The 57,671-nt window shown below is 43.3% G+C and carries 61 protein-coding genes and 1 pseudogene (2 of these 62 cut by a window edge); 44 read left to right on the top strand and 18 right to left on the bottom strand.

Features of this window, described 5'->3' with window-relative positions:
* From ptsP to MHB63_00855, 9 genes and pseudogenes are all read left to right on the top strand, one after another.
* Positions 1–1,510: the 3' portion of a phosphoenolpyruvate--protein phosphotransferase gene (ptsP, locus tag MHB63_00895; GenBank protein ID MEK3805142.1), read on the top strand. 206 nt of this gene lie to the left of the window's left edge; only the last 1,510 of its 1,716 coding nucleotides appear in the window; its start codon lies beyond the left edge, outside the window; the stop codon is at positions 1,508–1,510.
* Positions 1,511–1,627: 117 nt separating this feature from the next.
* Complete coding sequence (locus MHB63_00890) at positions 1,628–3,166, top strand: ATP-binding protein (protein MEK3805141.1); 1,539 nt, start codon at positions 1,628–1,630, stop codon at positions 3,164–3,166.
* 38 nt (positions 3,167–3,204) lie between these two features.
* The gene (locus tag MHB63_00885; GenBank protein ID MEK3805140.1) at positions 3,205–3,447 is read left to right on the top strand and encodes a transcriptional regulator SplA domain-containing protein; all 243 of its coding nucleotides are present in this window, start codon (positions 3,205–3,207) and stop codon (positions 3,445–3,447) included.
* Between the two features lie 142 nt (positions 3,448–3,589).
* A complete protein-coding gene (gene splB, locus MHB63_00880) occupies positions 3,590–4,618 on the top strand; it encodes a spore photoproduct lyase (GenBank protein MEK3805139.1) in 1,029 nt (342 codons plus the stop codon).
* A gap of 109 nt (positions 4,619–4,727) precedes the next feature.
* Positions 4,728–5,513 (top strand): SDR family oxidoreductase, encoded by a 786-nt coding sequence (locus MHB63_00875; protein MEK3805138.1) that lies wholly within the window; start codon positions 4,728–4,730, stop codon positions 5,511–5,513.
* Positions 5,514–5,572: 59 nt separating this feature from the next.
* A complete protein-coding gene (locus MHB63_00870; GenBank protein ID MEK3805137.1) occupies positions 5,573–6,046 on the top strand; it encodes a hypothetical protein in 474 nt (157 codons plus the stop codon).
* On the top strand, positions 6,043–6,543 hold the full coding sequence (locus MHB63_00865; GenBank protein ID MEK3805136.1) for a hypothetical protein: 501 nt from the start codon (positions 6,043–6,045) through the stop codon (positions 6,541–6,543). Before MHB63_00870 ends, MHB63_00865 begins: the two co-directional genes overlap by 4 nt.
* Positions 6,544–6,561: 18 nt before the next feature.
* A pseudogene (locus MHB63_00860) lies at positions 6,562–7,455 on the top strand (NAD(P)-dependent oxidoreductase).
* A complete protein-coding gene (locus MHB63_00855; GenBank protein ID MEK3805135.1) occupies positions 7,431–7,892 on the top strand; it encodes a GNAT family N-acetyltransferase in 462 nt (153 codons plus the stop codon). The pseudogene MHB63_00860 and the gene MHB63_00855 overlap by 25 nt, the downstream one beginning before the upstream one ends.
* Positions 7,893–7,937: 45 nt before the next feature.
* On the opposite strand, the gene MHB63_00850 is transcribed toward MHB63_00855, so the two are convergent.
* Positions 7,938–8,696 (bottom strand): CAP domain-containing protein, encoded by a 759-nt coding sequence (locus MHB63_00850; protein MEK3805134.1) that lies wholly within the window; start codon positions 8,694–8,696, stop codon positions 7,938–7,940.
* Between the two features lie 386 nt (positions 8,697–9,082).
* Between MHB63_00850 and MHB63_00845 the strand changes: the two genes are divergently transcribed.
* The 4 genes from MHB63_00845 to MHB63_00830 all read left to right on the top strand — a co-directional run bounded on the left by MHB63_00845 (position 9,083) and on the right by MHB63_00830 (position 14,328).
* Positions 9,083–11,209, top strand: a complete 2,127-nt coding sequence (locus tag MHB63_00845; protein ID MEK3805133.1) for a penicillin-binding protein 2 — start codon at positions 9,083–9,085, stop codon at positions 11,207–11,209.
* A gap of 119 nt (positions 11,210–11,328) precedes the next feature.
* Positions 11,329–12,000, top strand: a complete 672-nt coding sequence (locus MHB63_00840; GenBank protein MEK3805132.1) for a carboxymuconolactone decarboxylase family protein — start codon at positions 11,329–11,331, stop codon at positions 11,998–12,000.
* Positions 12,001–12,043: 43 nt separating this feature from the next.
* Positions 12,044–12,217 (top strand): hypothetical protein, encoded by a 174-nt coding sequence (locus MHB63_00835; GenBank protein ID MEK3805131.1) that lies wholly within the window; start codon positions 12,044–12,046, stop codon positions 12,215–12,217.
* A 299-nt stretch (positions 12,218–12,516) separates the two neighbouring features.
* On the top strand, positions 12,517–14,328 hold the full coding sequence (locus MHB63_00830) for a PAS domain S-box protein (protein MEK3805130.1): 1,812 nt from the start codon (positions 12,517–12,519) through the stop codon (positions 14,326–14,328).
* Between the two features lie 43 nt (positions 14,329–14,371).
* Here MHB63_00830 and MHB63_00825 read toward each other — a convergent pair whose 3' ends face one another.
* Complete coding sequence (locus MHB63_00825) at positions 14,372–15,520, bottom strand: aminotransferase A (protein MEK3805129.1); 1,149 nt, start codon at positions 15,518–15,520, stop codon at positions 14,372–14,374.
* A gap of 155 nt (positions 15,521–15,675) precedes the next feature.
* Between MHB63_00825 and corA the strand changes: the two genes are divergently transcribed.
* Together corA and MHB63_00815 are read left to right on the top strand one after the other, a co-directional pair.
* Positions 15,676–16,647 (top strand): magnesium/cobalt transporter CorA, encoded by a 972-nt coding sequence (gene corA, locus MHB63_00820; protein ID MEK3805128.1) that lies wholly within the window; start codon positions 15,676–15,678, stop codon positions 16,645–16,647.
* Positions 16,648–16,749: 102 nt separating this feature from the next.
* Entirely contained in the window at positions 16,750–17,304 is a 555-nt protein-coding gene (locus tag MHB63_00815; protein MEK3805127.1) for a TIGR00725 family protein, read from the top strand.
* Positions 17,305–17,530: 226 nt separating this feature from the next.
* Here MHB63_00815 and MHB63_00810 read toward each other — a convergent pair whose 3' ends face one another.
* From MHB63_00810 to MHB63_00795, 4 genes are all read right to left on the bottom strand, one after another.
* A complete protein-coding gene (locus MHB63_00810; GenBank protein MEK3805126.1) occupies positions 17,531–17,896 on the bottom strand; it encodes a hypothetical protein in 366 nt (121 codons plus the stop codon).
* A 137-nt stretch (positions 17,897–18,033) separates the two neighbouring features.
* Positions 18,034–18,231: a hypothetical protein gene (locus tag MHB63_00805; protein MEK3805125.1), complete on the bottom strand. Its 198-nt coding sequence runs from the start codon at positions 18,229–18,231 to the stop codon at positions 18,034–18,036.
* Between the two features lie 131 nt (positions 18,232–18,362).
* Positions 18,363–18,827 (bottom strand): GNAT family N-acetyltransferase, encoded by a 465-nt coding sequence (locus MHB63_00800; GenBank protein ID MEK3805124.1) that lies wholly within the window; start codon positions 18,825–18,827, stop codon positions 18,363–18,365.
* On the bottom strand, positions 18,817–19,374 hold the full coding sequence (locus tag MHB63_00795; protein MEK3805123.1) for a PadR family transcriptional regulator: 558 nt from the start codon (positions 19,372–19,374) through the stop codon (positions 18,817–18,819). Before MHB63_00795 ends, MHB63_00800 begins: the two co-directional genes overlap by 11 nt.
* A gap of 228 nt (positions 19,375–19,602) precedes the next feature.
* Between MHB63_00795 and MHB63_00790 the strand changes: the two genes are divergently transcribed.
* On the top strand, positions 19,603–20,853 hold the full coding sequence (locus MHB63_00790) for an ATP-binding protein (protein MEK3805122.1): 1,251 nt from the start codon (positions 19,603–19,605) through the stop codon (positions 20,851–20,853).
* Between the two features lie 57 nt (positions 20,854–20,910).
* A complete protein-coding gene (locus tag MHB63_00785; GenBank protein MEK3805121.1) occupies positions 20,911–21,396 on the top strand; it encodes a DinB family protein in 486 nt (161 codons plus the stop codon).
* Positions 21,397–21,557: 161 nt separating this feature from the next.
* Here the strand turns inward: MHB63_00785 and MHB63_00780 are convergent, their stop codons facing one another.
* A complete protein-coding gene (locus tag MHB63_00780) occupies positions 21,558–22,841 on the bottom strand; it encodes an NCS2 family permease (protein ID MEK3805120.1) in 1,284 nt (427 codons plus the stop codon).
* Between the two features lie 254 nt (positions 22,842–23,095).
* Here MHB63_00780 and MHB63_00775 point away from each other — a divergent pair, with 254 nt between their 5' ends.
* Both MHB63_00775 and MHB63_00770 read left to right on the top strand, forming a co-directional pair.
* Positions 23,096–24,415 (top strand): MFS transporter, encoded by a 1,320-nt coding sequence (locus MHB63_00775; protein MEK3805119.1) that lies wholly within the window; start codon positions 23,096–23,098, stop codon positions 24,413–24,415.
* Between the two features lie 98 nt (positions 24,416–24,513).
* Entirely contained in the window at positions 24,514–25,416 is a 903-nt protein-coding gene (locus tag MHB63_00770; protein MEK3805118.1) for a chemotaxis protein, read from the top strand.
* A gap of 62 nt (positions 25,417–25,478) precedes the next feature.
* Here the strand turns inward: MHB63_00770 and MHB63_00765 are convergent, their stop codons facing one another.
* The 4 genes from MHB63_00765 to MHB63_00750 form a co-directional block, all read right to left on the bottom strand.
* Positions 25,479–25,946 carry a YkyB family protein gene (locus MHB63_00765; GenBank protein ID MEK3805117.1) on the bottom strand — a complete coding sequence of 156 codons (468 nt, stop codon included), beginning with the start codon at positions 25,944–25,946 and terminating at the stop codon, positions 25,479–25,481.
* An 82-nt stretch (positions 25,947–26,028) separates the two neighbouring features.
* Positions 26,029–27,552 (bottom strand): HD domain-containing phosphohydrolase, encoded by a 1,524-nt coding sequence (locus MHB63_00760; protein MEK3805116.1) that lies wholly within the window; start codon positions 27,550–27,552, stop codon positions 26,029–26,031.
* A gap of 124 nt (positions 27,553–27,676) precedes the next feature.
* Positions 27,677–28,966: an MFS transporter gene (locus tag MHB63_00755; protein MEK3805115.1), complete on the bottom strand. Its 1,290-nt coding sequence runs from the start codon at positions 28,964–28,966 to the stop codon at positions 27,677–27,679.
* An 89-nt stretch (positions 28,967–29,055) separates the two neighbouring features.
* Complete coding sequence (locus MHB63_00750) at positions 29,056–29,550, bottom strand: L,D-transpeptidase family protein (GenBank protein MEK3805114.1); 495 nt, start codon at positions 29,548–29,550, stop codon at positions 29,056–29,058.
* Between the two features lie 190 nt (positions 29,551–29,740).
* Between MHB63_00750 and MHB63_00745 the strand changes: the two genes are divergently transcribed.
* The 3 genes from MHB63_00745 to MHB63_00735 all read left to right on the top strand — a co-directional run bounded on the left by MHB63_00745 (position 29,741) and on the right by MHB63_00735 (position 35,801).
* Positions 29,741–31,267 (top strand): Ppx/GppA family phosphatase, encoded by a 1,527-nt coding sequence (locus tag MHB63_00745; protein MEK3805113.1) that lies wholly within the window; start codon positions 29,741–29,743, stop codon positions 31,265–31,267.
* Positions 31,268–31,423: 156 nt separating this feature from the next.
* The gene (locus MHB63_00740; protein MEK3805112.1) at positions 31,424–33,535 is read left to right on the top strand and encodes an RNA degradosome polyphosphate kinase; all 2,112 of its coding nucleotides are present in this window, start codon (positions 31,424–31,426) and stop codon (positions 33,533–33,535) included.
* Between the two features lie 166 nt (positions 33,536–33,701).
* Positions 33,702–35,801 (top strand): EAL domain-containing protein, encoded by a 2,100-nt coding sequence (locus MHB63_00735; protein MEK3805111.1) that lies wholly within the window; start codon positions 33,702–33,704, stop codon positions 35,799–35,801.
* Position 35,802: 1 nt separating this feature from the next.
* Here MHB63_00735 and MHB63_00730 read toward each other — a convergent pair whose 3' ends face one another.
* On the bottom strand, positions 35,803–36,615 hold the full coding sequence (locus MHB63_00730; protein MEK3805110.1) for a metallophosphoesterase: 813 nt from the start codon (positions 36,613–36,615) through the stop codon (positions 35,803–35,805).
* 157 nt (positions 36,616–36,772) lie between these two features.
* On the opposite strand from MHB63_00730, the gene fadH reads away from it, so the two are divergent.
* From fadH to MHB63_00705, 5 genes are all read left to right on the top strand, one after another.
* Positions 36,773–37,579, top strand: a complete 807-nt coding sequence (gene fadH, locus MHB63_00725; protein MEK3805109.1) for a 2,4-dienoyl-CoA reductase — start codon at positions 36,773–36,775, stop codon at positions 37,577–37,579.
* A gap of 129 nt (positions 37,580–37,708) precedes the next feature.
* The gene (locus tag MHB63_00720; protein ID MEK3805108.1) at positions 37,709–38,929 is read left to right on the top strand and encodes an EAL-associated domain-containing protein; all 1,221 of its coding nucleotides are present in this window, start codon (positions 37,709–37,711) and stop codon (positions 38,927–38,929) included.
* Positions 38,930–38,985: 56 nt separating this feature from the next.
* Positions 38,986–39,225 (top strand): hypothetical protein, encoded by a 240-nt coding sequence (locus tag MHB63_00715; GenBank protein MEK3805107.1) that lies wholly within the window; start codon positions 38,986–38,988, stop codon positions 39,223–39,225.
* 183 nt (positions 39,226–39,408) lie between these two features.
* The gene (locus MHB63_00710; protein MEK3805106.1) at positions 39,409–40,068 is read left to right on the top strand and encodes a DUF3993 domain-containing protein; all 660 of its coding nucleotides are present in this window, start codon (positions 39,409–39,411) and stop codon (positions 40,066–40,068) included.
* A 98-nt stretch (positions 40,069–40,166) separates the two neighbouring features.
* A complete protein-coding gene (locus tag MHB63_00705; GenBank protein MEK3805105.1) occupies positions 40,167–41,063 on the top strand; it encodes a manganese catalase family protein in 897 nt (298 codons plus the stop codon).
* Between the two features lie 46 nt (positions 41,064–41,109).
* Here MHB63_00705 and MHB63_00700 read toward each other — a convergent pair whose 3' ends face one another.
* The gene (locus MHB63_00700) at positions 41,110–41,346 is read right to left on the bottom strand and encodes a glutaredoxin domain-containing protein (GenBank protein MEK3805104.1); all 237 of its coding nucleotides are present in this window, start codon (positions 41,344–41,346) and stop codon (positions 41,110–41,112) included.
* Between the two features lie 21 nt (positions 41,347–41,367).
* The gene (locus MHB63_00695) at positions 41,368–42,330 is read right to left on the bottom strand and encodes an MBL fold metallo-hydrolase (protein MEK3805103.1); all 963 of its coding nucleotides are present in this window, start codon (positions 42,328–42,330) and stop codon (positions 41,368–41,370) included.
* Positions 42,331–42,506: 176 nt separating this feature from the next.
* On the opposite strand from MHB63_00695, the gene MHB63_00690 reads away from it, so the two are divergent.
* From MHB63_00690 to MHB63_00665, 6 genes are all read left to right on the top strand, one after another.
* On the top strand, positions 42,507–42,743 hold the full coding sequence (locus tag MHB63_00690) for a YkuJ family protein (GenBank protein MEK3805102.1): 237 nt from the start codon (positions 42,507–42,509) through the stop codon (positions 42,741–42,743).
* Positions 42,744–42,757: 14 nt separating this feature from the next.
* A complete protein-coding gene (locus MHB63_00685) occupies positions 42,758–42,907 on the top strand; it encodes a hypothetical protein (GenBank protein MEK3805101.1) in 150 nt (49 codons plus the stop codon).
* A 304-nt stretch (positions 42,908–43,211) separates the two neighbouring features.
* Complete coding sequence (locus MHB63_00680) at positions 43,212–43,730, top strand: ribonuclease H-like YkuK family protein (protein MEK3805100.1); 519 nt, start codon at positions 43,212–43,214, stop codon at positions 43,728–43,730.
* A 73-nt stretch (positions 43,731–43,803) separates the two neighbouring features.
* The gene (abbA, locus tag MHB63_00675) at positions 43,804–43,998 is read left to right on the top strand and encodes an antirepressor AbbA (protein MEK3805099.1); all 195 of its coding nucleotides are present in this window, start codon (positions 43,804–43,806) and stop codon (positions 43,996–43,998) included.
* Between the two features lie 197 nt (positions 43,999–44,195).
* On the top strand, positions 44,196–44,639 hold the full coding sequence (gene cbpB / locus MHB63_00670; GenBank protein ID MEK3805098.1) for a cyclic-di-AMP-binding protein CbpB: 444 nt from the start codon (positions 44,196–44,198) through the stop codon (positions 44,637–44,639).
* A 151-nt stretch (positions 44,640–44,790) separates the two neighbouring features.
* Positions 44,791–46,233, top strand: a complete 1,443-nt coding sequence (locus MHB63_00665) for an MDR family MFS transporter (GenBank protein MEK3805097.1) — start codon at positions 44,791–44,793, stop codon at positions 46,231–46,233.
* A gap of 20 nt (positions 46,234–46,253) precedes the next feature.
* Here MHB63_00665 and MHB63_00660 read toward each other — a convergent pair whose 3' ends face one another.
* Both MHB63_00660 and MHB63_00655 read right to left on the bottom strand, forming a co-directional pair.
* Entirely contained in the window at positions 46,254–46,616 is a 363-nt protein-coding gene (locus MHB63_00660; GenBank protein ID MEK3805096.1) for a VOC family protein, read from the bottom strand.
* 11 nt (positions 46,617–46,627) lie between these two features.
* Positions 46,628–47,359: a sulfite exporter TauE/SafE family protein gene (locus tag MHB63_00655; GenBank protein MEK3805095.1), complete on the bottom strand. Its 732-nt coding sequence runs from the start codon at positions 47,357–47,359 to the stop codon at positions 46,628–46,630.
* 126 nt (positions 47,360–47,485) lie between these two features.
* On the opposite strand from MHB63_00655, the gene MHB63_00650 reads away from it, so the two are divergent.
* From MHB63_00650 to MHB63_00630, 5 genes are all read left to right on the top strand, one after another.
* Entirely contained in the window at positions 47,486–48,358 is an 873-nt protein-coding gene (locus MHB63_00650) for a LysR family transcriptional regulator (protein ID MEK3805094.1), read from the top strand.
* Between the two features lie 134 nt (positions 48,359–48,492).
* Positions 48,493–48,960: a flavodoxin gene (locus MHB63_00645; protein MEK3805093.1), complete on the top strand. Its 468-nt coding sequence runs from the start codon at positions 48,493–48,495 to the stop codon at positions 48,958–48,960.
* Between the two features lie 81 nt (positions 48,961–49,041).
* Entirely contained in the window at positions 49,042–49,752 is a 711-nt protein-coding gene (gene dapD, locus MHB63_00640) for a 2,3,4,5-tetrahydropyridine-2,6-dicarboxylate N-acetyltransferase (GenBank protein ID MEK3805092.1), read from the top strand.
* A gap of 79 nt (positions 49,753–49,831) precedes the next feature.
* Complete coding sequence (locus MHB63_00635; GenBank protein MEK3805091.1) at positions 49,832–50,962, top strand: N-acetyldiaminopimelate deacetylase; 1,131 nt, start codon at positions 49,832–49,834, stop codon at positions 50,960–50,962.
* Positions 50,963–51,005: 43 nt separating this feature from the next.
* Entirely contained in the window at positions 51,006–51,248 is a 243-nt protein-coding gene (locus MHB63_00630; protein MEK3805090.1) for a YkuS family protein, read from the top strand.
* A gap of 41 nt (positions 51,249–51,289) precedes the next feature.
* Here MHB63_00630 and MHB63_00625 read toward each other — a convergent pair whose 3' ends face one another.
* A complete protein-coding gene (locus tag MHB63_00625; GenBank protein ID MEK3805089.1) occupies positions 51,290–52,132 on the bottom strand; it encodes a mechanosensitive ion channel family protein in 843 nt (280 codons plus the stop codon).
* A 332-nt stretch (positions 52,133–52,464) separates the two neighbouring features.
* Here MHB63_00625 and MHB63_00620 point away from each other — a divergent pair, with 332 nt between their 5' ends.
* The 4 genes from MHB63_00620 (at position 52,465) to MHB63_00605 (ending at position 55,209) form a co-directional block, all read left to right on the top strand.
* Positions 52,465–53,007, top strand: coding sequence for a peroxiredoxin (locus tag MHB63_00620; protein MEK3805088.1), 543 nt, complete (start codon positions 52,465–52,467; stop codon positions 53,005–53,007).
* Between the two features lie 67 nt (positions 53,008–53,074).
* Positions 53,075–53,530 (top strand): TlpA disulfide reductase family protein, encoded by a 456-nt coding sequence (locus MHB63_00615; GenBank protein MEK3805087.1) that lies wholly within the window; start codon positions 53,075–53,077, stop codon positions 53,528–53,530.
* A gap of 457 nt (positions 53,531–53,987) precedes the next feature.
* Positions 53,988–54,188, top strand: coding sequence for a cold-shock protein CspD (gene cspD / locus MHB63_00610; protein MEK3805086.1), 201 nt, complete (start codon positions 53,988–53,990; stop codon positions 54,186–54,188).
* 403 nt (positions 54,189–54,591) lie between these two features.
* Positions 54,592–55,209, top strand: a complete 618-nt coding sequence (locus MHB63_00605) for an acetate uptake transporter (protein ID MEK3805085.1) — start codon at positions 54,592–54,594, stop codon at positions 55,207–55,209.
* A 37-nt stretch (positions 55,210–55,246) separates the two neighbouring features.
* On the opposite strand, the gene MHB63_00600 is transcribed toward MHB63_00605, so the two are convergent.
* Positions 55,247–55,540 (bottom strand): DUF6509 family protein, encoded by a 294-nt coding sequence (locus MHB63_00600; GenBank protein MEK3805084.1) that lies wholly within the window; start codon positions 55,538–55,540, stop codon positions 55,247–55,249.
* A gap of 253 nt (positions 55,541–55,793) precedes the next feature.
* On the opposite strand from MHB63_00600, the gene MHB63_00595 reads away from it, so the two are divergent.
* On the top strand, positions 55,794–56,684 hold the full coding sequence (locus MHB63_00595; GenBank protein MEK3805083.1) for a nitrilase-related carbon-nitrogen hydrolase: 891 nt from the start codon (positions 55,794–55,796) through the stop codon (positions 56,682–56,684).
* A 19-nt stretch (positions 56,685–56,703) separates the two neighbouring features.
* On the top strand, positions 56,704–57,671 hold the 5' portion of the coding sequence (locus MHB63_00590) for an NAD(P)-dependent oxidoreductase (protein ID MEK3805082.1). The gene runs 391 nt beyond the window's last position; the window shows 968 of its 1,359 coding nt (coding positions 1–968); its start codon is at positions 56,704–56,706; the stop codon falls past the right edge of the window.

Here is a 57,671-nt window from a genome sequence, read left to right as displayed (position 1 = left end):
AGCCGAAATTTTTGAAGCCCATATTCTCGTGCTCAGCGATCCGGAACTGCTTAATCCTGTAAAAGATAAAATCAGCAGCGAATCAATCAACGCTGAATTTGCAATGAAAGAAACATCAGACATGTTTGTCAGCATGTTTGAATCGATGGACAATGAATACATGAAAGAGCGTGCAGCGGACATCCGTGACGTGACAAAACGCGTAATCGGCCATCTTCTTGGCGTTGAAATTCCAAACCCAAGCATGATTTCTGAAGAAGTGATTATCATTGCCGAAGATCTTACACCATCAGATACTGCACAGCTTAACCGTCAGTATGTTCTTGGCTTTACGACAGATATCGGCGGCAGAACATCACACTCGGCCATCATGGCACGTTCAATGGAAATTCCGGCAGTAGTCGGAACAAAAAAAGCCACTTCTGACATTAAAAATGGCGACATTGTTATCGTGGATGGAATTGACGGAGATGTAGTCGTCAATCCTTCTGAAGAAGTGATTGCAGGCTTTGAAAAGAAAAAAGCGCAATACGAAGTGCAAAAAGCCGAGTGGGCGAAGCTTGTTAATGAAGAAACCGTTACAAAAGACGGACAGCATGTTGAGCTTGCAGCCAATATCGGAACTCCTGACGATGTTCGCGGAGTTCTTGAAAACGGCGGAGAAGCTGTCGGTCTTTACCGTACTGAATTCCTATACATGGGCCGCGACCAGCTTCCGACAGAGGATGAGCAGTTTGAAGCATACAAAGCTGTGCTTGAGCGCATGGAAGGCAAGCCTGTTGTTGTCCGCACCCTTGACATTGGCGGAGACAAAGAGCTTCCATACTTAAACCTTCCAAAAGAAATGAATCCTTTCCTTGGTTTCCGGGCGATCCGTCTTTGCCTTGAAGAACAGGAAATTTTCCGCACTCAATTGCGTGCATTGCTTCGTGCAAGCACATTCGGCAACCTGAAAATCATGTTCCCGATGATTGCGGTAGTGGATGAGTTCAGAGAAGCTAAAGCCATTCTTCTTGAAGAAAAAGCAAAGCTTGTAAGTGAAGGCGTTCAGGTTTCAGAAACAATTGAAATCGGCATGATGGTTGAAATTCCTTCAACTGCCGTGCTTGCAGATCAGTTTGCCAAAGATGTTGACTTCTTCAGCATCGGAACAAACGACCTGATCCAGTACACGATGGCTGCCGACCGTATGAACGAACGCGTTTCATACTTGTACCAGCCTTATAACCCTGCTATTCTTCGTCTTGTGACGCTTGTCATTGAAGCTGCTCACAAAGAAGGCAAATGGGTTGGCATGTGCGGAGAAATGGCAGGAGATCCTTTAGCGATTCCGGTTCTTCTCGGTCTTGGACTTGATGAGTTCTCAATGAGTGCTACTTCAATTCTTCCGGCACGTTCTTTAATTAAGAACCTTTCAAAAGAAGAAGCTGCAAGTTTTAAAGAAGAAATCCTTTCCATGAGCACAACAGAAGAAGTAGTTGAATTTGTTAAAGCGAAATTCAACGTGTGAGTTTGAAAAGACCTGCTGCGGCAGGTCTTTTTATTTGTGTTTTTTCTTCCCCATTTCCACTAATTGAGTAAATTGTGGTAAAATAGTCACGAATGCAGAAGAAATGGGGAAGCTTTAGTGAACCGGATAGAAAATCAAGATTTGAGAAAAAAACTCCTGCTGAAGTCCATGTGGGTCATCTTTATTTTGGACGCGCTCTTTATTTTAGTCATTGAAAGAAGCTATAAATATTTTCCGATCGTTTTGATCTTTGCCGGCATCCTCCTGTGCTATACCTTCCTTCTAAGGTCTATAAAGAAGGACTCTTTTTTTGTCTGGAGTTCCCTCGGGCTTATCTATTGCTATTTATTTGCCTTAAACTACACAGATCCATATATAGTGAATTTTATTTTTTTGCTTTTCCCAGTCATTTTCAGCGCCGTGTTTCAAAATCTGAAGGTTGTCTTCATAACAGGTGCAGTCACCATCTGCAGCCAGTTTTATTTTTTTCTGAACGGTTATGAAATCATCTCGTCTTCGTTTGAAAAAATAGATGTCATGTACTATGTCTTTTTTGCAATCATCATTGTTGTTATTCTGTTCTACTACATCAAATATATAAATTACCTATGGGAAAAAGTCCAGCGGCAAAACGACAAGGTGTCAAGAAACCTGAAAACAACTGAGGCGAAATTTGACCTTGTTTTTTCACAAAGTCATGACGCCATAGCGATCATTGATCCTGAGCGAACGGTAAAAGATGTAAACCCCGCGTTTACAGACCTTTACGGCTGGAGCAATCAGGAAATTGCAGGAAGTCTCTTTCCATTTCATTCAGCAGAAAAATCAGGCGTCAGTTCAAGGAGAGACAGAACGAAATCCGGCAAGACCATAGAAGTCGAAGTGACGACTACACCTCTTTATAATCCTTCAGGAGAATTGATTGCCTATTGCGAAATGATACGCGATGTTACAGAGAAAAAAGAAGAAGAGCTTGCCCTTTTTCAGCATGAAAAACTGAAGGTAGCGGGTCAAATGGCTGCGGGCGTTGCCCATGAGATCAGAAATCCGCTGACGGTGATTCAGGGTTTTCTGCAAATGATGGATGAAAAGAAAGACATTATTGACCCGCACTATACAAAGATCATGCTTCAGGAACTGAAACGGATGAACAGTATCGTAAGTGAGTTTCTAATCCTTTCAAAACCTCAGGCTGTGTACAAGAAAGAAATGAATATGAAAGAACTCATCCAGTCCATCATCCGTTTTTTTGAAACGGAAAGTGCCCTTAAAAATATCGGCATTCAGTTCAAGTGCAGCGCAGAACAGCTCCCGGTAAAGGGTGATGAAAATCAAGTTAAGCAGGTTCTGATCAACCTCTTAAAAAATGCGTTTGATGCAATGTCAGGCGGCGGAAAGATCCTGGTTGAAGCATGTGCTGATAAAGACTGCATCAGAGTAATAATCACGGATGAGGGCGAGGGGATACCCCAACATCTGCTTACTCAGATCCGCAAGCCTTTCTTTACAACAAAGGAAAAAGGGACAGGGCTCGGTCTTGTTATTACTGAAAAGATTATTCGCCAGCATGGCGGAACACTTGCCATATCGGGCCAAAAAGGTTCAGGTACGACGGTTACGGCGACTTTTCCTGCATCACTTTCTGGAAATGGGTAAAAACTAACTGCATCAACCAGATTGAAAGGTGATGTAAAATGGAGAAAAAAGATGTCAGAGCAGGCGATAAGGTGTATGTGATCTACCGAAACCCCCATGCAGCAAATGTAGCAAATATTCAGCAGGCAGAAGTAGTCGATCATCCGACAGAGCCCGGACAAAAAGCTTTGTTTATCCATGATTCATACCATTTACTTGACGAAGAAGACGCGATTTTCCCTTCATACTCAGATGCAGAAGAGATGTACAACAAGCTGTTTGATTACGAGCAATACGAGTAAAACTCCGTTTATACGGAGTTTTTTTATGTTTAAAAAGACGCGGAAGCCCTATGCTGTTTTAGGAAATATTTAAAAAGGATATGAACTCCTTGAAAGACAAACCTTATTAACATACCGCTTTTAATCAGAAGGAAGTGACAGCATAGTGAAACCATTCGTGCCGCAGCTCGTCTATATCGAACCAAGGGCACTTGAATACCCTCTTGGAGTGGAGCTGAAAGAAAAATTTGAAAAGATGGGTCTTGAAATACGGGAAACAACTTCACATAATCAGGTGCGCAATATTCCCGGCAAGAACGATCTTCAGAAATACCGGAATGCGAAATCAACATTAGTCGTCGGAGTCCGAAAAACATTGGACTTTGATTCATCAAAGCCATCTGCTGAGTATGCCATACCTCTTGCTACAGGATGCATGGGGCATTGTCATTATTGTTACTTGCAGACGACGATGGGATCTAAGCCTTATATCAGAACGTACGTGAATACAGACGAAATCTTTCAGCGGGCTCAGGAATACATGGAAGAACGGGCGCCGCAAATGACCCGTTTTGAAGCCTCCTGTACATCTGATATCGTCGGAATTGATCATTTGACACATTCACTTAAACGGGCCATTGAGTTTTTTGGAAACACTGATATGGGCCGCCTGCGTTTTGTGACAAAATTTCACCATGTCGATCACTTGCTGGATGCCGATCACAAAGGGAAGACGAGATTTCGGTTCAGTATTAATGCTGATTATGTCATCCGGAATTTTGAACCTGGAACATCGCCGCTTGATAAACGCATTGAAGCTGCAGTTAAAGTTGCCAAGGCAGGATATCCGCTCGGATTCATAGTTGCGCCAATCTATATCCACGAGGGATGGCAGGAAGGCTATAAAGAACTCTTTACAAAACTTGATGAACTGCTGCCGCCGGAAGCAAGAGAGGATATAACCTTTGAGATGATTCAGCACAGGTTTACAAAACCTGCCAAGCGTGTTATTCAAAAAAACTATCCTAAGTCAAAACTGGAAATGAAAGAAGATGACCGCCGCTATAAGTGGGGAAGATATGGAATCGGAAAATATATTTATCAAAAAGATGAAGAAGCCGAATTAAGAGATACGCTTGAGAGCTATATCGATGACTTTTTTCCGAATGCAAAAATTGAATATTTCACTTGAAAAAACAGAGGCTTTCTCTGTTTTTTCTGGTTTTAAATCTCAAATAAGGCATTCCTGTCCATATCCTGATACTATAAAAGAGAAGATAAATCAGGAAGAGGTGCTGAAGATGTATTTAGGTTTTAAGGGGAAAACGGCACTTGTTGCAGCATCCAGCCAGGGACTTGGAAGAGCTGTTGCCGAGGCACTTGCAATAGAGGGCGCTAACGTCATGATTACCAGCAGAGACCCTGAAAAATTGCACAGGGTTAAAGAAGAGATTTCCAAAAAAGCATCCGGCAGAATTGAATACAAAGCATGCGATCTTTCAAATGGAGAGGAAATTGTGCAGCTTGTAGAGAAGACAGCGAAACGCTTTGGAACAATAGACCTTCTTGTTAACAATGCAGGAGGCCCGCCGACAGGCACATTTGAAATGATGACAGATGAAGACTGGCAAAAGTCTTTCGAATTGAACGTCATGAGCCATGTCAGACTGATCAGAACGGTCCTTCCTTATATGAGAGGAAAAGGAGGCAAGATTGTTAATATCGCCTCATCTTCTGTTAAAGAACCAATCCCGGGACTTGTACTGTCCAATACGTTCCGGCTGGGTATTGTCGGCCTCACAAAGACGCTTGCATCCGAGCTTGCACCTTATCAGATTCTGATTAATACGGCAGCACCGGGGAGAATTGCGACGGATCGGACAGCCTCCCTTGATCAGGCGGCAGCAGAGCGGCTCGGTATTCGTGCTGAAGACGCAGAAGAGGAAAACAAAAAGAAAATTCCAGCGGGGAGGTATGGTACGCCGGAAGAATTTGCAGCCTATGTTCTCTTTTTGCTGTCAGATGCAAATACCTATATGACGGGTCAGACCCAGCTGATTGACGGAGGAATGGTTAAATCCGTATAGAACACCAGCCGCTGAAGTAAACTAAGCCATAGATAAAACAGGTAAGGTGGCTTCTATGGATGGCGATCGTTCTCGCTGCAATTATCATCTGGCTTTTGGTTCACATTTTTGTGTATATGCCTAAAAAGTGCAACCCGATTGAGTCAGTATTTATTTTTTTGACGACTTCAATTATGAATAATATGTTCTGCTCAATTATTACTGAAAACCTGAGGTGGGCGGTACCGTATGAAACGCCAGAGGGATTTACCGTCTTAATTTTACAAAGAGTCCTGATTATCCCTCTTTTGTTTTTGCTTATTCTCCATCTGTTATTAAATGTAAGGAGCATTCTTGGCAAATTCCTTCTTTTAGCTGCATCATTTGGCATTGTTGTCGGAATGGAGGAGCTCTGCATGTACTTCCAAGTCATGAAGTATGTTGAAAACAGATGGGCAATCCCGCTTATCCACACTCCGCTGCTGCTATTGACAGGAATTATTGCCCTGACTTTATTCAGGCCGGTATTGAAAAGGGGAGTGACGATGAGATGAACGGCATGCAAAATGAGCTTTATATTCTTGCTACCATTGCTGCTGCTCTCCTGATCATGGCAAAGCTCCCGAAAAAGTTTCCGGCAGGCGTTACCGTTCTTATTTTTACGTTCAGTGCGTTTATCGGGCTGACTGCAGATCACATATTAGCTATTCCGCCCTACGACATATATGATGTCAATGATTCGCCGAACTTCGAAGTGTGGGATTTTATTTACTACAGCATGTATGGATTTTTCGGTTACTTTTTTCTATTTATTTATCAGCACTTTCGAATCAGGGGTATTCTGACAATCCCATACATCATTCTTTGGTCAATGTTTTCGGTGTTTTATGAATGGGTTGCCGTTCAAGTCGGAATCTTTGATTTTGGCAAAGGGTACAAAATGCAATATTCATTTCCGATTTACCTGTACATCCAGACATTCTTTATCATCTTTTTTCATTTTGTCATGAAGGAATATGATAAGCTGAAAGAAAAGTCTTCCATTATATAAAAAGAGGAAGCTGAAAAAGAGAGGGAGAGATGTATGACACAAAGTATAGGGTTCATCGGAACGGGCGTAATGGGCAGAAGCATGGCCATGCATTTGCTGAAGGCAGGCTACTCTGTTTCCATTTATACGAGAACAAAAGAAAAAGCGGATGATCTGATTAAAGAGGGGGCGGTCTGGAGAGAGACAGCAGAAGAGCTTGCCCGGAACTCTGATGTCGTTATGACGATGGTTGGATATCCATCAGATGTAGAAGAGCTTTATTTGGGAGATAATGGAATTTTAAATGCTGCAAAAAGCGGCAGCTACGTAATTGATATGACAACTTCTAAGCCGAGCCTTGCCATACGCATCTACGAACTGGCGAAGCAAAAGAGGATTTACGCAATCGACGCACCTGTTTCAGGCGGAGATGTAGGTGCTAAAGAGGCTAGACTGTCCATAATGGCCGGCGGAGATAAGGAAGCATTTGAAGCGTGTTTGCCGATTTTTTCTATTATTGGAAAAAATATTGTCTACCAGGGGCCTGCAGGAAGCGGACAGCATACTAAAATGTGTAATCAAATTGCAATTGCAGCCGGCATGATCGGGGTTAGCGAGGCGATTGCGTATGCGCATTCAGCAGGTCTTGATCCTGAAAATGTGCTGAAAAGCATATCAGCAGGTGCTGCGGGAAGCTGGTCATTAAGCAATCTTGCACCAAGAATGCTGAAGGAAGATTTTGAACCTGGGTTTTATGTCAAACATTTTCTGAAAGACATGAGCATTGCAATTGAAGAGGCTGAACAAATGAAAATGGAGGTGCCTGGCCTCGCACTTGCCCACAAGCTGTATACGGAGCTTTCAGAAAAAGGGGAAGCCGAGAGCGGAACACAGGCTCTGTACAAGTTATGGAAATCACCATCAGAAAACTGAATAGCGGGGAATCTGCTCCAATGCACCTGCTGCTTGAAGCAGATCCTGAGGAAAAAGCCATTCAAAAGTATCTTCATAAGAGCCTCGTTTTTTTGGCAGAACATAAAGAACAGACGGCTGGTGTACTGGTTCTCGTTAAACGTTCATCCACATCATTAGAAGTGATGAATCTTGCAGTTGATAATGCATTCCGGAGAAAAGGAATTGCAAAGAAACTGCTGGCACGTGCCAAAAAGGAAGGGGAAACTGAAGGTTTTACTTTTCTTGAAATTGGTACAGGCAATTCAAGCCTTGACCAGCTGGCCCTTTATCAAAAGTGCGGCTTCAGGTTAGACGGAATTATCAAGAATTACTTCCTGGATCATTATGATAAGCCAATTTATGAAAATGGAATACCATGTCTTGATATGGTCCGCCTGAAAATGCCCTTGACATAAAAAAGACAGCCGGATATCCCGGCTGTCTATGACGATCAAACTCTATTATTTTCCGATGAACATTTGAGTCCAGTAGTTGCCTTCTTCAACGTGGCCCACACCGATGTGTGTGAAGTCAGCGTTCATGATGTTTTTGCGGTGACCTTCAGAGTTCATCCATGCTTGTACAACTTCTTCAGGAGAAGCTTGTCCTTTTGCAATGTTTTCGCCTGCAGTTGTATACTCAACGCCGAACTTTTTCATCATATCAAATGGTGATCCGTAAGTTGGGCTGTTGTGGTCAAAGTAGTTCTTGCTTTGCATGTCTTTAGACTTTTCTTTAGCTACTTTGCTTAGTTCTTCGTCAAGCTGAAGAGGTTTTAGACCTTGCTTTTCACGCTCTGCATTTGTAAGCTCTACAACTTTTTTCTCAAATTCACTTACTGCAGCCTGAGTTTGCTCTTGCTTTGGAGCTTCTTCTTTTGCTTCAGGTGCCTGCTGCTGTGCAGGTGCTGGAGCTGCTTCTTGCTTAGGCGCTTGAGCTTGCTCTTGCTGAGGTGCCTGCGGTGCAGCCTGTCCTTGCTGTGCTTTAAACTGGCTCAGCTGCTCTTCAACCATTTTTTGAAGCTCAGGATTGTTGATGTTTTTCAGCATATCCTGTGTTTGTTCCTGATTTAAATTGCAGTTTTGACCGGCAATTTGATAAGCTTTAACTTGCATATTTGATTGCTGTGGAGCTGCTGCATCTGCAGTTTGTCCACCCGCATTAAATGTAAAAATAGTAGCTGCTGCTGCAACTGAAAGTGCAATAGACTTCTTTTTCATGAAAAAATTCCTCCTAAGAGTTTTTTTTGTTGTGTTCCTTGCTACACACATATCGTAACACACGATTCTTGTAATATATCAGCCAGTGCTTTCCATTGACACTCATGCTGAATGTCAATCTATCATCCTTACAAATTGTAAGTCTCATAAAGCCCAGTCAGCAAAGACTTTTCAGCAATTTAAACAGCTGTCAGTCCAAACACATAAAGGACGGATGATTTCTAGCATTATCCATCAAAACTAACTTTTTCATTGAATTGTTTCTTGACAAAAAATTTACCCCCATTTTTGTGTAACAAGTATTACACAAGTGTTACAATAGGATTGTAATTAGATGAATGAACCCACAATCGGATGAATCCGATTTTGAAAGGAGATAAACTGCGTTGACTGAGCAAGGCAATAGTCAGGCGGATTTGCGGAAATTAAAGAAAAAACGCTTAATCCGCATCAACGTTTTCTTTTTCTTTGTGTTTTTGCTGTTTGTAGCACTTATTATCCGGCTTGGTGTTGTGCAGATTGTCCAGGGAGAGGAGTTTTCCAAGGAAGTCAGCCGCACAGAGTCCAACTATGCCAGTTTTCCTGCTCCGCGGGGCAAGATGTATGACAGGAACGGAAATGTCCTTGTTGAAAACATCGGTGTAGACGCGATTACGTATACGGTTGAAAAAACAACCAAAGCAAAAGACAAGCTCGAGACTGCTGCGAAACTGGCTTCATTAATTGACGTTCCATCCGATTTTCTTAAGGAACGGGATTTGAAGGACTACTGGGTGGCAACGAATCCTGAAGAGGCAGCAGACCTCTTAACAGAAAAGGAAAAATCGAAAAAAGGCAGTGAAACCTATAAACTTCAGATCGACCGGGTACCAGTAAAAGAACTGGATGCATTAAAAGCAAATCCTGTAGAACTTGAAATAGCGGCTCTTTATACCCGTTTTTCATCCGGCTATGCCTATGAGCCCCAAATTGTAACAGCTACAGGCCTGACAAAAGATGAAGAGCTGACAAAGGACGAGCTGACACGCGTGGCTGAAAATCTTGAAGATCTGCCGGGTGTGGATATCATCACGGACTGGAAACGTTCCTATCCTAACGGCGACCTTCTAACAGGGGTTTTCGGCAGTGTTACAACTCCTAAACAGGGAATTCTTGAAGCAAGAAAATCATATTACACAGCCCGCGGATATGCACGCAACGAACGGGTTGGACGAAGCAACCTTGAGTATCAGTACGAGGACTATCTGAATCCGAGAAAATCAAAAGTGCAATATGTGACGGACACAAGCGGCAATGTCATTTCCGAATCGGTCATCGACGAGGGAAGACGCGGCTATGATCTAAAACTGTCCTTTGACCTTGATCTGCAGAAGCAGCTCGATCAAATTGTCGAAGAAGAACTGAAAGTTGCCCGCGGAAAATCCGGAAATTACCTCGTGGACAGAGCCTTTGCGGTCATGATGGACCCTCATACAGGCGACGTGCTTGCCATGTCGGGTAAGAAGTACAGTTTTGAAGAGGGGAAGATAAACGATTATATTGTAGGGAACTTTACAACTCAGTATGAAATAGGCTCTACTATTAAAGGGGCAACTGTTTTGGCTGGATATCAACATGGAATACCAAGGGGCACTGTCTACGTTGATACTCCGATGAAACTGAAAGGTGCTCCTGATAAAAAGTCAGTCAGAAATATGGGGCCTGTCTCTGACATAAGAGCTCTTCAAAAAAGTTCAAACGTTTATATGTTCAGAATCGCTCTTGAAATTGCAGGGGAGACATACATTCCAAATGGACCTCTTGATATTTCAGCGAGTGATTATCAGCGTCTGCGGAATTATTACAGCCAATTCGGACTTGGTGTGCCGACAGGAATTGATCTTCCTAATGAATCAATTGGTCTGCAAACAAGTGCGAGTGATCCGGGTAAGCTTGTCGATATGGCAATAGGCCAGTTTGATACGTATACTCCGCTTCAAATGGCTCAGTACGTATCCGTTATAGCTAATGGAGGCTACCGTGTTGAACCGCGGATTGTAACAAGTATACATTCACCGAATGAAGAAAAACAGCTTGGACCGATTGTAACTGAACATGAACCAACTATTCTAAATCGAATAAATAACTCACCGGAAGACATAAGACAAGTGCAGCGGGGATTTGAAGCCGTTACAAAAACTGAAGGTACGGCAGCAGGAGTCTTTGGTGAATACGATGTAGCAGGGAAAACTGGAACATCCCAAACAAGCTATTATGGTGAGCTGAGCAAGAAAGCATATTGGGGTACTGATACAAATAATTTAGCTTTCGTAGGGTATTACCCTGCATCAAAGCCTGAAGTAGCTATCAGTGTATTGGTTCCTTATACTGGGCTGCGGGCAGGGCATCCTGTAAACAAAAATATCGCCAAGCGCGCAATCGAAGCCTATGCAAACCTAGATCCTAAACCTCAGAATCAGGATGCAGACAGTTCGGCTGATGCCTCTTCACAGGAAGAAGCCGGGCAGGAATAACAGGCAGACTTCAGCTTTCCTTCACAGGAAGGCTTTTTTCTTTGCCTTTTTTTCTGAAATCAGAGTAACCCATTATATAGTAGGAAAAAATAGGTTAAATCAAAGAAATGAGGGATCACATGGGGTTTTACTCTCCTGAAAACATTCAGCTTATGAAGAGGTTTCCTGATCTTGCGCCTGAGCTTTATCAGTCATATACTGCATTCAGCAAAGCGGTGCTGAGTGACGGACATTTAACAAAAAAGGACAAGGAAATCATTGCTGTGGCTGTTTCTCATGCAACGGAATGTCCTTACTGCATTGATTTTCATACGAAAAAAGCAAAGAAAGAAGGGGCAAGTGCGGAGGAATTATTTGAAGCAGTTATGGTCTCGGCTGCAATCGAAGCAGGCGGTGCCTATGCCCATAGAATGCAGATGCACAGGGCATACGACGGAGATGCTGCAGATGCATTTTATAAAAGCTCTGATCTTGCTGATTTAAAAACGATGACCGATTTGACTCCGGAAATCGGAGCTTCGGCCCATGCTTTTTTTTCTAAGGCAATGGCTGCGGGCAAGCTTTCGGCCAAACAAAAGCAGCTGATTGCAGTGGCGGTGGCGCACACGTCAGAATGTCCCTATTGCATTGCCTCCCATACAGCAGGTGCCAAACAGGAAGGCTGCTCTATGGAAGAACTGGCGGAAGCGGCAATAACAGCAGCACTATTAAGGTCAGGCGGCGTTGTCACACATGCGGTGAATATGCTGAAATCCTTTGAGGGTGAAAACGAAAACTCTACACATAATTGAAGCGCACATGCCAAAACTAAGGTAAGTAAAAGGAGGGATGAACATGTCTAAAACAAACAAAAACGATGCTGATCAGAAGAACAAAAAAGGCTTTGACTCAAGCAAAACGGACTCTGAGTTCAGCAATGAACTGGGAAGCGCCGCTACAAACCGTGCTCATAAAGAAAAAGCAAAGAAAGAAAAAGCTTCAAAAAATGCTGGTGAATATAAAGGATAAAAGCAAGCCGGATCTCATACCGGCTTGCTTTTTTTATGGCCGCCGTTTAACAATCATGATAACATGCGCTTTCTTTTTCAGAAAAAATTAACTTTTTCAGGAAATCATAAAGGAATTTTGAAAGACAGAATCGAATTTTGTTAAGTAAAATCGAACGTTCTGCAGGCGAAGATCATCTGCTTCCTTGTTTCTTCATTTTTCTCCCTCAGTCTCCCGCATGACGATCATTTTGACTGCTGTTTCCCAAAAGCAGATAGCACGGTATTGTGTTGTGATTTACATATTAAGGGGGGCAATGCATGAAGCAGGAAACAGAAAGCGAATATCAGGTATTGCCGCAGGCAGAGCTGTTTGCAGTGATGAACGACAGCGGCAGGTTTCAGTTTATGTCTGCAAACAGCGAAGAGCACCTGGGCTTTAAAAGCAGTGAAATGATTGGCACGACATTGAAGGAATATGTTCATAAAGACGATCTTTTTTTAGTGGAGAGCTATTTTTACAATGAACATCATCTTCATCCGTGCACCTTTCGTTTCATGTTAAAGAATGAAACCTATATATGGCTGGAAGCTGATATTGATTTTATAAGAACAGCAGCTGCAGAGGAAAATCAGATTATTCTTAAGCTGAAAATTCCAAAACCAAGCCAGCATGGAGATCCGGCAAGGCGTGTGCAGCTGAATAATCCCTTTTTAAGTGAAGAATCACAGGAAATAAGTGTTCATGCGACAGAACTGCTGAAGAAACTGCCATGTCCCCTGTTTATATCCCAGAAGGGTCAGCTTTGCTATGTAAATCAGGCCCTTATTGATCTGCTTGGAGGATCCTCAAAAGAAGATCTTCTTGGGAAAGATGTTCTTGATATCATCGATCATGATTACCATGACATTGTAAAAAACCGCATACAAAGAATGCAGCAGGGCTCCTATGTAGGCCTTATTGAACAAACGTGGAGAAGGCTTGACGGAACACCGGTTGAAGTGGAAATTAAAGCGGCCCCCGCCATTTATAAAAACAAGCCGGCGGAACTGGTCGTTCTGATTGATATTTCATCACGCAAGAAGTTCCAGAAAATCCTTCAGAAAAGCAGGGAACGGTATCAGCTCCTGATTCAGAATTCCATTGATACTATTGCCGTTATTCACAGAGACAAATGGGTTTTTATTAATGAGTCGGGAGTAAAGCTTTTTGAAGCTGGAGACTATCCTGATATGCTCGGCAAAAACGTCTTTGCCTTATTGGAACAGGAAGATCATGAACAGGTGAGGGAGAAACTCCGCAGTATTGTCGAAGAAAAGTCTGAAGTGGAAGTAACGAAGCAATCCTGGCATACATACAACGGCAGCACAATTTATACGGAAATGGTCTGCATTCCCACCACTTATTTTGGCGAAAGGGCCGTTCAGGTCATTTTAAGGGATATTTCTGACCGGAAAAAGGCAGAGGAACTGATGCTTCGCTCTGAAAAACTTTCCGTAGCAGGACAGCTGGCAGCCGGCATTGCCCATGAAATCCGCAATCCGCTGACGGCTATCAAGGGGTTTTTGCAGCTTATGCATTCTTCAAACCGTCACGATCAAGGGTACTACGAAATTGTCTTTTCTGAGCTGAACCGGATTGAACTGATCCTGAGCGAGCTGCTGATGCTCGCAAAACCTCAGGAAAGGGTCCTGAAAAAAACGGACTTAACAGCTCTGGTAAGTGATGTTGCAACGCTTCTTGAAACGCAGGCGATCATGAATAATGTCATCATCCAAACCGTTCCCCAGGAAGAAAAGCTGTTTATCCACTGTGATCAGAACCAGCTGAAACAGGTGTTCATTAATCTGATTAAAAATGCGATTGATTCCATGCCTAAAGGAGGAGCCATTCAGCTTCGTTTCGAAAAAGCGGAAGGTTTCATTTTTGTGCATGTGAAAGATGAAGGGGAGGGAATACCTAAAGAAGCCCTGAAAAAAATCGGCGAACCATTCTACACGACGAAAGAAAAGGGAACAGGCCTTGGCTTGATGATCACTTATAAAATCATTGAAAATCATAAAGGCAGCATGAGCATTGAGAGCGAGCCTGGAATGGGCACGGTTTTTTCACTGAAGCTGCCGGAAGCTTGAAAGGCAAAAAGCCAGCGAAGCATATAGCGTCCGCTGGCCAATCTTATCGGCTTTTTATATAGTGTTCAAACCGGTCCATCGCCTCTTTTAGCTGTTCAAAGCTGCAGGCATAAGAGATCCGGATGTATCCTTCCCCCAAAGCAGAAAATGCACTCCCGGGCACTACAGCCACCCCCCCATCCTTTGCAAGAGAATAGGCAAAATCAAAAGACGAGGCATTGAAATGCTTGATGCTAGGAAAAATGTAAAAGGATCCGTCCGGCTTTTCAGTCGGAAGCCCCATCTCCGTCAATCTCCTGTACACATAGTTCATTCTTTTTGAATATTCCCCGTTCATAGGTGCTGCATCGTTTTTGCCTGCAGTAAGGGCCTCCAGAGCAGCCTTTTGCGAGATGGAGGATGCACAGGATATGTTATACTGATGCACCTTCAGCAGATGCTTGCTGATGGCAGCCGGTGCGAACACAAACCCGATTCGAAAGCCGGTCATGCTGTGTGATTTTGAAAGCCCGTTTATGACGATTGTCTGATCACGCAGGAACGATGCGATCGAACGGTGTTTTCCATCAAAAACAAGTTCACTGTATATTTCATCTGACAAAATGAAAAGATCTTTGCCTTTAAGCAGTTCGGCAATTTTCATAAGCTCTTCCTCATCAAGTGTAACGCCTGTAGGATTGGATGGATACGGCAGGACGACACACCGCGTTTTTTCTGTCAGATGCCTGCTGATCAGTTCTGCCGTTAATTTAAACCCGTGTCCGGTTGTATCAGCGTGCACCGCTTTGGCTCCGCACAGTGAGATGATTGGCTCATAGCCTGGATAGACCGGTCCAGGCAGGATGACTTCGCTTCCCGGAGAAAGGATGGTCCTGAATGCAATATCAATGGCCTGACTGGCTCCGGCGGTTACAATCACTTCATCTTTTCCTTGATAGGAAAGTCCATACTTTTCTTTTACAAAAGCAGCGGCAGCTTCTCTGAGTTCTGGATAGCCCGCATTGTGGGTATAAGTTGTAAAATCGCTCTCAATCGCCTCAATGGCGGCTTTTTTTACATGAGCTGGAGTTAAAAAATCCGGCTGGCCGATTGTGAGTGATATGGTTTCCTCAAATTCTGAGACCATATTGAAAAACTGGCGGATGCCAGAAATCTGAATGTTTTTAACCTGCTGATTAATAAGGTGCTCCATCATGTTCATCCTTTTTCTAAGTAATCAAATAACGTGTTATTCTACCATCATACACAATTATTCAGACTAATTCACCCATTCTGCGCGTGTTTAGCAACATATTAAGAAGGGTAAAGGTCAAAAATACATTTACCTACAAAGAAAGATGTGACAGAATGATACGTACATTAGCCGTTCAATCCAGCGGGGAGGTTGTTTATGACCTGCCCCTTAAAGAACTGAGAAAACCCGAAATTAAATGGTATTGGGTCGATTTTCAGGATCCTACTGCAGAGGAAACGAAACTGCTGAGCAAATTTTTCCGCTTTCATCCTTTAGCTATTGAAGACTGTGTGGAGTTTGTTCAGAGACCGAAAATTGATACTTATGATACCTATCTGTTTGTTGTCATGCATGCCATCCAGCAAAAAACACTTGATGCCGAAGAGCTTGATCTCTTTATTGCGAGAAATTACGCTGTTACTTTCCATAAAAAGCCGATCAGGGATTTGAATAATATTTGGTTTAAGCTGAAAAAGGACGAAGGTCTGAAGGAAGGGGGGCCTTCCCTTTTGATGCACCAGCTGATGGATCAGCTGGTAGATGAATATTTCCCTCCTGTCTATAAGCTTGAGGATTTGCTGAATGAAATCGAGGAAAATACAAAGGATCTGACTATCAGCGAATTGATGGAAGGTGTTTTTGATATCCGCACAGATTTGTATAAGCTGAGAAGAACAATTATTCCAATGCGGGACCTGCTGTACAGGATGATAAGTTCCAGCAGTCTGAAAGCCTATATCAGAGATGAGATCTATTTTCAGGATATATACGATCACCTGCTGAAGCTTGTTGAAATGATTGATGCGAACAGAGAGCTGAGCGCAGATATCAGGGACAGCTATCTTTCCATCAGTTCAGACAGAATGAACAGAGTCATGATGACATTGACGGTCATCTCGTCCATCTTCCTTCCGCTCACATTTATTGCTGGGCTTTACGGGATGAACTTCCAGTACATGCCGGAGCTTGCCGGCAAATACAATTACTTTATTGTTGTGGGCATTATGGTGCTGATTGCAGCGGGAATGATTTACTTTTTCGCGAAAATGGGCTGGTTCAGGTATCATAAAGGAACAAAGCTATAACGCAAATACACGCTGCCTTCGGGCAGTTTTTTTACGTTTAATTAAAAGAATGAAGAGGAAAATGATAGTATAATAAAGGAAAAGACTGAGGCGGTGGAAGGTTTGAAAAGAATTGCTGTTATTGGCCAATCGGGAGAGATCCCTGCAGAAGTGCGGGCAATAAGTGAAGAAGTGGGAGCTGAAATTGCCAAGCGAAATGCCGTCCTGCTGACAGGCGGCGGAAGCGGAGTGATGGAGGCTGCGTCCAAAGGGGCAAAAGAAGCGGGAGGTCTTGTCATCGGGATTCTGGCAGGAGATGAGACACATGTTGCCAACGATTACCTGGATGTTCCGATTACGACGGGCTTATCCTTTGATTACAGAAGTCTCGTGCTGGTTCATTCCTCAGATGCGATAATTATGATCAGGGGAGGAAATGGAACATTGGGAGAGCTGTCTGCTGCCTATATGAATAAAAAGCCTGCCGTTGTTATTGAAACATCTGGAGGGTGGGCGGCGAAACTGAAGGAAGCCGCATTTGAAGGAGCCTATCTTGACGAGCGCCGGACCGTGGAAATTCACTACGCGGACTCAGCAAAAATGGCAGTAGACAGAGCGTTCTTAAGAATCGAACATCCGCTTGATGAAATGAAAAATACAGGGATTATCGGAGATTAATAAAAATAAAAGCGGACGTGCTGTTTGGCCGTCCGCTTTTCGTGTGATTTCTTTACTATGCTTAGGAGTTAAGAAGTCATTTCGTTCATTGCGCTCTGCACATTGTCTAGCTCCAGCGCCTAACTCCTCGGCCAGAACGGCTCCGCCAAAAAAAGCAAAATCGGCTTTTTCCGGCGGAGCCTTTTCTGTCCTTCGGAGCTAAGCAAGGCGCTTCCGCTTTTCAGGGCTACCTGCAAGAAAACGAAGCAATCCGCTGCGTGTCTATTCCGAAATAGTCCCATCTGAATTGGCGCGGTCTCCATCTGTACCCTGCGACGGATGTTCTGCCGACAAATGTCGGGTAAAACCAAAAGCTGTTTCCATTGTTAAGCCAAACGTACGTAAACCGGAAAAGACATCCGCTGATGGCTCCCGGGTCTACTGCAAATAGTGATGGACTTTGCTGTGGGATCTGACTTGGAGGCGGTCCTGTCGGTGCCTGCGTTCCTCCTCCTCCAAACCCTGGCGGCGGACCAGGCGGCATACCTCCTCCAGGACCAAAGCCTGCTCCCGGAAAACCTGGAAATCCCTGACGATCGTATGGATTGTACATATAAACATTCCTCTCCTCATTAGCCTACAACACACAGTATGCATCAACGAGGAAGGGAGTGAATGGAATACCGGACTGCGTGCAGCAACACGCAAAAAGGAACACTTCTTTGAGTGTTCCTTTTTGCGTACGGGACATTAATAGCCGAAATCCCAATCCATCTGCTCCTGCCAGACGGCGAAATGAAAGGGAGGAAGAATCATTGTTCTGCCGTTCACTTTACAGCTGCACGACTCTGAGCCGGCATTTTCTTTTAATTGCACATATATTTCTTCAGGAACATCCTCAAGAACAGTCATATCCTGATTTTCATGAAACAGCAATACGGTTCCCACCGAAAAAACACCTTCTTTTACTAGAGATCACTCAAAAAACACATTTAGAATTCTACCATGTTTTTGAATGAAATCTGCCGCTGAAAAGAAGATGTCATAAAATCGCCAAATCGAAATCGTTTACAGGAGGTTTAAAGGTATTTTTTCATTTTGTACTGAATGAAAAGCATGGGATCAATAGATACGTAGTGTTCAGTTAAAACGGAGTAGCCCCTTTTCAAGAAAAAGGGCCGGGCTGTAATTCCCGTATTGAGAGTGACCTTTTTGTGGCCCAAATCTCTTGCCGTCTTCTCGAGTGCCTCAAGAAGGGCAGATCCGGTTCCCGTCCTTTGATGGTCTTTATGAGCATATAAAAAATGAATGTCTCCGTTATGCGTCAGTGTGCCAAAACCTGTTATTTTTTTATTTATTACTGCAAGGAGTGTCGTGTTCACTGAAAGCAGGTCTCCCCAATTTTCATAATGATCCCGACTTTTTGGAGCCAGTGCATGGATATGATCAGGTGAATAGTCTCTGCCATTAATCTCATTGACTGTATCAATATATAAATTGATGACAGATTCAAGATCTTTTTGTTCAAATAATCTAATCTTCATCAGCACCACCAAATATGTTTAATTTTTCTGCACGCGCATCTTTAATTAAATCCGTTAACCAGGCAAGTTCTGCTTCTCCATGCAGGATTGATCCCCTAATTAAGTGAATAACAGCTCTCGGAAGCCTCTTATATAAATCAAGAATTCCTTCAAGCTCTGCCACTCTTTTTTTTGTCAGCTCCACTCTCTTTTCAAGAACTTCTGCCACTTCTTGAGGATTGCTGTGGAGAGTAAAAGCAACGCCCGTAAAAAGAGGGTGATACAGATTTGAGTCGCTCGACAGTTCGTCCAGAATCATTTTGTGAAAGAGCTTTTTCCCTGATTCGGTAATCGAATAAATCGTTTTATCAGGCCTGTTCGTATCTTTAATAATATCAACAATTTCAATATGCTCTTTCTTGTAAAGCTGTTCAACTGCATAATACAGGGAGCCTTTCTGCAGTTTCATAAAGTGGTCCATATGTCTTTGTTCCATAATCTGCTTCATTTCATAGGGATGGGCATTCTGTTCCATTAAGAGCCCAAGTATGACCAATTTCATTGACATACAGCATACCTCGCTTTACCGAAGCTGGTGTTTCTTTATCAGCTTACTTTGATTATATAGTCTAGTTTGACCATTTAGCAACGATTTTACATGAAGGTTCACTAATTCGATAAAAGGGAAAGGTATCGGTGGGAATGTAAATGAACCATCTATCTATTTTCTGTTCTATCCTGTAAAATAAAGTGTTTGAAAAAATAGTTCCTTTATGGAGGAATACGTGTGCTGCAAATGATTAAACCGCTATTGGTTAATATTACAATTCTATTTTCCCTAACCTATAATGCAAACCTGTTTTTTCCGTTTCATTCAACGCAAAAGCCGGCATTAAAACAGAAAATCATTTACGGGCTGATCAGCTCATTTGGCGCTCTTCTTTGCATGGCCTACCCGATTGAAACACTCGGGGACACGAACTTTGATTTGAGAATGGTTGTTGTAATGATTATTACCCTGTATTCCGGCTTTATATCAGGTGGAATTGTCCTTATTGTAACATGCTTTGCCAGATTTTTAATCGGCGGAGAGTTCTATCTGATCGGGATTGCTGTTACAGTCTTTGCCTATGTTATGGCACTGCTGTTCAGAAGGGCGTTTCTTCAGTCAAGCAATAAATACATGTCCGGAAGCATCATTTTTGCCGTTTATTTTGCTGTCTATATCCTGATCATTTACTCTAAGATGAATTTTCTGGGGCTTCCTTTTTACTTTGTCTATTTCCTGACCTTTTACTTTTCATGTATTTCGATGATTTATATTATTGAAAGCCTTATAAAAACAAATAAGCAGTTTGATGAAATGGTTTATATGGATAAACTTACGACAATTGGCCAAATGGCAGCCGCCATTGCCCATGAGATCCGCAATCCAATCACAACGGTCAGAGGATTTATCCAATATATACAGCAGAATACAGGTGATGAAAATCTGAAGAAGTTTTCACCTTTGATTTTGGAAGAACTGGACCGGACAAACAAAATTATTACAGATTATCTGCTGCTGTCAAAGCCCGGAAATCGTGAGATGACGAAGATTGATATTGATGATGTGCTTGTAGACAGCATAGAGCTGCTGAAACCGCTCGGGTATTATTCCAATGTCAGCCTGTCTTTCGAATCTGACGGGAGAAATGAAGTATATGGGGACATCCATCTCTTTAAGCAGTCTTTGATGAATGTGATTAAAAATGCAATTGAATCCATTGAAGACAGCGGAGAAGTAGAAATAACCAAAATAACGAATGATGCAGACGGCACCATCAGCATTGCCATCAGCGATAACGGAAAAGGAATGACTGAGGAAGTAAGAAAAAATCTCGGTTTGCCGTTCTATACCACAAAATCAAAAGGCACCGGTCTTGGATCGATGATCACAAACAGGCTGATTCGGGAAATGGGCGGCACAGTCGAATACCAAAGTGAGCTTGGAAAGGGCACCTGTGTAATCATTAGCCTTCAATTATTTCAGGAAATGAATCACTGACAGAAGAAGGAGAAACGTACGTTCGGAGAGAATGTATAACGGAAAAGGGGGAGACTGATGAAAACAATAGATGAAATGAATCAGCATTATTCTGACTTTACAAACTGGGTCATCTCATTGGAGTTTACAAGCGAAGAGCTATGGCATCATCCGATTGATCATGGAAAATGGTCCATAGCTGAAATAATTTCACATCTTATTTCATGGGACAGGTGTACCCTTGAGCAGAGACTGCAGAACATACATATGAACGCTGTTTTAGATCCATTCCCTGATATTGAGGCAGTCAACAGCAGGGCAGCGGAGTATGCGAAAAGCGGAATTGGGAAGAAGGCGCTTATTCAGGAGTTCACTCAATCTCGGTCTGCCGTTGTTGAAGGATTCCGGTCTTTTACAGGAAAAGAATTTGATTTTAAATTCAGCATCGGAGATCATCCGTTTACCATTGCAGGTTATATGGAAGAGTTCATTCATCATGACCTGCATCATAAAGCACAGATTGACGCATTTCTGAAAAAAATGGAGAAAAGCAGGACTTCATGATGTCTTTTCTCATGCAGGCACTCGCCGTTGCCGGTGCTATATTCTTGTTTACAGCCCTGTATATTGTGATAAGAATGATTAAGAAGCAGTAAAAAACCCAGTTCAACTTGAACTGGGTTTTTATATTGGACTCCCGGAGCTAACAGGGCGATTCCGCTTTTCTAGATACTATGTGTAATAAAATTCGCCAAAAACAGCGCCGCGATGATGTAGAGCGGCAGCGCCACTTCGTTTGTGCGTTTCATGGCAAGTTTTAAGATTGGATATGCAATGAATCCAAAGGCCATTCCGTCTACGATGCTGTAGGTAAGGGGAATGAGTGCAATGATCAAAAAGGCCGGAAAGCTTTCCGTAAAATCTTTCAGATCGATGTTTTGGATATTCTGAATCATCAGCCCGCCGATTAAAATTAAAATAGGGGCAATTGCACTGTCTGGAATCAATTTAAGATATGGCAGAAAGAACAGTGAACCTAAAAAAAGGAATCCTGTTGTTATGGCAGTCAGTCCTGTGCGTCCGCCTGCCTGAATGCCTGCAGCTGTTTCGACCGTGCTTACTGTTGGACTTGTTCCAAATAAACCCGCTGTAATGGCAGAAATGGCGTTTGCCCTGAGCGAACTGCTGTACCTGTCTTGTCTGCTGATCATATTGACGTGTCCATGAACAAGGCCGATGTTCTCAAACACAATGACCATCGTGAGTGAGAAAGTGGCCGTCCAGAATGCAAGATCTGCTGCCTGATTAAATGACATGGCGCCAAAAACCTGAGTATACGAAGCTGCCGAAAAGGAGGATCCGCTACTTTCAGAGCTGTCAATCAAGCCGAATCCTGCAGCGATTGCTGAACCGGCAAGTATGCTGATCAGGAAATTGCCCGGAATGTTTCTGGCAAAGAGCACAATCGTGATCACTAATGTAATCAGCGTAACGAAGACATGGGGGTCTGTAAAATCACCCAGTTTGACAAAAGTCGTCTCGCTTCCGGTGACAATACCGCCTTTTTGCAGACCGATAAACGTGAGGAATATTCCAATTCCAACCGTAATCGCTTCTTTCAGCGAATCAGGTATGGAAGCGCTGATGATGCCAGAGAGCTTCGTGAATGCAACAAGTGCAAAAAGAAGTCCTGAGACAAAAACGACCGCAAGACCTTCCTGCCAGGAGAGTCCCATTGAACCGCAAATTGTGTAGGTGAATAACGCATTCACCCCCATCCCTGGAACTAGAATAATCGGTGTTTTTCCAATAAAGCCCATCAGTACGCAGCCAATGAAAGATGTAAGAATGGTCGCGATAATGCCTGCTTCAATCGGAATGCCGGCGTCAGCCAGGATCGCACCGTTTACGGCTACGATGTAGACAATCGTAAAAAAGGAAATCATTCCTGCGAGCAGCTCTTTTCTGACTGTCGTGTCATGTTGCTCAAGCTGAAAGTACTTATGCAATTTTTAACCCTTCCTTAAAAAGTAACCCTCGACCCAACCCGTTCAACCGGCATCAGCCGATTCACATATAGCATTATACCAAGAGGGAAGACTTTGTGCATTATCTTTATTTGTCATTTTCTGTGAGAGGCTTTACTATCATGACTCTTATTAAACATACAGGAGCTCGTTCACGTTAATTTTTTGTAAACGGGCAGGTGGCTGCTCTCTGTTTAAAGAAGTTAACCATACAAAAAGAAAACGGAGGATGCTAAATGGCACAATTAGAAAAGCCTGACACGTTGACTCTTCAAAAGGAGAGGGCATGGAGACTGTACCTGTCGCTCCCCATTCTGTCATGGGCGCTGTATGATTTTGCGAACACTATCTTTTCATCAAATATTACTACCATTTTCTTTCCTTTTTATCTGCAGGAAGTAATTGGCGCAAACGAAAGACTGGATCAGATTGCAAGTTCATTCATATCCTATGCCAATGCAGCAGCAAGCTTCCTGCTCGTTCTGTTTTCTCCGCTGTTTGGCGTATTAATTGACAGATCGGGGAAAAAGAAAGCATATATTATTCCTTTTACCTTAATAACCGTGCTGTGCACCATACTTATGGGCGTTTTTGGAATGACAGAGTTTTCTTATACGCTGTTTGGACTCCCCGCCGGTTTAGTGTACGTTATTTTGCTCTTTATCATGGCGAAATTCTTTTACCATTCAAGCCTGATCTTTTATGATACGATGATTTCTGATTTAGGCACTGGAAAGCAGATTCCTCTAATATCAGGATTCGGTGTTGCCGTAGGATATGTCGGGACCCTTGTCGGCCTCAGTGTTTATCTGCTTATTGGAGATTCAGGCTTTCATAGGGCATTTATTCCGACAGCCCTTCTTTTTCTGGTCTTTTCACTTCCGCTTTTTTTCTTTGTAAAAGATAAGCCTTTTGCGGGTAAAGCGGAAAAGACGGGATTTTTGGATGGCTACAGAGAAATTATCCGGACCTTTAAGGAAGTAAGAACGTATAAAGCCGTTTTTTTATTCATGATTGCCTATTTCTTTTTAAACGATGCCATCGCCACAGCGGTAGCGATGATGGCTGTTTATTCAAAGGCTATTGTTGGATTTTCTTCAGGTGAATTTATTTTGCTGTACCTTGTCTCAACGGTGGCAAGCATAGCCGGGTCTTTTCTTTTTGGATATATAACAAGGGCAGCAGGAACGAAAAAAAGCATCATGTATGTTGGAATCATCCTGGTCATAGCGCTGGCATTTGCTGCATTTGCTGTTAATGCAGCCATGTTCTGGGTTGCTGGAAGTTTATTCGGAGTTTCTCTTGGAGCTATGTGGGTCACTTCAAGGACATTTATTGTAGAATTGACGCCGGAAAACAAGAGGGGACAGTTCTTTGGGCTTTTTGCCTTTTCCGGCAAGGTGTCATCCATTGCCGGGCCGCTTCTATACGGAACTATTACACTTGTTCTTGCAGATTACGGTGATCTTGCAAGCAGGATTGCCATTGGCTCTCTGATGATACTTGCAGGCATCGGGCTTGCTGTCCATATGTTTGTTCCTGACAATGAAGCGTAAGCCTGAGATTTCCTCAGGCTTTTTTTCATTGTCCGGTTGAGAAAGATCGAATTGTTCCGATATATAAGGTATGTGTAACTATAGAGAGGAAGAAAACGATGCAGCAGACAGAGATATTATTGGAAAGCGGCACAAATGAGCTTGAAATCGTTGAATTTACTGTAGCAGGTCTGAAATTCGGGATTAATGTCATTAAAGTGAAAGAAATCATCCAGCTTCAGACTATGACAAAAGTGCCTCATGCCCATCCGGATGTTGAAGGCATTACCGAGCTGAGAGGGGAAGTTTTACCTGTAGTGGATACAGCAAAAGCACTTGGCCTGGGGGAGAATCCGAATTCTTCTGCAGACAAGCTGATTGTGACGGAATTTAATAAACAAAAGGTCATCTTTCATGTGCATGGCGTCACTCAAATTCACCGGATTTCATGGAGCCTGATTGAAAAACCGTCCCGGCTGTACCAGGGTCTCGAAAGTCAGATTACAGGAGTCGTGAAATGGAACGGCGAGATGATTCTTCTGCCTGACTTTGAAAAACTGATTGTTGAGATTAATCCGGAATCAGGCATTCACTTAAATCAAATAAAAAAGCTCGGCAAGCGCGAGCGGTCAGATAAGAAAATAGTCATCGCAGAGGATTCGCCATTACTCAGAGGGCTTTTGCATGATACGCTGCAGGAAGCGGGATTTGTAAATCTGGAATTTTTTGAAAATGGCAAAGACGCACTGGAGTACCTTCAAACGCTGTGCAGCAATGGCGGTGCATTAAAAGATGAAGTGCAGCTGGTGATTACAGACATCGAAATGCCGCAAATGGACGGCCACCATCTGACGAAGCGCATCAAGGAGCATACGACGCTTGCGGTTTTGCCTGTTCTCATTTTTTCATCGCTCATAACGGAGGATCTTAAACATAAAGGAAGAAAAGTCGGGGCAGACGGGCAGGTAAGCAAACCTGAAATTGCTGAGCTCGTTTCCATGATTGATCAATATATCCTTTAGATTGCAGTATAAATGAGAAAGAGCCATTTCCGTATGATGAAATGGCTCTTTCTTATTTCTCTTCAATAGCTCTCGCCCAAGCGTTTAAATACAGGTTTTTTGTATGTAGGTGCAGGTTTATTGGTAGAAGGGCGGTTTGAAACCGACTCCTTTACGCCGACATACTGCTGAAGCAGTGCTTTTGCTTTTGCCAGGGATAAATGTATTTTTGGATTTCGGTACGACTGATTCAGTGAACCGAGATGTGGGAGATTTTCGAAGTCATCTTTAGTGGGAGGCATATGAAAATAATATTCTCCGGCAGATATAAGAACGTCTGACTGCTGTTTGCTGTTTTTAGGATTATTGGAAAAGTGCAGTCCTTCTTTTTTTGCTTTTCCTTCGGTTAATAGTTTTTGAAGTGCCCGTTTTTTCAGCATATATAAAAATTTCGGGTCTGGCGCCGTCTTAGCATGGCGGTTTACGATATAGATTGCTTTTGCTACATTATCTGTCGTTGGTTTAAGCGGCTGATTTCGCTGATCGTCCATTTTCTCTCTCCTTTGCACATTTATTCGCTTATTCTAAATTATACGTTTCCAGGTGTAAAATGCAAACTTAATCTAAAATCAATCACCCGTTTTCCCGGTTTTCGTTCATCAGCTGACGTTCTGAAAACGAATCCATGATCTTCAGGAAATAATCCGCATAAACAGGATCCCATTGCGTGCCCCGGCCCTCTTTAATAATGGAGAGCGCAGTCTCAGACGGCATCCCCCGTCTGTAAGGCCGGTCAGAGGTCATCGCATCATAGGCATCAGCAACGGCCATAATCCTTCCGAAAAGAGGAATGTCATTTCCGGCAAGACCTTCAGGGTACCCGTGACCGTCAAATCGCTCATGATGATATTTGACACCTGGTATGAGCGGCCGCAGCATTTCAGCAGGCTGAACACTCAGGAGGATTCCGGCGCCTATGACCGGATGTTTTTTTATTTCTTCATACTCATACATTGTCAGGCGTCCTTCTTTCATGAGAATGCTGTCTTTAATGCCTATTTTGCCTATATCATGAAGAAGCGCTGATTTCCTCAAATCATCAAGTGTTTCTTCGCATAACCCTGCTTCCCTGCCGATCATAACGGAATATTCCGCTACTCTGATGGAGTGGCCCGCGGTATAAGGATCTCTTGCATCAAGAGCTGAAGCAAGTGTTGTATACAAACTTTCCAGTAGCTGATTATTGATTTGATCACGCTCTTTGAGCCCGCGTATCATTTTATTAAAGCCTGCGATAACCGTTGCAAACTCATCCGAATAAACCTCATTCCGGTAATGGAATTGCCCCTGTTCAACCTCAGCCATGCCCTCCTGAAGCTTCTCAATAGGTTCAGAAATGTTTTTGAACAGCAAAAAAGAACCAAACACTGCAAACAGCACAGACATGATTACGATCAGCAAGGACCAGCTCCAGTATTCAGGCAATCCCGGGGACACATTCTCCTTAAAACGCAGCTGTGAAGCAAGAGCAAATAACAGCAGGGGATATACACCAATGTAAATGGCGCTGAACATTACTTTGGATTTTAAAGAGATGGGGATTTCCCGATCTGGTACAAGATCCTTCCCATAGAGCATAAGACCTTTATTGCGGAGGGTAATAAGCATAGGCTTCACCGCTTTGGAGCATAAAAAGAATTCAATGACGCTGTGCATGCCCGCAACTAAAAAAGTGACTGCAAAAGCAGGAAGAATGTACGATAGCGGGATATTCAGCAAGTTATTGTTGATAAGGTAGATTCCAAACATACAAGCCGGAACAGAAAACCCAAAAAGATGCGGACCCAAAATTCTGTATACACTTAAAAGGGGAAGACGATGAGTCTGTCTGAAAGCAGCATCCAGTGTATCTAAAGAGGTATCACTCTCTTTGAAAACGTTTTTGATCGGTGCGATGTGTCTCCGGAACAGTGCCCATTCACATAGGCTCATGCAGATAATCGAACACAAGAGCAGCAGCATAAGCAGCATGACTTCAGATGGAGTGACTGTTAATGTAGTAAAAATAAGAACGGAACCCACGCCAAATACAGCTAATAAAGAAGCAGTAAAATTATGAATGATCAGCTTTGTTATAAACTCTTTATATATTGTCAATTCAGGACCCAACTTTCAGTCAATACTTCTTTAGTAATATCGGCTGTTTTTTCTGAATCTTTACCGGGACACTGAAAACTTGAAAAAAAAGACAGCAGATGAAGTCTGCTGCCGTGAAAACGTCTTACGAAATATGGATCTGTTCTTTTCCTGTCCGCTGTGCAAGTTTTTTCTGGGAATATTCAAGTTCTTTGCTTAGCTTTGGCAAAGTAAGGGCATAGAAAAGGAAAACGAAAAGAATCACAGTGGCCATTCCATAGTAGAGATATTCAATATTGCTGATGAATTTCGGAAAGACTACGGCAATAATGCCAAGGGTCAGGGACTGTGCAAACATCATCAATGGGTCTGTCCATCCGCTTACTCTGCCCATCAGTTTTGGATGCACGATTTTAGGCATCCAGCCCCCAATGGCAACATTAATCGGTCCAATGCATGTCCCAATAATGAACACAGTGGCAAGAAAAATGCCAAGATGATCGGTCAGACCGAGCATGAAAATCAGAATGCCGCTTACGAAAATCGGATAAATCATCATTTGATGCGGCTTGAATTTCGAAGACATAAGTGTACCGATGAGGCTTCCCGCCAGAAGGCCGGCTCCAAGAGAAATCGCGAAAAATGACGCATACTTTTCGTAATTGTCAGGCGACAGCTCGTACTTCATAGTAAAAATCGGAAGGATGGAAAAAGCGCCATTTACAAACCCGAAAACAAAGAAACCGAACACGAGCGAAGCAAGCAGTTTGTTTTTTACAATATACAGAATGCCGTCTTTAAAATCACGGTAAGTGGAAGAAATACTGAAATCTTTCCATTTCACTTTTCCATTCGGAAGCCTTGCCTCCATGGGAATTTTGCATCGCCGGATGAGTATTGCAGAGATGACAAAGCTGATAAAATCGAAAGCCACGGCGCCCTTCAGTCCGATTGTCTGATAGGCAATTGCGCCGAGCCCAACCCCGAAAACCATAAAGATGCTGAAGAGAATCTGGTTCAACCCTGCAGCCTGCGCATACTGCTCTTTACTTAAAATTCCCTGCACGAGGCTCGCTTCGGCAGGATAGAAGAATTTTGTCACTGCACTTCTTAAAAAGAGCAGGAAGAAGATAAGCGGGATGGAATTCAAAAATAAGGAACCAAACAGAAGCACAGTCAGAAATGCTCTGATCCAGTCACAGTTTTCAGCTACTTTTTTTCTGTCAAAACGGTCTGCAACCACCCCGACCAGAAAGAAAACAAACAATGTTGGAAGTGAATACATCAGTTCTGCCAGTGTCGCATAGGACGGCTGGTGGCTGAAACGGTCCAATAAATAAAAGGCAAAGGCCATATTTCCGATTGTAGTGCCCATTTGCGAAGCGAGTGCGGCAAAAAAGAGCTTCACAAAATTTCTGTTTTCAAAGATTTTCATTATGCTGCTCCTTATTTTGCAGGATAGTAGTCACAGTAGTTATTATAATAGAAACATGTTCATTTTAACATAAAGGTTTTGTAAAAATTTTACTGGCGGATGGAGACCCTTGTTCCGTTCGGGACAATGGACCCGAGTTCAAGGACATCTTTGTTCTGCATGCGTATGCATCCTTTTGAAACAGCCTTTCCAATTGAGCTTGGATCGTTCGTTCCGTGTATGCCGTAATGAATTTTTGACAGGCTGAGCCAAAGCACTCCAAACGGACCTCCCGGATTAGGCTGGCGGTTGACAATGACAAATTCTCCAATAGGGGTTCTTGAAAGAATTTTGCCGACAGCTATCGGATAGACTTTCATCACTTGTCCTCTATTCAGCAGAGTCAGCTGTCTGCGGCCAATCGATATCATGATGCTGTAAGGAATGGAGGAAGGCTCAGGCAGCCCGGGAATAATCAGAGGCTGTCCGGCGGTTAATTTATTTGGATCTGAAAGCTGATTGGCAGTAATGAGAACTGCCGGGCTGATGCGGAAGTCCTGGGCTATAGAGGTGAGAGTCTCACCGGGTTTTACAAGATAGATCATCTGTTTTCACCGCTTTATTTGTGATGAATACTTCGTTTTACATGATTAGGCTCCGGATTGATCAGGCACTTGCTCAGTTCCGGTGTGTTAAAGCATCATATGTGCACATATGGATTTTGTTTCCGCCCGGTGTGCCATTCCTTTCCCTTGCTGTGATATAATTTTTTGTATATTCAGAGGAGTTGAGCAGATGATTAAGGAAAAATATGCGATTATTGACATTGGCTCCAACACAATGAGACTGGTTATTTATCAGCGCGATAAAAGCCGGAGACTCAAAGAAATTGAAAATGTAAAGATTTCGGCGAGGCTGAGGAATTATTTAACAGATGAGTCCATCTTAAACGACGAAGGAATCACCGTTTTAGTTTCATCTCTGCTCAGTTTTCAGGAAGTAACGAGGCATCATGACCTTAAAGATGTGAAGTGTGCAGCTACGGCGACCGTCAGACAGGCTGTCAATAAGAACGACGTACTGGGAATAGTCAAAGAAAAAACAGATTTTACAATCCGCATTCTCTCCGAATATGAAGAGGCTTATTACGGTTTCCTTGCAGCCGTAAATTCCACTCAGATCAGGAGCGGAATTACAATTGACATCGGCGGGGGGAGTACCGAGATTACCTACTTTGAAAACCGGAAGCTCATAAATTATCACAGCTTTCCTTTCGGTGCTCTATCTTTAAAAAAAGAGTTTGTAAAAGGGGAAAAACCGACAAAGACGGAATTGCACGACCTAAGGATTTACCTTGAAGAAAACTTCAAAACACTGCCTTGGCTTATCAATAAACGTCTGCCGGTTGTCGGTATTGGGGGAAGTGCCCGGAATATTGTTCAAATCCATCAGGCCATGCAGGAATATCCGCTTGCCGGCGTCCACTTATATGAAATGTCGGCAAACGATCTCCTGGATGTTCAGCAATTTCTCTCCCCTATGTCCATGCATGAGCTGCAAAGAACGGAGGGTCTGTCAAAAGACAGGGCTGATATTATTCTTCCGGCAGCGCAGGTTTTTGTCACTCTGAGCGACATTACGGCCTCAGACCGGTTTATCTTGAGCCGAAAGGGCCTGAGGGACGGGGTATTTTATGAAGAGCTTACGAGAGGCACAGGAACAGCCATTTTTCCGAGTGTCATTGAAGAAAGCTTTCACGAATTGCTGAGTGATTATGACATTGACCTTGATCACGTGCAGCATGTCACAAAAATTGCCCTTGAGCTGTATTCCGGTTTAGCTGCTGCGGGGAAAATTTCTTATACAGAAGAAGATATCCGCCTGATCAGGAAAGGATCATTTGTTTATAATCTCGGACAGTACATTGATTCCGAATCAAGCAGCCAGCATACTTTTTACCTGATCGCCAACCGCACGATAGACGGTCTTTCCCACAGAGACAGACTGAAGCTTGCCCTGATCGCCTCCTTTAAAAGCAAGTCTGCCTACAAACAATATTCAGCTCCTTTCAAACACTGGTTTTCAAAGGTGGAGCAGCACAACATTATGCTGCTTGGGGCGATTATAAAATTTGCCTATAGTCTGAATGCGACAAAAAGAAATGTTGTCCGTTCAGTCAGCCTGCAGGATGATATCGACCGTACAGTGTGCACGATTTATTGTGAAGGCAATTTTATGCCAGAGGAGTACCAGGCAGAAAAACAAAAAAAGAATCTTGAAAAATTGCTGAAGAAAAACATTCAATTGAAGTTTCAGCAATAGATTAGTAAAGGAAAAAAGAAGAGGAGATGCTCTTCTTTTTTCTGCAGCATTTACATAAACCACATATAATCTTTACACATCATTTACATTCCTCTTAAACTCAAGTGCTATCATTACAAATGAATCCAAATGACTAATTCAAAAGGGTGACTTTTTATGAGCACATTACACACCGATGAGGCAAAACTTGGCAGCCCTCACTATTACAATAACCGGGAGCTCAGCTGGCTTGCTTTTAACAAAAGAGTGCTCGAAGAGGCGATTGACAGCAGAAATCCTCTTCTGGAACGATTGAAGTTCCTTGCGATTTTCAGCTCAAACCTTGATGAGTTTTTTATGGTCAGGGTTGCGGGTCTAAAGGACCAGGTGAAAGCGGGATTCGGCAAGCCTGAGAACAAAGCAGGACTTACCCCGAAACAGCAGCTTAAGCAAATATCAGCACTGAATCATAAACTTGTAGATCTCCAGGCAGGCACCTATAATGATGTGATTCTCCCTGCATTAAAGGAAGAAGGAATCTTATTCTTAAGCTTAGACAGCCTGCACATGGATCAGCTTGATCTCATTGAAAAACACTTTGACGAGCACATATTTCCCGTTCTCACCCCAATGGCTGTCGATGCATACAGGCCATTTCCAATGCTTCTGAATAAAAGCCTCAATCTTGTCGTTAAGCTTGAAGATCACTCTGAAACAGAAGAATTCAGGGCAAAAACAGCCATTGTGCAGGTTCCGGCTGTGCTCGACCGGTTTATTTCCATCCCTTCAGGCGAAAATGACTGCGCATATGTGCTTTTGGAGGATGTGATTACCCGCCATATACATAAGCTGTTCCACGGCTATCAAGTTTTGTCGGTCACTCCTTTCCGCATAACCCGAAACGCTGATATGACGATACACGAAGAAGGAGCTAGAGACCTTCTGAAGGAAATTGAAAAAGAATTGAAGAAAAGAAAATGGGGTGCAGCCGTCCGGCTTGAAGTAAGAAAAAACGGCTTTGATTCGCACGTTTTGGATTATCTGCTTGAAGAACTTGAGATCCACAGCGGCGATGTTTATGAAATTGACGGGCCGCTTGATTTTACTTTTCTGTTTGGTTTTTATAAAGAACTGAGTTCTAAATTTGAACATCTTACGTTTGAAACGTTTATTCCCCAGCCTCCGAAAGATCTTCTTGCTGATGATGATGTTTTTGAGACAGCTGCCGCGCAGGATCTGTTTTTGCACCACCCCTATGAATCATTCGAACCTGTGATTGATTTTGTCAGAGACGCAGCGGCAGACCCCGATGTATTAGCCATCAAGCAGACACTATACAGGGTAAGCGGAGGATCGCCCGTCATTGAAGCGCTGAAAAAAGCGGCTGAAAATGGCAAGCAGGTAACCGTCCTTGTTGAACTTAAAGCAAGGTTTGACGAAGAAAACAATGTTCAGTGGGCAAAGGAACTGGAAAAAGCGGGATGTCATGTTATTTACGGCATGACCTACTTAAAAACCCACAGCAAAATCACGCTTGTTGTCAGAAGGAAAAACAGCCTGATTGAACGGTTTGTTCATCTGGGGACCGGAAATTACAACGATCAGACAGCGAAAATTTATACGGACATGAGTCTAATCACTTCTGACTACCATTTTGGAATAGATGCTACGAACTTCTTTAATTATTTAAGCGGTTATACAGAAAAACCGGAATTTCATCATCTGTCTGTCGCACCATTTGATATCCGGACGGATTTTTTAAAGCTTGTTGATCAGGAAATCGATTATCACCGTCATTTCGGAAACGGCAGAATTATTGCGAAGATGAATTCGCTGACAGATAAGGCGATTATTATGAAGCTTTATGAGGCCTCTATTGCAGGAGTGAAGATTGACTTGATTGTGCGGGGCACGTGCTGCCTTAGACCGGGAATTGAAGGAGTCAGTGAAAAAATCCGGGTAAGAAGCATTGTCGGAAGATTCCTTGAGCACAGCCGGATTTACTCTTTTCATCACAACGGCGAAAAGAAAATGTTTTTATCCTCTGCTGACATGATGACCAGAAATATGGAAAAAAGGGTTGAAATTCTATTTCCTGTGTTTGATGGTAAAATAAAATCCAGAATCTTCTCTATGCTTGATATTATGCTGGCTGATAACGTAAAAGCAAGAGAACAGGATGCGTCGGGTGACTATCACTATGTAACAAGGCTGCCTGATGAAGAGGAGATTGACAGCCAGGCAATATTGCGGAAATTATCCTACAGAGTTTCTGAGGATGAGGAATAATCAGAAGAGTGCCTTTCAGGTGCTCTTTTTTGCCGCGAAGAAAATGGTACCCTCAATTTCACACAAGGAATCATAGTACAGGCACCGCAGGATATGATACTATGAAAAAAGACTTATTAAAAACGGTGCAGTGATAGAATAAGACCATGTTAAGAATGAGGGTATCATGAATAAATTAAAGAAAGCCATTACAGAAGATTTCAATTCAGAAGAAAACATTGAAAAAATAGAATCGATTATTTTTGCTATTATTCTTGAACATATAAAAGACCTTGTTTTTCTGATGAAGGTTGATGAGGGCCAGCTGCGGTATGTATTTGTGAATGACGAAGGAGTGAGGCATGCCGGTCTTCCAGATGATTACGGGGGCATGGCGCTTTCGGATGTGATGGATAAAAACGTCTCCCTTCACCTCACGGAAATGTACAGGACCGTCATTGAGTTAAAAGAACCTTATTCCTTTCAGGATCAAGTGCAGTTATTGGATGGGTCCGGCATGTTTGGCGAATCGATGCTTACGCCTATTTTAAACGATAGAGGAGACGTCATCTATATTATTTCAGTCACAAGGGATATTTCTGATCGAATGCTTGAAAGGCAAAAGCTTATTGAGAGCGAGCAGAGATACAGGTCCCTGTTCGATCACACGAATGACAGCATCCTCTCACTCGATCTGAACGGCACCATCCTGTCGGCGAATCCCGCTGCAATTAATCTTTTTAAAAAAGTAACGATTTCAATTACAGGGAAGTCCATATTCAAACTGTTTGAAAAGAACGCAGCTGAAACTGAAAAGCTGTTAACGGAAGCCTCTGAAGGAAGAACGTTTGAGACAGACGTCAAGCTGACAGTCAAAAGCAAGGAATGGAACCTTCACCTGAAAACATTTCCGATTGTCTTAAATGGAAGCGTTCAGGGCATCTATCTGTTTGCTAAAGACGTTTCTGAGCAAAAGAGGCACGAGGCCCTGATCAGTCATATGGCTTTTCATGATGCTCTTACCGGTCTTTTGAACCGGACGGCCCTTGAAAAACATCTTAAGGAATGTTTCAGCAGCGATGCGGGCTCTGTTCATGCGCTCATGTATATAGACCTTGACAGATTTAAGTGGCTGAATGATACGGCAGGTCACTCAGCAGGAGATCTGCTCCTGCAAAAAGTAAGCGCTCGCCTGCAGTCAATTGAAGCACCGTCCTTCAGTGTCTACAGACACGGAGGGGACGAATTTATTCTGTTATTCAAAAATACAAATCAAAAGGAAGCAGTAACTTACGCTAAGCAAATCCTTGATTTGTTTGCCGACCCTTATTATCTCAATGAACTTGTCTATTTTGTCAGTCCGAGCATCGGAATCAGCCTGTACCCTGAGCATGGACTAAGCGGGGAAGAACTGATTGCGGGGGCCGATCTTGCCCTATATGATGCCAAGCATCAGGGAAGGGGACAATTTCAAGTATTCCATGCCGGGCTCAATCACCGGTCAAAAAGGCTGCTTGCTATGGATTCAGGCCTCAGGCAGGCGATTGAAAACGATGAACTTCACCTTGTGTATCAGCCTCAGATTAACCTTGAAACGGGCGCGACAGAGGGTTTTGAAGTTCTTGTCCGATGGGAAAGCGTGGTGCTTGGAAACGTTTCTCCTGCCGAATTCATTCCTGCTGCAGAAGAATCAGGACTAATGATTCCCATTGGAGAATGGATTATGGAAGAAGCGTTCAGGCAGCTGGCAGAGTGGAGGTTTGAAGGATTCGGGGACCAATGCATTTCCATCAACCTGTCTTCCAAACAATTTCAGCAACGCAACCTTCCTGAAATGATTCGGTCGCTGCTTCAGACCTATCAGATTATGCCCCGGCAAATTACACTCGAAGTGACTGAAAGCGCGCTTCATCATCAAAAAGAAGCTTCACTTGCTTTGAAGAAGCTTAAAGAAATTGGTGTGAGGATCGCGATTGATGATTTTGGGAGCGGATTAACTTCGCTGCAAAGCCTTAAAACGTATTCTGTGGACCTTTTAAAAATCGACCCTGCATTTATTAAAGGCGAAATTAGTGATGGCAAAGACGCAGCTGTGATTGCTTCAATCGTTCACTTTGCTCAAAGCCTTTCTCTTGAAGTTCTTGCAGAAGGAATTGAGACTGAGAATCAGGCGGAGTGGCTGCTCTCGCTGAATTGCAACAGGGGCCAGGGGTTTTATTTTTCAGGCCCGCTTTTGCCGTCAGAAATAACGTCCGGGTTCAGCTGCAGCACCAAAAAAGCACCTTAATTCAGGTGCTTTTTTCGTTTGTTTTTAAAGTGAAAACAGTGATTTCAGGAACGGAAAGAAATCGGAAAGGAAGCCTCGTTGTACCAAGCCCCCTGTTCACATACAGGGTCAGCCCATCCTCTTCATACATGCCTTCTGTATAGACAGAAGCAAAGGGAGGAGTTACGAGCGGGCCATACAGGGGCAGCTGGACCTGGCCGCCGTGGCTGTGGCCTGAAAGCTGCCAGTCTGCAGGGTGCTTTTTCGTTTCCAGTGCGGCATCCGGCTCATGTGCGAGAAGGAGAGTGAAATGCCTGCTGTCTGCTCCGGCAAGTGCCTGCTGATAATCAGGTTTTCCAAGCATCAAATCGTCGATCCCGGCCAAATAGATGAATGAACCATCCAGCAATGCAATCTTTTTGCCGCTGTTTTTCAGCAGAGAAAATCCGGATTCATCCATTATGGCCTTATAAACGTCTGTGCCGTATCCCCCATGGTCGTGATTTCCGTATATGGAGTATTTTCCGAGCGGTGCTTTTAATTTTTTCAGTTCAGGGGCGATTTTATGCAAATATTCATATTGATTCGGTTTATCGACAAGATCACCTGTAAATAAAATAATATCGGGGGAAAGCTGGTTTATTTTACTGACAACTTTGACAAGCTGGTCAATTGAATAATCATGACCCAGATGGGTATCGCTGAACTGAATCATTTTAAGGCCATCAAAGGCCGGAGGGATTTTGGCGTTTTTCATAGTTATCTGAGTCACTTTTATCAATTTTGGCTCAATATACCTTGCATAAGCATAGCCGAAAAAAAGAGCAAGAAGCATCCCGGCAGCTGCTGATAAAAAAAGTTTGAGAAAACTCCTTCTTGAATGGGTGTGTTCCAGACCGCCGCCCCCTTTTTTTAAAAACTGCCCCTACTACTTTTAGAAAGACGGCCCGTTTTCCTCTTTTTCAGATAATTATTTTAATTATTTGAAAACTATGGTAAAATATGAATGGTCATTCATTTTGGGGGTGTTTTTGTTGAAGGATAAAGTAATTATTGTAACAGGCGGTTCCAGCGGGATGGGAAAAGCAATGGCGGCAAAGTTTGCTGCACAAGGCGCGAACGTTGTTATTACCGGAAGATCACTTGAAAATTTAGAAGCAGCCAAAGAAGAAATGACAGGTCTTGAAGGGACAATCACTCCTTTTCAGATGGATGTGAGGGTGCCTGAAATGTCGGAAGAACTGATCCGCAAAACGGATGAAGCATTCGGACGAATTGACGGACTTGTCAATAATGCTGCGGGGAATTTCATTTGTCCTGCTGAACAGCTTTCTGTTAATGGATGGAACTCCGTTATCAATATTGTCTTGAACGGAACGTTTTACTGCAGCAGTGCAGCAGGGAAGTACTGGATTGAAAAGCAGCAAAGAGGATCAATTCTGAATATGGTTGCTACATATGCATGGGGAGCAGGAGCGGGTGTCATTCACTCTGCTGCAGCGAAAGCAGGCGTGCTGTCCATGACAAGAACGCTTGCTGTTGAATGGGGAAGAAAATACGGCATTCGGGTAAATGCCATCGCACCTGGTCCCATTGAGAGAACTGGGGGAGCTGACAAGCTGTTTCAATCTGAGGAAGCAGCTAAAAGAACGCTGAAAAGTGTGCCGCTCGGCCGTCTTGGAACACCGGAGGAAATCGCATCCCTTGCTTCGTTCATTCTTTCTGATGAAGCCTCGTACATGAACGGGGAATGCATTACATTAGACGGCGGACAATGGCTGAATCAGCACCCGTTTTAATTACTGACGATACATTCAAAAAAGATGCTCGCTTCAGAGCATCTTTTTTCATATCTTAAGCACCATTAAACCGGCCTCCCTCTATGGTATAATCATACAAAAACAAAGAGAGAAAGCGGGGAATGGGATATGGATCCATTGGATATCATGGCTAACCTGGAGCGCGCAAAACCGTTCTGCCAGGCCATTTTCAGTGCGGATGAACAAAAGGTCATCGGGTATGAGATTGTGGGGAGAATCTACATTGATAATGAATGGAAGAGCATGGGGCCATTTTTTAGAGATGATTCCATTCCTGATGAATACAGACTCGAGGCAGATTACCACATCTTACATATGGCGCTGGATCGTTTTCTTGATCCGGCTGATGATACCCTGATTTTTATTAACAGAGATGCGAACCTGCTCATGCTCGATCACGGTGAAAGCCTTCTCGAACTATTGTTTCAATGGCAGGAAAAGGGCGGAAATCTTGATCGGATCGTGATTGAAATTACGGAACATACATTTACTGGAGATATTCGGCAGCTTACACATGTTTTTACCTATTACCGGACATACGGCATTAAAATGGCGGTTGAGAATGTAGGGAAAGCAAGCAGCAATCTGGACAGAATTGCTCTTTTGATGCCAAATATCCTGAAGATTGATCTGCAGCCTCTCAGGTTAACGTCTCCTCTGCAAACGTATCACGATGTTCTGTATTCCATATCTCTGCTTGCAAGAAAAATTGGTGCAGCCATTTTGTACAGCGAAATTGACCTTCACTTTCAATTTCAGTACGCGTGGAAAAATGGCGGCCGTTTCTTTCAGGGGGATTATCTTCAGCCGCCAAGAGAAGGGAAAATAGAACCTTACCTCCTGAAAGAGAAAATGACAGGAGAGTTTCAGGCGTTTATCAGGTACGAAAAGAAAAAACTGCAGCATTTCTATGACCTGTCTGAACAGTTTCACCAAAGAATCAGCCTTCTTTTTGCAAAAGAATCCAGGCATGCTGCCGGATCATTTGATGAATTAATAAAAAAACTTGCAGAAGAACTGAACGATTGCTGTTTCAGGATCTATGTCTGCGACGGTGACGGTTTTCAGCAAAGCTCGAACTTCCTGAAAAAAGACAATGAATGGCAAATTCAGCCTCACCATCATCATAAAAACTGGAGCTGGCGCCCTTATTTTCTTGAAAATATCATGAAGATGCAGATCAGAAAAAAAGGCTTTTTCAGTGATGTGTACAGCGACATTGAAACCGGTGAATCCATCAGAACGTTCTCCTACCCGATTGATCAGCAGCATTACCTGTTTCTCGATCTGCCCTATTCCTATCTTTATGAAAATGAGGGGCTGCTGTAATAAATTTTGTTCATTGCGCCATCCTAGAAAGAAAGAACGCTCTAAGGGGTGACAATATGGACAAATTCACACTCGCTCTGGCTATCCTGGCATTTATGATTGCAGCAGGCGGACTGCTGTATACCATTGGTGTAGGCCGGCTTGTGGACACTAGAAAGAGCGAACACGATACCCAAATGAATGAGAAAATTCAGGCCCATCCCTATATCCGCAATCCAATATTCCTGGCATGCCTGATTGCAGCAGCTTTCATTGCAATCTACATTTTTTATCTTGCTTTCACACGTACATGGTAAACAGCAGCAGTCGGCTGCTGTTTTTTTGTTTGGAAAAAAGACGATTATCCTTTTCTCAATAGGGTAAGGATTAAAATAAGAGAAATTGTCAGAAAATGATGGTATTTTGTGGATTATCGTTGGATGAAAACGACACAGACTCTGATAAAATTTAAGCACAGATATTAGCGGGAGGGTAATGACATGAAACTTCTTTTAAGCACACTCGTCGCACTTATAGTATTTTTGGGTTATGGACATGCAGGCTCTGCTGAGGAACTGCTGACTGAAGAACAGTCGGTTCAGGCAGTGCAGAAGGCGTCAGAGGTACAAGCCGCCCTCACCGAAAAGGAACGGCCATTAAACGAAATAAAGGCTATGATGGAGCCTTATTTCACGCATTCATTTATTGAAACGTATGTAAAAGAGAACGTAAAAGAAACTGAAAACGGCTATATCGTATACGGCAGCGATTTTACCCCTTACAGCATGCCTTACTTTAATTATGACGAAGAGATGACGTTCGGCGCTGAAAAGAATACGCATAAATTATTTCAGTTTTTTCCTGCAGAAGAGGAGGGGCCTGTGAGCTATGATGACCATTATGAGGCTGTCCTGTTTGTGAAGGAGAACGGCGGGTACAAAATTGATGATGTCGTCTTTTCAGAGACTGAGCCTAAAATAGAATCTCCAGAAAAGAAGAAGCCGTTTAATGTCAGTCTGATTTTAGATAAGCCAGAGGCTGTTTCATTTGGAAATGAGGACGGTTTCAGTTTTATTTGGAACCCTTATTTTCAAATGAAAACACTGCTGAGCGCTTACGCCTCTGACGTTCAGGCAAGTGCTGCAGGATATGCGGAGTGATAAGAAAGAAACCACCCTGGTCATCAGACAGGTAATAAGACAAATCCCGGCCTGCATACCCTTTAGAGGGAAACACTCTTTTAAAGGGGGATTACGGGATGATAAAGCGGTTTAACCGGCTGCTGATTGAGCTGCCAAAGCCGAAGTATGCGGATCCAAATGCGGCAGCTGCCGTTCAGGAGCTGCTCGGCGGAAAATTTGGAGAGATGTCAACGCTGAATAATTATATGTTTCAGTCGTTTAATTTCAGGCAGAAGAAAAAGCTGAAGCCTTTTTATGACCTGGTCTCTAGCATAACAGCCGAGGAGTTTGGCCATGTTGAGCTCGTTTCCAATACAATCAATTTAATGCTCACCGGTTCAACGTATCCTGCGCCTCCTGATGCAACTCCTATGCAGGGGGCAAAGGACAAAAGGAACAGCCAGCATTTCATTCAGACGGCACAGACTTCCTATCCATTTGACTCGATGGGAAAACCATGGACGGGAGAAAATGTATTCAACAGCGGGAATCTGGTCCTTGATCTGCTTCATAACTTTTTCCTTGAATGCGGGGCAAGGACGCATAAAATGAGAGTGTATGAGATGACGGACCACCCGGTTGCAAGAGAGATGATCGGGTACTTGCTCGTTCGGGGCGGGGTACATGTCGTTGCCTATGCAAAAGCTCTTGAAGTCATTACAGGTGTTGATGTCGGAAAAATGCTGCCGATACCTAATCTTGATAATAAAGCCTTCGCCGATGCGAAAAAATTCGAGGACATGGGCATCCATCTGAGGCTTTATACGTTCAGTGATACGGATTACAGGGACATAAATAAAATCTGGAAGGGACCGCATCCGATTGACGGCCAGCCTTTAAAAGTATTTGACGGAATGCCATCAGGAGCTCCGGTGCCGGAACTGGATGAAGTACCTGAAGAATTCGCACCGGGCATTTCTAAAGAGGATTTTGATGAAATTGCTAAAAGGCTGATGAGGTCAGCGGGAATATAAAAAGGATGTCCCAAAAATAAAACTTTGGGACATCCTTTTTGCTCGTTTAGCCAATTTCAAGCAGTTTTTCAAGCTTTTTCAAATCGAATCCAGCTACTGTTTCCCCGTCGACCGTCACTGTTGGTGTAGAAAAAGATTTTAATTTTTCTGTCATTCTCTTTCTTGCTTCAGCATCTTCTGCTACATTGAAAACCTTGTATTGTATCCCGTGATGATCTAAAAACTGCTTGACGATCTGACACGGAGGACATTCGGGCTGTGTATAAACATGTACTTCTTTCATTCCTGTCATGCTCCTTTTTTTTCAGCTCTTTATCTTTTTGGCATATGCATCGACAAGACCCATTGCACAGACGGATAAATCAAGATCCAGTATTCTGTATACACTGTGTGATCTTGGGATGCCTTTTAAATCAAGATACGCATAAATCTCGTGCTGAAGTTCCATTTTAACACGTTCTGCTGCTTTTTCTAAAGAACGAACCCCGATTTGACCCGCGCCTGTTTCCGCTGCCCTGATAAAGACCGGCAGCCATTCCCTGAGCGCAGCCGTAGCGGCTATTGGATTGCGGCTCACTCCGAAATGACTGAAATGGATTGCCTTTAAGTCCAGGCTGTCAAATAAATCCGCGGCTTTAAGCATCGCTTCCGGGTTGAACTGATTCGGGGAAGTGGACGGCAAATAAAATTCAAGCCCTTCAGAAAGCAGCTCCTGATAGTAAATGCCGATAGTATCCCCTGTATACATACTCATGCTTTTATGGTCTAAAATGCTGAAATGATGATTGGCATGCCCAGGTGTATCATAAAAAGTGAGTTTTGAATCCGGTCCGATCTGAATGGATTCGCCATCTGACATGGCGATAATCCGGTCTTCGGGCACAGGCACGATCGGCGAAAAAAGATCATCAAACTGTTCGCCGTACACCGTTTTTGCACCGGCAATCAGCCTGGTGGGATCGATTAAATGCCTTGCCCCTTTCGGATGCACGATAACCTTAGCATTCGGACAGCTTTCAAGAAGCAAACCGGCTCCGCCTGCATGGTCAAGGTGGACGTGGGTAACAATAATATAGGAAATATCTTCAAGCCGGACGCCAAGGTCATTCAACCCATTTTTAATATGTGGAACAGAAGGACTTGATGAAGGCTCAAAGAGTGTGATATTCTCTTCAAGTAATACATAGGAACTTGTACGACCCGTCATCCCTAAATCATGACTGTCGATGATTGCTGAACGTTCATCCATTTTGGTTACAAGCGACACGTTTTTACCCCCTTGTGATCATTGATTTCTCCCATCATACCCATTTTATGTTTGCCCGGAGACGATGTAAAGAATTTTCAGGCAGCTGTAAATCCGATGGATAGAATGAAGAAGGACGCACAAACTAGAGGCGAAGGCGGACCTCAAGTTGACTCACTCTGTTGGAGGTGATACTAATGTCACAGCTTTTAGGTATCATAACTAGACTTCAAAGTCTGCAGGAAAATGCCGTTTCGAATGAACCAAGCCAGCGCTTCTTTGAAGTTGAGGGTGAAAAACGCTGCAGTGTAAAATATTTTGATAAAACGGATACGTTCGAACTCGAAGTATTCCAAAAAGATGAAAAGCCCCAGTCTTATCAATTTGACAACATCGATATGATCGCAATTGAAATTTTTGATTTGCTCCAATAAACGGGAGGGAACCGATGAATACGAAACCAAGCGTCATTTGTCCGAATTGCCATGAGCAGCAGCCTCTGAATGAAGTGCTGACTGCCCTGTCCAATCAGAATGTCAATTATTCGTGTTCCAACTGCCATTATCATATGCGTAATATTCAAACGAAAAAAGGGTAAACAGCCAAAATCATTGGCTGTTTTTTTTGCGGTCATTTTCTAGTGTTAACCAACATTTGGATAAGTGAAAAAAGTTTTTATAAATTTGTGTGAAAATCCGAAACCTTCATTCAATTTCAAACGTTATATATAGTGACTCGGGTAAAGGAGGCGGATCTGTTCAGCGGTGAAACAGCGGACTGTTTAAAAAGAGGGCTTTGAGGAAAAAATATACTATGAAATTTACGCCAATTTGCTCAATACTCTCTTCAGCCAAGCATATAATATCTTGGTTCTGTAATTTCCGCTGAAAAGGAGCTGTCATATGACTGACCATTTTGTCTTTTACAATGTCTCTGAAGGAAACATGTCATTTGAAGCTATGATCCATAAAATTAAATCCTTCCTGAAGAAAGACCCGAGAAGCACCTATCTTCTGTCAATCGGCACAGATTCACAGGTTCATCAGACAGAAACAAAGTTTATCACTGCTGTTCATGTTCACCGTCTCGGAAAAGGAGCGTGGGGCTGCCTGAAGAATTCGGTCATCCCGCGGCCAATGACGAGCCTCCATGAAAAAATATCCATGGAAACGACTTTAAGCCAGGAGCTTGCCTATGCGTTTACATCCGTTTATTTGGCAGAGCTTGCAGAAATTCTTATTCCTTATTCGGATGAGGGAGCAGATCTTACATTTGAAATTCATCTGGATATTGGGAGGAAGGGTGTGACAAAGGACCTTATTCAGGAGATGACCGGAAGAATTCAGGCTATGGGCCTGGAAGCAAAAATCAAGCCTGACTCCTATACTGCATTCAGCTATGCCAATCGGTTCACAAAATAATGAATCTGTCGGAATTTGCGGTTGACGCAGTGCTTTTTCATTGATTAATCTATCATTAAGGGGGCAATCTATTATGAATTCTGCAGCAGAAATTCTTTCACAGGACGACCAAAAATTTTTAGTTGAGCTTCTTCTTAAACAGCAATATGCTCTGGAGCTGGTCAGCAGCGAGATTTATGAAATTGAAAACGGCACAAAACAGTCTGATCATGCAACCTATCAAAAACTGATCCGGCTGTATGACCGAATCCGATTTGAAGTGAAATGATTACATACGCCTGGTACTCTTAGCAAGAGTATCTTTTTTTTGCTTTTCATGTTAAAACATGCTGATGAGGGAATGGCAAAGAAAAGATGAATCCGCATTACTTTCCCTCTTTGTGGTAGAATAAGAAGGTAGTTTGAACATTTTTAAAGCGGGGTAAATGGGTTCGGTGTGAACTTTTTTAGAGAGGGAGAACAAATGTGATTAGCATACATACAAAGAAATTGCTGAATGAATCAACGATAGAAGAATATATGATACCTTCAGATAAGGTTGCACATGTACAGATTGGCAATAACCTCGAGCATGCGCTGCTTGTTTTGACGAAAACAGGCTACACGGCAGTGCCGGTTCTTGATCCTTTCTTTAAACTGCATGGACTTCTTGGCACAAACATGATGATGGATGCAATCCTTGGCCTCCAGCGAATTGAATTTGAGAAGCTTGAACATATGAAGGTTGAAGAGGCTATGAATGCAGATATTCCAAGGCTGCATTTAAAAGATCCGATTTCCAAAGGGCTGGATTTGGTCATTGATCACTCTTTTGTCTGTGTTGTCGATGACGACGGCATTTTTGAGGGAATCCTGACAAGACGCGCCATTTTGAAAGAACTTCAGAAACAAATGATTGAAAATAGATAAATTCCGGGAGAGAAGGAGAGGAACATTTGCTCCTTCTTTTGCTTTTTAACGGAAAAGGGAGACGATGAAGGTGGCACAGGCTATTCTTGAAAAAGAAGAAATCAAGCAGCAGTCTTCGAATAGAAAACGCCCATTTATCCTGGCTGCGGTTATGCTCGCAATGTTTATGGCTGCTATTGAAGCAACAATTGTATCCACAGCCATGCCTGCGATTGTAGGAGAGCTTGGAGGATTTTCATTATACAGCTGGGTTTTTTCGTCCTATTTGCTGATGAATGCTGTTACCGTTTTGATTTATGGGAAGTTATCCGATCTGTTCGGCAGAAAGCCTGTCCTTATATTCGGCATTTCTGTTTTTCTCGCCGGTTCTGCGATGTGCGGGCTGGTCAGCTCGATGGAGTGGCTGATTGCAGCACGGTTTATCCAAGGGTTTGGAGCAGGCGCTGTCATGCCGATTGCATCGACAATTGTCGGGGACATTTATACAAAAGAAGAACGGGCTAAAATTCAGGGATACTTATCAAGCGTATGGGGGATTTCTGCCGTAATGGGACCTGCAATCGGCGGGCTTTTAGTCCAGTTTGTGAGCTGGAGATTTGTCTTTTGGGTTAATATTCCGCTTGGGCTTTTAGCGATTGCAGGGCTTGTTTTATATCTCCACGAAAATGTGGAGCGGAAAAAACATGAAATTGATTACAAGGGAGCCCTATTCTTATTTCTTTCCATAAGCACAGCTATGATTGTTCTTGTGGAAGGAGGCATCAGATGGCCATGGATGTCGAGTCCGGTCCTTTTGATCTCATCGGCTGCCGTTTTGTCTTTTGTCCTATTTATTCGACAGGAAAAAAGTGCAAAAGAGCCTATGATGCCGTTTAGTATCTGGAAAGAAAAAAGCATCTTCATCGCAAACATGACCTCATTAACAACAGGTGTGATGCTGATTGGAATCTCATCTTTTCTTCCTGCTTTTGTACAGGCTGTGATGGGACAGACTCCGATTATTGCGGGATTTACTCTTACTGCCATGTCCATTGGCTGGCCAATCGCATCAACCATATCAGGGCGGCTCCTTTTTAAAATTGGTTTTAGAACCACCTCTGTTATCGGAGGTGCAGCCCTGATCGCCGGAAGTGCTGTTTTCTTCACGCTGACACCTGACGACGGCCCTCTGTGGGCTGCCTTTGGTTCCTTCCTTGTCGGCATAGGGATGGGAATGACCACGACGGCTTTCATTGTCTCCATTCAAAGTACAGTCAGCTGGGAGCAGAGGGGTTCAGCAACAGCGGCCAACATGTTTATGAGAACGCTGGGTAATACGATTGGCGCCGCTCTGCTTGGAGGAATACTAAATACCCGGCTGCAGTCTTATTTCAGGGATGAAGGAATTGGTGAAACAATCAATCTTGATTCCATTAACAGGCTCCTCAGCCCTGAGGAAGCATCAAAGCTTTCTGATGATGCCATGCAGGCTTTAAAAGAAGGCCTGACATACTCCCTTCACAGTGTTTATATTATTGTGTTCCTATTTGCTGTAATCAGTTTCGTTCTTATATTAAGGCTTCCAAAAGAAAAGAAAGAGGCGCAGGAGAAGTAACTCTCGCGCCTTTTTGCTGTTTAATTTAGTTCAAGGAGTTCAATCCGGTTTCCGAATGGATCGTAAAATGAAAATCTGTTTACACCGGGAATCGGTATCTCTTCTTTCATTTCTACAGAAAGCTTAGTCAGATAATCCCTGGCATCTTCAAGATCTTCTACTTCAAAGGCCGGATGCCGCTTGCTTTTGGATCTGTCCGTTTCCTCAAGGCCGATATGCAGTTCTATTGATCCTGCCCGGCACCAGAAACCGCCATTCTTTAAAAGTGCCGACGGCTTAGGTATTTCTTCAAATCCGAGCTCTTGAATGTAAAATCGGCGGGCAGGCTCTTCTTCTGCAGGAGAAACGCACAGCTGCAGATGATGCAGGCTTTTTATTTTCATTGGGAAACCTCCTATAAGATAAGGTTATAGAATAACTGAAGAATGAGGAGAACAGTGATCAGACGTATCAGCCAAGCCGCCTGTTTAAAACTGAGCTTTGCTGCAAAACGCACTGCAATCTGTGCTCCAAGTATGCTTCCAGCAGCAAGACTCAGCGCAATATTCCAATTCATGATGCCTGAAAGGGCGTAGGCAGTGAATGCCCCGGTGCAGCTTAAAAAAGTCTGAAAGCGTGTAAAGGCAACTGATTTAATATAGGAAAATCCGTTATGCAAAAAGGTGTACATCAGGAGAGTTCCCTGCCCGGGCCCGAACATGCCGTCATAGGCTCCAATTCCAAAAACGAGAGGGTAGAGGCTTTTCTTCAGCCGGGGTTCAGCCGTTTTCTGTTCCTGCGGTTTTTTCAACAGATTGAGCCCCAAAGCGAAAAGGAGGAGAAAGAGAGCGATGACAGTCATCACTTCACCGCTCAGCTGACTTGTGAAGGCAGCTCCAATCACACCTCCTCCAACCGTAAATGGCGCAGTTGCTGCCATTTCCTTCACGTTCACTTCTTTTTTTCTAAGAAGAACAGCAAAGCTTGAAAATGAACTTAACGTATTTGCAAATTTATTAGAGGAGATAATGGTGTGAATAGGCAGTCCGTACATGAGCATAAGGGGCATGTTGATCATCCCGCCGCTCCCTGCAAGAGTGCCGATGAAGGTTGCTGCAATACCGATGAAAAAGATCGGCCATTCCATAAAGCATCACATCTTCCTGACAAGTTAAAGCGCGCTTTTCACCCTTAGTATATTCTTCGAGTGACAATAATGAAATTATGAATAAATTAGCATATAATATAAGGAAAACTTATAGAGGAGGTATTTATGCAGCTGACTGAATTAAAAATGCTCGTAGTTCTATCTGAAGAAATGAATATGAGAAAAGCATCCGAACGGCTTTTTGTTTCCCAGCCTGCGCTGTCACAAAGGCTGCAGTCCATCGAAAAGTCATGGGGCTTTCAAATTTTTATCCGTTCACAAAAAGGACTGACGCTTACGCCTGCGGGAGAAAAGATTGTAGCATTCGCAAAAGAAGTGACGAAGAAAGAAGAAAAACTGCGTGAAGAGATTTCAGAGCTTGAAGGAGAAGTGCACGGAACACTGAAGATCGCCGTGGCATCCATCATCGGACAGCACTGGCTGCCTAACATTCTAAAAAAATATGTCAGCAAATATCCTCATGCAAAGATTTCGCTTGTTACAGGGTGGAGCAGCGAGATTTTAAAAAGCATGTATGAAGATCACGTTCACCTCGGCATCATCAGAGGCAATCCGGAGTGGAAAGGGGTCAAGAAGCACTTGCTGACAGACACCCTGTACTTAGTGGATTCAGAAATTCATAAGGTTGAGGATTTGATTGATACCGAGCGGCCCTTTATTCAGTTTAAAAGCGACTCATCCTATTACCAGGAGATTCAGGACTGGTGGCATAAACATTTTCAGAGCAGCCCAAAGCGCACGATTGTTGTCGACCAGATTGAAACGTGCAAACAAATGGCCTACAACGGAATCGGATATGCAATCCTGCCTTCGGTTACGCTTGTGGACGACAATCGGGACATTCATAAAATTCCATTATTAAACGAGCACGGAGATCCAATCGTAAGGGACACATGGCTGCTTGGGTTTGAGTCATCGTTTAAATTGAAGCAAGTGCAGGCATTTCTCGATATTCTGAACGAAGAGGGAATTTCGTAAAAGGGACGATTTTTTGTGCAAGCAGCTGATAAAGCTGTTTTTTTATTTCAGCAGAAACAATTGACAATGAGAATAGTTTTCAATTAAAGTAAAAGTGAAAATGAAAATCATTATCAATTAAAGAGGTGGCACGAGTGAAAACGGCTCTTATTCTATATGCCAGCATGTCAGGGAATACAGAAGACATGGCAAGACTGATCGGACAGCAGCTAAGTAAAAAAGGGATGGATGTAATGTTTGAGGAGCTGGATCTTTGCATGACAGATGAGCTGTTCAACTATGATGTGATTTTTGCCGGGTCTTACACGTGGGGAGACGGAGACCTTCCGTATGAGGCAGAAGATTTCTATGAAGAACTCTCAGAGTTAAACCTAAGAGGGAAGCTGGTTGCCTGTTTCGGGTCAGGAGATCATGCCTATCCGAAATTCTGCGAGGCAGCAGACATGCTGCAAAGGCGGTTTAAAGAAACAGGGGCAGAAGTTTTTCATGATACATTAAAAATAGAAGGTTCACCTGAATCTGACCTGGAACAGGAAGCCTGCAGAATGTTTGCAGATGCAGTTGCCGAATGGAGCGCTGCTGCCGGAAAATCAATGATATAAATGAGGCGTCCGGTTTCAGCTTGTCAACAAACCCGTCCTTTGATACAGTAATGAGGTATATAGTCTGAAGGAGGAATACATATGAAAATGATGGATGCGAATGAGATTATCTCGTTTATTCAAAATAGTACAAAATCGACACCTGTAAAAGTGTATGTGAAAGGCGATCTTGAAGGAATCGATTTCGGTTCTTCTTCACAGACATTCATAAACGGCAGCAGCGGTGTTGTTTTCGGCGAATGGGCTGAAATTCAGACGGTGCTTTCTCAAAACCAAGCGAAAATTGATGATTTTGTTGTTGAAAATGACCGCCGCAATTCAGCGATTCCGCTTCTTGACATGAAAAACATTAAAGCGCGAATTGAGCCTGGCGCTATTATCCGCGACCAAGTCGAAATCGGCGATAACGCCGTTATTATGATGGGAGCTTCCATCAACATCGGTTCAGTAATTGGCGAAGGCACGATGATTGATATGAACGTTGTTCTTGGAGGCCGCGCTACAGTAGGGAAAAACTGCCATATCGGAGCTGGATCTGTTCTTGCAGGCGTCATCGAACCGCCATCTGCAAAACCGGTTGTCATTGAAGATGATGTAGTCATCGGAGCCAATGCCGTTGTATTAGAAGGCGTTACAGTCGGTAAAGGCGCTGTCGTTGCTGCAGGCGCGATCGTCATTGACGATGTGGAGCCTTATACAGTTGTAGCAGGTACGCCTGCCCGCAAAATTAAAGATATCGATGAAAAAACAAAATCAAAAACTGAAATCAAACAAGAGCTCAGACAGCTTTAATACTTGAATGATTGACCGGCGTGGATGTTTTAGCATCCACGCCTTCTCTATAGAATCAGGGGGGATACGATTGGATCAAATGGACCTATTGTCAAAAATCAGACAGGATCTTCACCGCATTCCTGAGCTTGGCTTTCAGGAATATAAAACTCAGGCGTACCTTTTGGAACATCTCGGGTCTTTACCCGCAGAAAGACTCGAAATCAAAAAATGGAAAACCGGTTTGTTTGTAAAAGTAAAAGGAACAGATCCTTTGAAAACACTTGCTTACCGTGCCGATATCGACGGACTTCCCATCCGCGAGGAAACCGGCTATGATTTCAAGTCTGATCATCCGGAGCTCATGCATGCCTGCGGCCACGATTTCCATATGACGATTGCGCTTGGAATCATTCATTATTTCGTCAAACATCCAGTCAGAGATGATCTGCTGTTTCTTTTTCAGCCTGCAGAAGAAGGCCCCGGAGGAGCTGAACCGATGCTCAGAAGCGAAGAAATGAAGGAGTGGAAACCTGATTTCATTACGGCACTTCACATTGCTCCGGAATATCCTGTCGGTTCAATCGCCACACGTCCCGGTCTTCTTTTTGCGAATACATCGGAATTATTCATTGACTTAAAGGGAAAAGGGGGACATGCAGCCTATCCGCATACGGCTCAGGACATGATTGTTGCTGCTGCATCGCTTGTCACGCAGCTGCAGACCGTTGTTTCAAGAAACGTAGACCCGCTTGACAGTGCGGTGATTACGTTCGGGAAAATAACAGGAGGCACCGTTCAGAACATTATTGCAGAAAATGCAAGGCTTGAAGGAACGATCCGAACACTGTCCGTTGAGTCGATGGATAAAGTAAAAGAACGCATTGAGGCACTTGTCAGAGGGCTTGAGGTCGGCTATTCCTGCAGCGCGGTCATTGATTACGGTTCGATGTACCATCAGGTATACAACCATCATGAGCTGACGGAAGAATTCATGGATTTTGCAAAAGTGAACACAGATACTGAAGTTGTGCTGTGCAGAGAGGCCATGACGGGCGAAGACTTTGGATATATGCTGGATGAAATCCCGGGATTCATGTTCTGGCTCGGAGTGGACTCCCCGTATGGACTTCATCACTCAAAGCTTCAGCCTAAAGAGGAAGCGATAGGGGCAGCTGTTGACCTTATGTGCAGATATTTTCTCTACAAAGCGAACGGCTTATCAGAATAAAGGTACCTCCTATGAGACACATTAGTCTTAGGAGGTGGATGAGATGCCAAAAATCGGTGTTGAACAATCATTATCAGATGTTACAGCTGCACTTCAGTCAAAGGGATACGATGTTGTGGAACTCCGCAATGAAGAGGATGCAAAAGGCTGTGACTGCTGCATTATTACAGGCCAGGATTCCAACATTATGGGAATCAGCAATGCAGTAACAAGCGGTTCTGTTTTTACAGCCAGCGGTTATACAGCGGATGAAATCTGCCAGCAGGTGGAGAGCAGGCTTCAATAGAAAAAGAAATGAGCTGCCGAAGCCGGCAGCTCATTTGCTGTTTACTGTTTTTTCTCAATATAAACCTGATGTGGAAACGGAATCTCAATTCCGTGTGCATCAAGTGTTTCTTTCACTTTTTTACGGAGATTGCGCTCTACGCCCCACTGCATCATATTCTCTGTCTTGGCGATAATCCGGATCACAACATCCGATGCGCCAAGGCTTTGAACGCCAATCACACTTGGTCCTTCAATGATTGATGCATCCTGGGCGGCCATATCATCACATGCCTTTTGAATAACCGAAATAGCCTCATCAATATTATCATCGTATGAAATGCCAATATCAACAAGTGCCCTCATGTTGCCCCTGGAATGATTGCTTAAACTGATAATCTCTCTGTTCGGCACATAATTAAGCGTTCCGTCAAAGCTTCTGATCTGAGTAGTCCGCAGGCCAACCTGCTCAACAATGCCAGAGTATCCTGCCGTTGTTACATAATCCTCGACATCAAGCTGTTTTTCAAGAAGCAGGAAAAAGCCTGTCACCACGTCGCTGACAAGTCCCTGTGCTCCAAAACCGATGGCAAGCCCTACAACTCCAGCCCCGGCAAGGAGAGCTGTTGCATCATATTCAAATACCTCAAATACCATCACGACAAAAATAAAGATCAGAATATATGAGAAGAGATTGAGTGTCAGACTCTGCAGCGTTCTGGATCTCCCAATTGAAATGGACTGACGCTCCTGAACCCTCTTAAACGTCTTTTCAACCACTCTTGTGCCAATAGCCCTTACGACCAGAAAAGCAATGAGTATGCCGATCAGCTTAAGTGTGATCACTCCGGCTGCCGTCAATAGGCCTACCCAGTTTACTCTGCTGATTAAATCAAAAAATTCCATGAACCAACATCCTTCCTGTACAAATAAAGTAAGACTAATTATTTGGTTACCCCAAGGACGTCATGTTAAACTTGATTTTGTAGAATTTAATCAGAAATTGCTGAGATTTGGTGATTGTTTTCAACCTGAAAAGGGAATACCAATACATGTGCTCCATTTTAGGCAACACGCCTTTTTTAAATTAATTATTATTTAACATTGACTGAAAATAAACATTGCACTATAATGGTCAATGTGAAATAAACAAGACAATAATTGAGAAAATCATTTTGTGATTCTCAATTAAACTGATATCGATTCCAGATATCAATTACATATTGGAGGGATACATCATGGCAGAACGCATGGTAGGTAAACAAGCACCGCGCTTTGAAATGGATGCGGTAATGGCTGACAAGGAATTTGGAAAAGTAAGCCTTGAAGAAAATATGAAAAACGACAAATGGACAGTGCTGTTCTTTTACCCAATGGACTTCACGTTCGTTTGCCCGACTGAAATTACATCAATGTCAGACCGTTATGATGAGTTCGAAGATCTTGATGCTGAAGTAATCGGCGTTTCAACTGATACAATCCACACTCATCTTGCATGGATCAACACAGACCGTAAAGAAAACGGCCTTGGCGACCTTAAATTCCCGCTTGCAGCGGATACAAACCACATGGTTTCACGCGAATACGGCGTCCTTATTGAAGAAGAAGGCGTAGCTCTTCGCGGACTATTCATCATCAATCCTGACGGCGAGCTTCAATACGCTGTTGTTAACCACAACAACATCGGCCGTGACGTAGATGAAACACTTCGTGTGCTTCAGGCTCTTCAAACTGGCGGACTTTGCCCGGCTAACTGGAAACCTGGACAAGCTACACTTTAATAAACGGTTGATGAGAGGTCTAACTTTTTGTTAGGCCTTTTTTAAACAAGCAATGGAGGGAAACACAATGAAATTACGCGCACCAATGCCTGAACTGAACGGCGCAACTGAATGGCTGAACGGCCAGCTGACAAAAGAAGACCTGATTGGCGAGAAACCTACACTGATCCATTTCTGGTCAGTAAGCTGCCATCTTTGCAAAGAGGCAATGCCTCAGGTAAATGAATTCAGAGATCAGTACAAAGACAAACTGAATGTTGTGGCTGTTCACATGCCAAGATCAGAAGACGATCTGAACCTTGAAGACATCAAGAAAGTTGCGGCTGAGCATGATATTTCACAGCCAATCTTTGTTGACAGCGAACATAAGCTGACAGATGCATTTGAAAATCAGTATGTTCCTGCTTATTATGTATTTGACAAAACAGGAGCTCTCCGTCACTTCCAGGCAGGCGGAAGCGGCATGAAAATGCTTGAAAAACGTGTAAACCGCGTGCTTGCCGAAACAGAAAACGCAGAATGAAAAAAGTGCTCCGTTTTCGGAGCGCTTTCTTTTTTCGACATTTTTAACCATTTATTTGATTTTCTAAACCTTTCCATGTATAATGAAAAAGTCAGTTCATTATGAAATACCCTTCTACCATATTAATAATGAGTCAATCAGTCCTTATACGGACAAATGCTTCAAATTCAAATCCTTTGATTTTTGTTAGCTCAATTCAAGCTGGCGCGGTCATCGGAGCCGCAAGGACGAGAGAGAGGTAGGGCTTTCGTTGCTTTGTGTTCACAGATAATAAATGAATAACCAATAGATTTGTCACACTATCAAAATCTTTTTATGATTTTATATGGCATTTAGCATTCACATGTTATAAAGACTATCTATTCCTCTAATTGATACTCTTTATAATATGTGAATATTTTATTTACCATGTTGTAAATAGTAGGGCATATTAAAAAATTTTTGGAGGTTTTCTCTCATGACGACTGGAAAAGTAAAATGGTTCAATTCAGAAAAAGGCTTTGGATTTATCGAAGTTGAAGGCGGAAACGACGTATTCGTTCACTTCAGCGCGATCACTGGCGAAGGGTACAAAACATTAGAAGAAGGCCAAGAAGTTGAATTCAACATCGTTGAAGGCAACCGCGGACCTCAAGCTGAGAATGTTGTAAAATTATAATGAACGAAAAAGCCGCTCAGGTCTGAGCGGCTTTTTTATTTGCTCTATTCCTGGATTTGCAGAATGTCACCACATCTGAAAACCTCAGTTGAAAACATATGGCTTTTAAAGATTTCCGTCCGCTTATGAAGGGTCATAAGCAGGTGGGAAATGACTTTTCGCAGGAGTCCTGTGATGCATGAAGGGTTCTAAAGAGCTGAGTTATGACTTTTCGCAGAGTCCGACGAGGTATAAAGGGTCATAAGCAACTGGGATCTGACCTTTCTCAGCGTGCTGCCAAACACGAAGGGTCATATTTTTTTTGCAAACGGTTACCTTTAACTGCTCTTAAAAAATCCATTGACACCGGTATCTGCATCCTGTATCGTGGTCAAGTATGTGTTAAATATTTAGGAGGCTCACCATGAATCAACAAAATGTACAGCAAGTAAAAATCACTACTGCAGATCCTTCGGCAATCGGGCTATTTGGACTCGCTATGGTAACACTAGTGGCTTCGTCACAAAAACTTGGATTGACTGACGGTCTTTCACTTATATTGCCCTGGGCGATATTCCTGGGCGGCTTTGCACAGCTTTTTGCAAGTGTTCACGATGCAAAACACAACAACACGTTTGGAACGACTGCATTTGGCGCTTTCGGTCTTTTCTGGCTTGGAGTCGGCGCAACCTGGCTGATTCAAATGGGCGTGTTCGGCGAGAAACTTGCGGCAGCCGCTGATCCAAAACAGCTTGGATTTGCATTTGTCGGATACCTGATTTTCAGTCTGTTCATGACAATCGGTGCAATGGAAACACACAAGGTCCTGTTTTTGATTTTTGTTTTTATCGATTTTCTATTTATCGGACTTTCACTGAGTGCTTTTGATATTATGCATGAGGCGACCCACATGCTTGCTGCTGTATCTGAGCTGATCATTGCCCTGCTGTCGTTCTACGGTTCTGCTGCAGCGGTACTGAATACTCATTTCGAAAAAACAGTGCTGCCTGTTGGAAAACCTTTTGGGATCTTCAAAAAATAAGCAAAAGAAAACGAGCAGGGTTCATTCCCTGCTCGTTTTACTTTTCTTCTCTGTAATGCTCCTGGCAAAATGCTTTAACCATGATTTCTTCTTCTTCTTCAAGCTCAAAATCAAGAACGCCATTTGTTTCCTGCTCCATCAGATGATAAACAGAAACGGTTCCTTCACCGGTGTCGTTTACAGCAAAAATCACCTTCATCAGGAGACCTTTTTCAGTATAAAGCTCATCCTCTTCATCTACCTCAAGCTCAAGAATAAATTCATACCGGTCTCCGGTGAGAATGCCAAATGGATCCTGCAGTTTTTCAACCGTATAGGCTGCTATGTTCATATGTATCATTCCAATCTTTCAGGGTATACTCCCTACCTATCCTACCTAAAAAAAGTCCATAAAACAACTTTATAGAAAAGAGTGTCAGATTTACTGACAGCACACTGCTTATATTTTACATTCTGCAAGACAAATCTCCTTAACCATTTAACAATTTGTACAGTGTAAAGCCAATTTGTTAAAAGTAAAATAGAGACAGGTATTATTTTTTTAATATTTAGACTATTTATGCGAAACGGAGGAGGTTTTTTATATGCCGGATAAAGTGGTCATCGGTTTAATTCAGGCAAGCAATGATACAGACGGAAATGAGGCTGTAGATATCCATAAAGAACGGGCGATTGAAAAGCATATGAAGCTTGTGAGGGAAGCAAGCAGCAGGGGTGCGCAGATTGTCTGTCTTCAGGAGATATTCTACGGCCCTTATTTCTGCACGGAACAGAATACGAAATGGTACGATGCAGCAGAGGAAATTCCAAACGGACCGACCACAAAACGGTTTCAGGAGCTTGCCCGTGAGCTTGGAATGGTGATCGTGCTGCCGATTTATGAAAGGGAAGGAATCGCAACTTATTATAATACTGCTGCTGTCATTGACGCGGATGGAACGTATTTAGGGAAATACCGCAAACATCATATCCCTCATGTCGGAGTCGGAAAAGACGGCGGCGGATTTTGGGAGAAGTTCTACTTTAAGCCAGGCAATCTCGGCTACCCGGTTTTTGATACAGCATTTGCGAAGATTGGTGTCTATATATGCTATGACAGGCACTTTCCTGAGGGAGCAAGGCTTCTCGGTCTGAACGGTGCGGAAATCGTCTTTAATCCTTCAGCAACGGTTGCAGGCCTGTCAGAATACCTGTGGAAACTTGAACAGCCTGCACATGCTGTTGCAAATGGCTATTATATAGGCGCCATCAACAGGGTGGGATATGAGGGGCCATGGAATATGGGTGAATTTTACGGACAATCCTATCTCGCCGATCCAAGAGGCAGATTTGTTGCTGAAGGAAGCCGTGACAGAGATGAAGTGGTCATTGGGGAGATGGATAAAAAAGTGATCCGCGAAGTCCGGGATACGTGGCAATTTTACCGGGACAGACGCCCTGAAACGTATCAGGAAATGACGGCCCTGCTGCCTTAAAAAGGAGGTAATGAGCTTGATGAGAGAGATTACGGCTCAAGAACTTGAACAGAACTTCATGGAAGTAGAACCGCCCCTGTCTGCCAGGGAAGCACTAGAAGAAGCAAACCGGTGCCTGTACTGCTATGATGCACCATGCATAAAAGCCTGTCCGACCGGCATCGATATTCCTTCTTTTATTAAGAAAATCGCTTCAGGCAATATGAAAGGATCAGCTAAAACCATTATGTCGGCAAATCCCGTCGGAGCGAGCTGCGCCCGTGTTTGTCCGACTGAGGAACTTTGCGAGGGAGCCTGTGTGCTGAATGCTTCCACGAAACCGATTATGATCGGCAACCTTCAGCGCTATGCAACCGACTGGGCGATTCATAATGAGCAGGTCCTGTTTCAAGCAGGGGAGAAGAACGGAAAAAATGTTGCCGTTGTAGGCGGAGGTCCTGCAGGTCTTTCAGCTGCAAGAGAACTTGCTCTGCTTGGCTATGAAGTCACCATTTTTGAATCGGAAAATCAGGCAGGCGGCTTAAACACTTACGGAATTGTTTCATTCAGGCTGCCGCAGGCCATTTCATTTTGGGAAGTCGATCAGGTGAAAAGCCTTGACGTGAAGATCAGAACGAATAGCAAAGTTGGAAGAGACATTATGCCTTCAGAGCTGCTTGAGGAGTATGATGCCGTGATTCTTGCCGCAGGAATGGCTGCTGTGCCAAAGCTTGGCATAGAAGGCGAGGATGCAGATGGTGTCTATGATGCCATTGAATTTGTCAAAGAAACAAAAACGGAAAAAACGCTTAAGCTTGCCGGGAAAAAAGCGGTCGTAATCGGTGCAGGGAACACGGCAATCGATGCTGCAACCTGCTCAGTCCGCCTTGGTGCAGAGGATGTGAGCATCCTCTACAGACGAACAAGAGCTGAAATGACAGCCTACGAGTTTGAGTATGAATTTGCCAAACAGGATGGCGTCGTCTTCAGATGGCTGACGGCTCCAAA

The sequence above is a fragment of the Bacillus sp. FSL H8-0547 genome (genome assembly GCA_038002745.1).
GTDB lineage: Bacteria > Bacillota > Bacilli > Bacillales > Bacillaceae > Bacillus_P.
The sequence above is the reverse complement of the archived record's forward strand: the minus strand, read 5'-3'. Positions and strand labels throughout refer to the sequence as shown.

Excerpts from the sequence above, each read along its gene's own strand:
- MHB63_00885 (MEK3805140.1), top strand. The coding sequence starts at position 3,205 with ATGGAGAAAAAAGATGTCAGAGCAGGCGATAAGGTGTATGTGATCTAC.
- MHB63_00875 (MEK3805138.1), top strand. The coding sequence starts at position 4,728 with ATGTATTTAGGTTTTAAGGGGAAAACGGCACTTGTTGCAGCATCCAGC.
- MHB63_00870 (MEK3805137.1), top strand. The coding sequence starts at position 5,573 with ATGGCGATCGTTCTCGCTGCAATTATCATCTGGCTTTTGGTTCACATT.
- MHB63_00865 (MEK3805136.1), top strand. The coding sequence starts at position 6,043 with ATGAACGGCATGCAAAATGAGCTTTATATTCTTGCTACCATTGCTGCT.
- MHB63_00855 (MEK3805135.1), top strand. The coding sequence starts at position 7,431 with ATGGAAATCACCATCAGAAAACTGAATAGCGGGGAATCTGCTCCAATG.
- MHB63_00850 (MEK3805134.1), bottom strand. The coding sequence starts at position 8,696 with ATGAAAAAGAAGTCTATTGCACTTTCAGTTGCAGCAGCAGCTACTATT.
- MHB63_00840 (MEK3805132.1), top strand. The coding sequence starts at position 11,329 with ATGGGGTTTTACTCTCCTGAAAACATTCAGCTTATGAAGAGGTTTCCT.
- MHB63_00835 (MEK3805131.1), top strand. The coding sequence starts at position 12,044 with ATGTCTAAAACAAACAAAAACGATGCTGATCAGAAGAACAAAAAAGGC.
- MHB63_00830 (MEK3805130.1), top strand. The coding sequence starts at position 12,517 with ATGAAGCAGGAAACAGAAAGCGAATATCAGGTATTGCCGCAGGCAGAG.
- MHB63_00825 (MEK3805129.1), bottom strand. The coding sequence starts at position 15,520 with ATGGAGCACCTTATTAATCAGCAGGTTAAAAACATTCAGATTTCTGGC.
- corA (MEK3805128.1), top strand. The coding sequence starts at position 15,676 with ATGATACGTACATTAGCCGTTCAATCCAGCGGGGAGGTTGTTTATGAC.
- MHB63_00810 (MEK3805126.1), bottom strand. The coding sequence starts at position 17,896 with ATGTACAATCCATACGATCGTCAGGGATTTCCAGGTTTTCCGGGAGCA.
- MHB63_00800 (MEK3805124.1), bottom strand. The coding sequence starts at position 18,827 with ATGAAGATTAGATTATTTGAACAAAAAGATCTTGAATCTGTCATCAAT.
- MHB63_00795 (MEK3805123.1), bottom strand. The coding sequence starts at position 19,374 with ATGTCAATGAAATTGGTCATACTTGGGCTCTTAATGGAACAGAATGCC.
- MHB63_00790 (MEK3805122.1), top strand. The coding sequence starts at position 19,603 with ATGATTAAACCGCTATTGGTTAATATTACAATTCTATTTTCCCTAACC.
- MHB63_00785 (MEK3805121.1), top strand. The coding sequence starts at position 20,911 with ATGAAAACAATAGATGAAATGAATCAGCATTATTCTGACTTTACAAAC.
- MHB63_00775 (MEK3805119.1), top strand. The coding sequence starts at position 23,096 with ATGGCACAATTAGAAAAGCCTGACACGTTGACTCTTCAAAAGGAGAGG.
- MHB63_00770 (MEK3805118.1), top strand. The coding sequence starts at position 24,514 with ATGCAGCAGACAGAGATATTATTGGAAAGCGGCACAAATGAGCTTGAA.
- MHB63_00765 (MEK3805117.1), bottom strand. The coding sequence starts at position 25,946 with ATGGACGATCAGCGAAATCAGCCGCTTAAACCAACGACAGATAATGTA.
- MHB63_00755 (MEK3805115.1), bottom strand. The coding sequence starts at position 28,966 with ATGAAAATCTTTGAAAACAGAAATTTTGTGAAGCTCTTTTTTGCCGCA.
- MHB63_00750 (MEK3805114.1), bottom strand. The coding sequence starts at position 29,550 with ATGATCTATCTTGTAAAACCCGGTGAGACTCTCACCTCTATAGCCCAG.
- MHB63_00745 (MEK3805113.1), top strand. The coding sequence starts at position 29,741 with ATGATTAAGGAAAAATATGCGATTATTGACATTGGCTCCAACACAATG.
- MHB63_00740 (MEK3805112.1), top strand. The coding sequence starts at position 31,424 with ATGAGCACATTACACACCGATGAGGCAAAACTTGGCAGCCCTCACTAT.
- MHB63_00735 (MEK3805111.1), top strand. The coding sequence starts at position 33,702 with ATGAATAAATTAAAGAAAGCCATTACAGAAGATTTCAATTCAGAAGAA.
- MHB63_00730 (MEK3805110.1), bottom strand. The coding sequence starts at position 36,615 with ATGCTTCTTGCTCTTTTTTTCGGCTATGCTTATGCAAGGTATATTGAG.
- fadH (MEK3805109.1), top strand. The coding sequence starts at position 36,773 with ATGGTAAAATATGAATGGTCATTCATTTTGGGGGTGTTTTTGTTGAAG.
- MHB63_00720 (MEK3805108.1), top strand. The coding sequence starts at position 37,709 with ATGGATCCATTGGATATCATGGCTAACCTGGAGCGCGCAAAACCGTTC.
- MHB63_00715 (MEK3805107.1), top strand. The coding sequence starts at position 38,986 with ATGGACAAATTCACACTCGCTCTGGCTATCCTGGCATTTATGATTGCA.
- MHB63_00710 (MEK3805106.1), top strand. The coding sequence starts at position 39,409 with ATGAAACTTCTTTTAAGCACACTCGTCGCACTTATAGTATTTTTGGGT.
- MHB63_00705 (MEK3805105.1), top strand. The coding sequence starts at position 40,167 with ATGATAAAGCGGTTTAACCGGCTGCTGATTGAGCTGCCAAAGCCGAAG.
- MHB63_00700 (MEK3805104.1), bottom strand. The coding sequence starts at position 41,346 with ATGAAAGAAGTACATGTTTATACACAGCCCGAATGTCCTCCGTGTCAG.
- MHB63_00690 (MEK3805102.1), top strand. The coding sequence starts at position 42,507 with ATGTCACAGCTTTTAGGTATCATAACTAGACTTCAAAGTCTGCAGGAA.
- MHB63_00685 (MEK3805101.1), top strand. The coding sequence starts at position 42,758 with ATGAATACGAAACCAAGCGTCATTTGTCCGAATTGCCATGAGCAGCAG.
- MHB63_00680 (MEK3805100.1), top strand. The coding sequence starts at position 43,212 with ATGACTGACCATTTTGTCTTTTACAATGTCTCTGAAGGAAACATGTCA.
- abbA (MEK3805099.1), top strand. The coding sequence starts at position 43,804 with ATGAATTCTGCAGCAGAAATTCTTTCACAGGACGACCAAAAATTTTTA.
- MHB63_00665 (MEK3805097.1), top strand. The coding sequence starts at position 44,791 with ATGCTCGCAATGTTTATGGCTGCTATTGAAGCAACAATTGTATCCACA.
- MHB63_00660 (MEK3805096.1), bottom strand. The coding sequence starts at position 46,616 with ATGAAAATAAAAAGCCTGCATCATCTGCAGCTGTGCGTTTCTCCTGCA.
- MHB63_00655 (MEK3805095.1), bottom strand. The coding sequence starts at position 47,359 with ATGGAATGGCCGATCTTTTTCATCGGTATTGCAGCAACCTTCATCGGC.
- MHB63_00650 (MEK3805094.1), top strand. The coding sequence starts at position 47,486 with ATGCAGCTGACTGAATTAAAAATGCTCGTAGTTCTATCTGAAGAAATG.
- dapD (MEK3805092.1), top strand. The coding sequence starts at position 49,042 with ATGAAAATGATGGATGCGAATGAGATTATCTCGTTTATTCAAAATAGT.
- MHB63_00635 (MEK3805091.1), top strand. The coding sequence starts at position 49,832 with ATGGACCTATTGTCAAAAATCAGACAGGATCTTCACCGCATTCCTGAG.
- MHB63_00630 (MEK3805090.1), top strand. The coding sequence starts at position 51,006 with ATGCCAAAAATCGGTGTTGAACAATCATTATCAGATGTTACAGCTGCA.
- MHB63_00625 (MEK3805089.1), bottom strand. The coding sequence starts at position 52,132 with ATGGAATTTTTTGATTTAATCAGCAGAGTAAACTGGGTAGGCCTATTG.
- MHB63_00620 (MEK3805088.1), top strand. The coding sequence starts at position 52,465 with ATGGCAGAACGCATGGTAGGTAAACAAGCACCGCGCTTTGAAATGGAT.
- MHB63_00615 (MEK3805087.1), top strand. The coding sequence starts at position 53,075 with ATGAAATTACGCGCACCAATGCCTGAACTGAACGGCGCAACTGAATGG.
- cspD (MEK3805086.1), top strand. The coding sequence starts at position 53,988 with ATGACGACTGGAAAAGTAAAATGGTTCAATTCAGAAAAAGGCTTTGGA.
- MHB63_00605 (MEK3805085.1), top strand. The coding sequence starts at position 54,592 with ATGAATCAACAAAATGTACAGCAAGTAAAAATCACTACTGCAGATCCT.
- MHB63_00600 (MEK3805084.1), bottom strand. The coding sequence starts at position 55,540 with ATGAACATAGCAGCCTATACGGTTGAAAAACTGCAGGATCCATTTGGC.
- MHB63_00595 (MEK3805083.1), top strand. The coding sequence starts at position 55,794 with ATGCCGGATAAAGTGGTCATCGGTTTAATTCAGGCAAGCAATGATACA.